Source organism: Rugosimonospora africana (assembly GCF_016862975.1).
Classification (GTDB): Bacteria; Actinomycetota; Actinomycetes; order Mycobacteriales; family Micromonosporaceae; genus Rugosimonospora; species Rugosimonospora africana.
The window spans coordinates 1-44,567 of record NZ_BONZ01000018.1 but is presented as its reverse complement, the minus strand read 5'-3'; the positions used below and the strand labels follow the sequence as shown (position 1 = coordinate 44,567).

Sequence of the window (44,567 nt, the reverse complement as noted above, 5' to 3'; positions counted from 1 at the left end):
GAGGGCGCGTTCGGAAAATGTGGCGCGGTCGGGCTCGGTCGCTCAGAGCCTGATCCGATCTGTGCATCAATTCTGTTAACGCTCGTGGTGTTTTGTTCTCTTCTATTCCGCTGTGCGGCCGGATGTCCGATCAAAGCGGACTCGGAAACGTCCTCGACACTCATGATCCGAGCGGCGTCCGGGGCGGAGGATAGGGCACAGTAGACGGGTGGTGAACGCATGACGGCGGTCGACGCGGTCGGAGAATCCTCGGCAGCCGGGCAGGCGCAAAGCGAGCCGGTGACCGAGCAGCCGACGACGGGCCAGCCCACGACGGAGCAGCCGACGACGGGCCAGCTCGCGACGGAGCAGCCGTCCGGCGAGCGGCAGCCGGGGGCCGAGCGCAAGGGCCGAGCGGTGCACCCGTCCCCTCTGCCGCTGTGGGCCGGCGTAATCCTCGCGCTGGCGAGCGGTGCGGCCCAGTTGCTGGCCTTCCCGCCGTACGGGCTGTGGTGGCTGGCGCCGGTGGGCACCGCGCTGCTCGCGATCGCGGCGCACCGCCGCCGGCTGCGGGCCGGTGCGGGCCTGGGCGCGCTGGCCGGTCTGACGTTCTTCGTGCCGCTGCTGAGCTGGACCGAAATCGTGGGCGGGGTCGCGCCGTGGCTGATCCTGGCGGTGTCGCAGTCGGCGTTCCTGGCCCTGTTGGGCGCGGGTACGGCCTGGCTGAGCCCGCTCGCCGACCGGTACCGCTGGGTGTGGCCGCTGGCCACCGGCGTGTTCTGGGTCGGGCAGGAGGCTCTGCGTGACCGGATCCCGTTCGGCGGGTTCCCGTGGGGCCGGTTGGCGTTCAGCCAGGGCGACTCCCCGCTGCTGCGGTTCGCCTCAGTCGGCGGTGCCCCGCTGGTCACGTTCGCGGTGGCGCTGGCCGGCGGCCTGCTCGTCGTCGCCGTGTGGCGGCCGTGGCGGTCCGGCACGCCGCGGGTACGGCTCATGGGTGCGGCGGCCGGGCTCGGTGCCGTCCTGGTCGTCGTGGTGGGCCTGGCGGTACCGCTGGCGCACCCGTCCGGCCGTGCGGTGAACGTCGCGGTGATCCAGGGCAACGTGCCCCGGCTCGGTCTGGAGTTCAACGCCCAGCGACGGGCGGTGCTCGACAACCACGTCGCCGCGACCCGTCAGCTGGCGCAGCAGGTGGCGGCGGGCAAGGCGCCGCAGCCGGACCTGGTGGTCTGGCCGGAGAACTCCAGCGACATCGACCCGCTGATCCCGCAGGACGCGGACGCCCGGTCGCTGATCGACGGGGCGGCCGCGGAGATCAAGGCGCCGATCCTGGTCGGTACGTTGCTGGAGGGGCCGGGCGAGAACCTGCGCAACGTCGGCATCGTGTGGCAGCCGGGTACCGGCCCGACCACTCCGTACTACGTCAAGCAGCACCCGGTGCCGTTCGCCGAGTACATGCCGCTGCGCGGCCTGGCGCAACTGGTCAGCAGCAGGGCCGCCCTGGTCGGCAACTTCGTGCCGGGCGACCACTCGGGTGTCCTGGACACCGGCAAGCTCACGGTCGGGGACGTCATCTGTTTCGAGATCGGGTACGACGACCTGGTCCGGTCCGCGGTGCAGGGCGGCGGCCAATTGGTCACGGTCCAGACGAACAACGCCGACTTCAGTACCGCCGAGGCGCGCCAGCAGCTGGCGATGGTGCAGTTGCGCGCGGTGGAGCACGGCCGGGATGCGCTGATGGCCTCGACGGTCGGTGTGTCGGCGTTCGTGACCTCGGACGGCACGGTGCTCGACGCGACCCGGTTCAACACGCAGGCGGAGCTGGACCGGGCGCTGCGCCTGGGCGACGAGCAGACGCTCGCCACCCGACTCGGGCCGCTGCCCGAGTTCGTCCTGGGCGGTATCGCCGTACTGGTGCTGGTCGGTGCGGGCGCGGTGCGCGTGCGGGATCGGCGGATCGCGTCCGCATGACTGCGGGCATGGTCGTGGTCGCTGCCGGGGAACGCCGGCCGGCGTGCCATTGTTGAACGGGGGGTGGGCGGCCGGCTCGGGGAGAAGACACCTGGAGCGGCCGGACCCATCGGTCCAGGGAGGGCCATCATGCAGCGTCTGATCGGTCTGGCCGGTATCGGCCTGCTTGCGGTGATCGCTGCCGAGATCGTCGTTTTCGTCGTCGTGGCGCACTGGCTCGGTGTGGGCTTGACGCTCATCCTGCTGCTGGCCATCTCGCTGCTCGGCGGCTGGCTGCTGCGGCGGGAGGGCAGCCGGGCGTGGCGGAAGCTGCGCGAGGCCGGCACGACCGGGCGACCGGTCGGTACGGACGTGAGCCAGGGACTGCCCGGCCTGCTCAGCGGCCTGCTGCTGGCGGTACCGGGGTTCATCACCGGTGTCGTGGGGCTGGCCCTGCTGGTGCCTCCGGTACGCCGGCTGGCCGGGTCGGGGGTGCAGCGGCTGGCCGAGCGCCAGCTGTCCTCGGCGGCGGCGGGCGACCTGTTCGGCCCGAGGCGGGTACGGGTCCGGCCCGGCCGCCCGTATCAGGCCAGCCCGCAGCCGGGCGGTTCGCCCATCGAGGGCGAGATCATCGATCCGAGGTAGTTATATCCGAGGTTGCGGTTCCGACCGGTCTGGGTCGGCGCGTCTGTCGCCGCGCCCCCGGTCAGTCGCAGCCCATGCCGGGACATGTCGCCCATACGGGCCTAGTTCCGCGCAAAGCGCGCCGCAGACGGACCTATTTCGCGCAGACGTCAAGCCGCCCGGAGCCATCGGATCCGGGCGGCTTGCACGCATTGAGTTCCGGTCAGGCCCGTCCGCGTCGCGCCCGTACCTCTTCGAGCCGCTCGGCCAGAATGTCTTCCAGCTCGGCGATGGAACGCCGCTCCAGCAGCATGTCCCAGTGGGTGCGCGGCGGCTTGGCCTTCTTCTGCTCGGGTTCGCTGCCGTCGACCAGACGGGCGACGGTGCCGTCGAACTTGCATTCCCAGGTCGTCGGAACCTCAGCGTCCACGGCGAACGGCACCTCGAATTGGTGCCCGCGGGCGCAGAGGTATTCGCGGGTCTGTCGCGGAGCCAGCTCGGTGTTGCGGTCGGACTCGTAGCTGACTGCTCCGAGACGGCTTCCGCGCAGCATGCGCTCGCCCATGATCGGCTTTCCCCTTCGGGTGTGTTTAGTCGGTACAGGGTGTAACGATGCGGTCAGTCTGACGATTCCCTCGAGAATCGTCAGACCTGCCCAGCCTAGCCCGCGCCGGCCGGCGCGTCCCACTCAGAGGATCTCTACGTACCGGTGGGCGTCCTCCGCGATGTCCTGTCCGGCGAGCTGCTGGCGGGCCCACAGGTCCGCGGCGATGCCCGGGCCTTCGTCGCCACGTTCGGCGCTCCACTGACCGTGTTCGGCCAGTAACGCGGCGCTCAGCATGGTTCCCAGCCGCAGCGCGAGGCCGCGGGCGCCGGCGAGTACCGCCGGGGACGTCGGGTCCTTCGTCGCGGACGCGATCTGGTCGCGCAGGTCGGACAGGCTCGTGGCGAGGATCCCGGCGACCCGCGGCAGTCGGATTCCCGTCAGTTCCGCGGCGGCCTGTACCCGGGCCGCGAGCTGCGCCACGCCCTCGTTCCGGGTCAGGGCTCGCAGCACATCCATGGACAGCACGTTGGTCGTACCCTCCCAGATCGGCAGCACCTGGGCGTCGCGCAGCAACCGGGGAATGCCGGTGTCCTCGACGAACCCGGCGCCGCCGAAGCACTCCAGGTACTCGCTGGCGGAGGCGACCGCGAGTTTGCCGGTCAGCAGCTTGGCCAGCGGCGCGACGAGCCGTAACTCCGCCTCCGCGGCCGGGTCCTGGTCAACCTCGACGCGGCCGAGCAGGGCGAAGGCGTGCGCCGCCAGCGCGTACGCCGCCTGGGCGTGCACCGCCAGGGTGCCGAGCGTGGCGCGGTGCAGCGGATTGCCGGCCAGCTCACCGCCGGCCACCCGGCGGACGCGGGCGTAGGCGTGGGCATAGTCCAGGCCGCGGCGCATCCCGGCCGCCGCGGCGGCGGCATTGTGCACCCGGGTCACCACGACCAGGGTCATCATCCGGTGCAGGCCGGGCTCGGCCGGGTCGCCGACGGGCAGCGCGTACGCGTCGGCAAGGCCGATCTCGGCGGTGGGGACGGCGCGGGTGCCCAGCTTGTCTTTGAGCCGGTGCAGGGTGATCCCGGGGGCGGGACCGCCGTCCTCCCCGTAGCGCGGGATGAGGAACGGCGCGAGCGCACGGCTGCCCGGTCCGGAGCCCTCCGGCCTGGCCAGCGCGACGGCCATCGCGGCGTCGGCGGCGGAGCAGAACCACTTCTCCCCGGTGACCCGCCAGGTGCTGTCGGCGGCCGGTCGGGCGGAGGTGCCGGAGCGGGCGATGTCCGAACCGCCCTGCGACTCGGTCATCCACTGGCCGCTGGTGATCGCGGTATCCGGATCCGTGGAGATCAGCCGGGGCAGCCAGGCGTCGCGGACCGACGGGTCGACGTCCGGGCGGGCGAGCAGCGCGGCGGCCCCGTCGCTCATCGCCACCGGACAGGTGAACGTCGCCGACTCCGGGCCGTACAGGTGCAGCAGCGCGTGCTGGACGACCCGTGCACCAGCGCCGAAGGACTGTCTTGCTTCGGGCAAGTAAGGCGTCGCGACCAGGGCGTGAACGGCGGCGGCGCGGCGCTGGGCCTGCCATCCGGCGGACGTGTCGATGGCGTCGATCCGCGTGCCCCAGGCATCGTAATGGCGAAGCGTCGGCGGGTGTGCCTCCGCGTCCGCGTGCGCGGCACGCAGCGGCCCGGCGACCTCGGCGCCGAGCGCGGCGAGGCGACCGGCGACCGCGCCGTGGCCATCGGGCCCGAGGATGCGGTCGAGGTGGGAGCGCAGGATCTGGTCGGAGGCGTACGGGTCGCCGAGGGCCGGTACTGGCTGCACGAAACGGGACATGCCGCCAGTCTTGGTTACCGGCCGGTACGCCGCAAGGTGCGCGCTTGACCTCAACCTCGGTTGAGGTCGGAAGATCGTCGCATGATGCGTGCGATCGAGGTGACCCGGTTCGGCCCACCGGAGGTGCTGCGGCCGGTGGAGGTACCCGACCCCGTACCCGGACCGGGGCAGGTGCTCGTCGAGGTCCAGGCGGCGGCCGTGGTGTTCGCCGACACCCTGGTCCGCTCCGGCACGATGCCGGGTGCCGGGCCGACCCCGTTCGTGCTGGGCAACGGAGTCGGGGGCGCGGTCACCGCGCTCGGCGACGGCGTGGACCCGGGGCTGCTCGGACGGCCGGTCATCGGCTCCACCGGCGGGCGCGGCGGCTACGCCCAGCGGGCTCTGGTCGGCACCGACGCGCTGATCGAGGTACCGGACGGCGTATCCGTACCGGATGCGACCGCGCTGCTGGCCGACGGCCGTACCGCGACGACCCTGGTCCGGCAGGCCCCACCGAGGCCCGGCGGGTACGCGCTGGTCGAGGCCGCCGGGGGCGGAGTCGGCACCTTGCTCGTCCAGCTGGCGGCCGCGGCCGGCGCGATGGTGATCGCCGCCGCCAGCGGCGTGGCGAAGCTGGAGCTGGCCGGCACGCTCGGCGCTCACGCCGGCGTCGACTACTCCCGGCCGGACTGGCCCGAGCGGGTCCGGGAGGTGACCGGCGGCCACGGCGTCGAGCTGGTCTTCGAGTCGGTCGGCGGCGCGGTCGGCCGAGCCGCGCTGGACCTGCTGGCGCCCGGCGGCCGGATGGTCGTCTTCGGCCGGGCCAGCGGCACGCCCCTGCGCCTGGAGCCGGGTGAGGCGGAGCGCCGGGGCATCACCGTGATCGACTTCTTCGCTCAGCCGCATCCGCCGGAGGCGCTGCGCCGGGCCAGTGTCGCGGCACTGGACGAGGCGCTCGCCGGCAGGCTGCGGCCGGTGATCGGCCAGACGTACCCGCTGGAACGGGCCGCCGAGGCGCACGAGGCGATCGAAGCGCGAACCACGACGGGCAAGACCCTGCTGCTGCCCTGACCGCCGCGGGCAGTCCGGCCGGCGCCGGCGGCGACCGCGCGCCGGCCGGCCCGGCGGTACCCGGCGGGCTCAGACCAGCCGGGGCTCAGACCAGCCGCGGTTCCGGGTTGCCGGCGGCGACGATGGCCCGGCGCATCGGTACGGCGAGCAGCCCCACGAACCCGAGGGCGAAGAACACCAGCAGCGACACGATCGCCACCCGGTAGGTGTGCGTCAGCTGGTACGCCAGGCCGAACAGCAGCGGCCCGAGCCAGCTCGTACCGTCCGAGGAGATCTCGTACAGGCTGAAGTACTCCGCCTCCTGCCCGGGCGGGATCAGCTGGCTGAACAGCGAGCGGCTCAGCGCCTGGCTGCCGCCCAGCACGACGCCGATCAGGCAGCCGAGCAGCACGAACGGCACCGCCCGGCCGGCCGGCAGCAGGTACGCGAAGCCGAGAGCGATCACCCACACGACCAGGCTGCCCAGGACCGTCCTCTTGCCGCCGACGCGCAGCGCGAGCCGCCCGGTCGCCCAGGCCCCGGCGAACGCCAGGAACTGCACCAGCAGGATGGTCTCCACCCGCACCGACTGGGACAGGCCCAGCTCCTTGTCGGCGTACACGCCGGCCAGGGTGATCACGGTCTGGATACCGTCGTTGTAGACCAGGTACGCGACCAGGAACAGCAGCGTCAGCCGGTACCCGGTCAGGTGCCGCAGCGTACGCCCGAGCTGGCGGAACCCGTCGAGCAGCGCCGAGCCGCGCGCCTCGCCGGCCACCGGCGGCCGGTTGCGCAGCCGGACCAGCGGGATCGTGGTGAACGCCGCCCACCACACCCCGGCCGACACCAGGCACCACCGGGCGACCGCGGACTCGTGCGCGTCGCCGCCCAGCTGCACGGCGACCACGTTGCAGGCCAGCAGCGCGCCGCCGCCGATGTAGCCGATCGCCCAGCCCACGCTGGAGACGCGGTCCCGGTCGTCGGGGCCGGCGATCTGCGGCAGGAACGAGTTGTAGACCACGTTGGTGGTGCCGTAACAGATGTTGGCGAACAGGAACAGCAGGGCGCCGAGAAGATACCGGGTGCCGGTCAGGAACACCATCGCGACGGTCGCGCCGGCGCCCAGGTAGGTGAACAGCGCCAGGAGCTGCTTCTTGCGGTGCGACCGGTCGGCGACCGCGCCCACGACCGGCAGGATGAACACCGTCAGCAGGACCGACACCGACACCGTGTAGGCGAACAGGGAGCCGGAGGCGACCGGGATGCCCAGCGGGTGCACCCGCCCGTGCGCGTCGGCGGCGCGGTCGGCGACCGAGCCGAGGTACGGCCCGAGGAACACGGTCACCACGGTGGTCGGGAACACCGAGTTGGCCCAGTCGTAGAAGTACCAGCCGACGCGCTCGCGGCGGTCGGCGAGGGCGGGGCCGGCCGGCGGGACGGTCAGGTCGCCGGCGGGGGCGGTGGACTCGGCCGTCATGCCGTCGCCAGGGGTGGCGCGGTCGGGCGGTCCGGGTCGGGTGGCGCGGTGACGAAGTCGAGCGACCGCTGTCGGAAGGTCATGAGGCGTCCCGGGGTTCAGGCGGGCCAGTGGCCGCGTTGCGTGTAAACGTCGCGCAGCACGTCGATGTGATCGGTCATGATGCCATCAACCCCGAGATCGAGTAACTCGTGCATCTCGGCAGGATCGTCGATCGTCCACACGTGCACCTGCAGGCCCAGCCGGTGGGCGTGGCGCACGAACCGCCGGTCGACCACCCGCAGCCGCCCGCTCGTCGGCGGTACCTGCGCCGCGGCCACGCGCCGGCCGGTACGGGCGGCACCCCAGCCGACCCGCGACGCCGCGTACAGCAGGCCGGCCCCGCGGTGCCCGAGCGAGGTGGCCAGTTCCGGGCCCAGCTCGGCGCGCAGCCGCGCGGTACGGGCATCGGAGAACGCGGCCAGCAGTACCCGGTCCAGGGCGCCGGCCCGGCGTACCACGTCGACGACCGGCGCGACGGCGGCGTCGCACTTCACGTCGATGTTGAACCGGACCTCCGGCCACGCGGCCAGTACCGCGTCCAGCCGGGGCACCACCGGGTCCCCGTCCACCCGGATGCTGGCCAGGTCGGCGTAGCGCAGCTCGTCGACCCGGGCGTCGCGGCCGAAGATCCGGTGCAGGGTGTCGTCGTGGAACACCACCGCCACCCCGTCCGAGGTGGCCTGCACGTCGGTCTCCACGTACCGGTAGCCCAGGTCGATCGCGCGGCCGAACGCTTCCACTGTGTTCTCGTCCCCCTCGGCGGCCCCGCCGCGATGGGCGAAGGCCAGCGGGGTGGGCGCGTCGAGGAAGGGGTAGCGAGCGTTCACGTGCCGCACCCTACCGGCAGTTCGCGCCGCCCGGGTGTCGCGAACGCGTGCGGCCGGCGTCGACTTGGGCACCGTCGAGGCACCGCGCCCCGGCGGCACGCACAGTTCCGGCCCGCCGGCGCCGGCCGGCCGCGCGGCTCACCGCTACCGATCGTTACCCTGCTCGGCCGCCTCCGCCGCCTCCGACCGGCGTAGCCGGACGACGAGCCGTTCGAGCGCGGCCAACTCGGCGCGTAGTGCCTTGTGTCCCTGGCGGGTCAGCCCCAGCCAGGTGCACGGCCGCCGCCCCTCGTACCCCTTGCGGATCTGCACGAGGCCGGCCTCCTCAAGCACGCGCAGGTGGCGGCTGAGGTTGCCGTCGGTCAGCTCCAGTTCCTCGCGTACCGCGGTGAACGTGCACTCGGCCACCTCGCCGAGCACCGCGAGGATGCCCAGGCGCACGCGTTGGTGCACGGTCTCGTCGAGCGCCAGTGACGGGTGGGAAGCGTCGTCGCTCACTGCGCGCGGCTCCGCCGCCACCGGGAGGCCCGCGCCGCCGCGACGACCGCGCAGGCGAGCAGCGGCAGGGTCATCAGCAGGAGCATACCGGCGGGTTGCAGCGCGACCGTGCCGCCCAGCGACGGCCCCTGCCCGCCGTCCAGTAGCCAAAAGAGCCAGCCGGGAATGCGCCCGTACCCGGCGGCACACTGCCACCAGGCGAGTACGCCGATCCACGCGCCGGCCACCGCGAGGGCGGGGCTGCGCTCGACCCAGCCGAGCGCGACGAGGCTGGCGGTGATCGCCAGCAGCGGGGTGGCCAGCCCGCGCGCCCAGTCCGGGCCCGGGTTGGCGGTGAGGAGGAAGGGATCGGTGGGTGGCTGGCGGGGTACGGCCAGGAGCACCACGATCAGCAGCAGCGCCGCCAGGCCGACACCGGCGAACACCGGCCAGGGCACGCGCATGCCCACCCGCCGGGAGCGTCCGCGGTACCACCAGGCGATCGCGGCGAACGCCACGGGCAGCCCGACCAGCCAGTACGCGTAAGAGGCCGGAGCGCTGCGCTGGTCGCTGGGCAACCCGGCCCAGTACGGGTACGACACGACACCCGAGGTGAGCTCGTGCCATGGCGAGCGGTAGAGAACGGCGCTCACCATGACCAGGGCGGCGAGCACGCCAGCGGGCAGCCAGGCGCCGCCGTGGGCCCGGCGGCGGCTGCGGATCCGCACGCGTCGCAGCTCCTCCAGTGTCCGGTCGGGGCCGTCGGTTCCGGGTGCGTCCATGAATGTCCTCCTCGATCGCCGCCAAGTACTTTGTACCGCAAAGTCAATGGCGATGTAAAGGTCCGGGATGCCGGCGGCGGAGGGGTCGGGGCCGCCGTGGGCCGGAGACCGACGGTTCGGGGCGACGCGGGCCGGAGGCGGTCGGCTCACCGTGACGCGGCCCGAGGCGGACGGTTCCAGGCGACGCGGGCCAGAGGCGGTCTCACGGTGACGCGGCCGAAGGCGGACGGTTCGCGGTGACGCGGACCGGACGGCCCGTCTGGCGCGGCGGGATCAGAAGCCGGTGACGGTCCCTCCACCGGTCGGCGAGTAGTCGGCGTTGAGCTGCCGGATGCGTACCCGGCCCTGCGTGAACGCCAGCCGGATCGCCGCCTCCAGCGCCGGATCGTTGAGGTTGAGCCGGCCCACCGCGATCGCCGCCTGCAACTCGGCCATCCAGGTCGGCGGCACCGAAGTCGCCGGTGTGGGGAAGGTGCCCACCGTGGAGGTCTTCACGTCCGTGACGATCAGCCAGACCACGCCGTTGCTGTCGATGACGGCGGTCAGGAAGTCGGGTCCCCGCACATTGGCGCCGGCGGGTGCCTGCAGGCCGATCTCGCCGCGCGCCAGCGCGAGCCGCCACGCGGCGACCTCGCCCTCGTCGGCACGGATGCCGGTGATCAGGGAGCGAGCCGTCCGCGCCGAGGCGGACTGCGTGCCCAGCGCCTGCCCGGAGAACGGGTCGACCACGGTCTGGCCGCCGGGCACCAGGGCGCCGGCCGACACCCGGACCGCGACGGCCGGTGCCGGGGCGGGTGCCGGCGCGGTCGCGGTCGGCGGCGCGGGGGCGGCCGTGGTCGCCGGCGTGGTGGTGGGTGCGGTCGTCGGCGCCGTGGTCGTCGTCGGCGCCGTGGTCGTCGGCGTCGTGGTGGTCGTGGTCGCTGGGGTGGTCGTGGTGGGCGTGGCGGCGGTGGCGGCGGTCGTCGTGGTCGTGGGTGTGGGCGTGGCGGCGGTGGCGGCGGTCGTCGTGGTCGTGGGTGTGGGCGTGGCCAGGGTGCCGGCCGGTGGCGGCGACGTCGATGCGGTCGCGCTGATCGGTGCCGTGGCGACCGGGGCAGAGCCGACCGGCATGCGGGTCGCCGGTAGCCCCTCGTTCAGGCCGATCATCGACGCGGCCAGCCACGGCGCGACCGTCCGCCCCACCCCGGTGCCGAAGCTGCCGACCGACTCGCGCGCGGACACGCCGAGCTGGAACGCCCGATCCTGCGCCGCTGTCGGTTCGGTTTGCGGCGCCCGGAGCCCGATGACGCCCACGGTCAGCGCGGTGCCGCCGGCGACCAGCGACTGCCGCCAGTCGCCGGTCTGCCAGTACGTCGCGCCGCCGGTCGCGAGGCTGGGCAGCCCGGCGCCGATCACCAGCCGGGCGGTCGGAGAGGTGAGTCCGGTGGCGTACGCGCCGGCCCCGCCGCCCAACGCGCCCAGCCCGAAGCCGAGTAGGCCGGCCCGCAACGCGGCCTCGCCCCTGCCCGGGCCGCCGGGTTGCGGTTCGGTCAGCAGCGCGCCGGTCGCCGAACCGAGCGCGTTTCCGCCGCCCTGCGCCAGAGCGCTGCGTACCAGGGTTCCGGTCCGGCTCAGGCCGGCGGTACCGACGCCGAGGTTGCCAGCCAGGCCGAGGCTCGCCCCGCCGCCGAGGCCGATCGCGAAGCCCTGCTCGCCGACCCGTACGCCCTCGCCGACTCCGGTCCGCAGGGCGTGCCGGACGCTCCCGCCGGCGGCCAGTTCCCCGGCACCGCCGCTGAGGAAGCCGAGCCCGAAGCCCTCGGCGCCGACGACGGTGCCGGTGCCCAGTGCGGTCAGCCCGGTGGCGGTCAGCCCGGTCGCGCCGAACCCGGCGACGCCGGCCGCGACGACCGGTGCCGCGAGGATCGCGCCGATCGACAGCGCGACGGTGAACGCGAGGTTGCGGGTGATCTCCAGGCCGCGCACGATCTGCCCGGCCGCCGCGATGCTGCGGTCGATGCCCTCCAAGACCAGCTGCTGTGCGCGGTCGGCCTGCTCGACGGCGGCGAACACGGCCTCGGCCGCCTCGGACAGGGAGCCGCGGCGCTGCGCGTTCCGGTACCGGCTGAGCGCCACCGACGAGTCGCCGAGCGGGGGCAGGACCCGTCGCTGGACGTCGACCGGCTCTTCGCCGCTGACCAGGCTGACCGCGAAGCCGACGACGGGATGCTCCTCGTAGTTGAGCCGCAGGTGCTCCTGGAGCCGGAACTCGGTGCCGGTGTTCATGTCGCCGGCCCGGCGTGCCGCCTCGTTCAGCGCGGCCACGACCTCACCGCGTACCCGGTCGGCCAGATCCTGCGGGAAGACGAGCATCTCGCCGCGGTGGACGACGTACGCCGTGCCGGGCTGCGCCGAGTACGGCCGGATCGACTCGATCAGCCGGATCGCGTCGAGTACCTGCGTGCGGTCGCCCGCGTCGGTCGGCTGGAACGCCGCCGTGAGCCGGGCCGACTGGCGGGCCGCGCTCGACCGGGCCAGGTCCTCGCCGAGCTGCGGAGCGAGCGCGACCAGTTCGGCGCGCAGCGCCGCGCGGTCGGCGCGGCTGACATCCGGGCGTTGCAACCACGCGGTGATCCGGTCGACCTCGGCCCGGACCTCGGCCGGATCGGTCAGCTGGGTGCTGGCCCGGTCGCGCAGCACCCGGGGCACCTCGCTCTCCGACGGCGTCTCCGTCGTCGGGGTCGGCGCGGCGGGTGCGCCCCGCGTGCCGCCCCGGGTGCCGCTCCGTGTCCCACCCCGCTGCCGCGGTGGCGGCCGGTCGGCCTGGCGGATCGCCCGCTGCCGGCGCGCCACTTCGGCCTCCAGCGCGGCCTTCGCCTCCTGCATCCGGTCGACATCCTGGCTGGAGGAGATCTGCCGGGCGAGCCACTCGTTGACCCCGCGCAGCTCGTCGACGAGTTCGGAGTACCCGTAGGCGCGCACGTCCGGGGTCGTCTGCAGCCAGTCCTCGGGCGCGCAGGCGACGTACGGCGCCCCGGGCGCGGCGAGCGGACCGGGCGCCCCGCCGCGGCCGGCGGCCTGGGTCTCGGCCTGGTGCGCGGTGGCGCCGTTGGGCTCGGCACCCTGCTGGGCGGCGTGGATGAGCTCGTGGGTCAGCAGCGCCCGCGGGATCTCCTGGCCCGGCCCGGTGGCCACGCCCACGTCGCGGCCGACCGTGAACGCCGCGGCGCCCAGTGCCCGGGCCGCGACCCGTACCTGCGGCCCGGTGTGCAGCCGGACGTCGCTCAGGTCCTGACCGGTCCACCGCTCGGCGTCGGCCCGGTGGCCGGGTGCGATCGGTCGGCTGGCGCTCGCGATCGCCCGGGCGACGGCTGTGCGCGTGGGTTCGCCGCCGCGCCCGGTGGCGGGTACGGCGGGCGCCGGGCGCCGGGCCTCGGACGCGTGGCGGGGCCGGGACTCACCCCTGCCACGCGTTCCCGGGTCGCGGCTCGTGGTGGCGTACGCGTGGGTCACCGGACTCCTCGGGGTGCGGGCGGTCCTGCCGACACCCCCGATGCTGCCGGCACGTCCGGTAGCCGGACAATCCCGCGACCGCACGGGGCGACTGTCGGATAGCGGTCGGTCCACCGGCCCGCGGACCCGTCGGCGACGATGCGACGCCCGACCGGTCGCGTGGATGCGGGTACGGTCGCCTGACCCGTCCATCTCCCCGCCGGCCCAGCTCGGCCGGCAGTCGAGGAAGCCGAATGATCATCGAGAACGTGGAATTCCCTGGCGGTCGGCACTGCGAGACCACCGCGCTCGGCGTCCTGGTACGCCACCAGGGCCTTGAGCTGTCCGAGCCCATGCTGTTCGGCCTCGGCGAGGGCCTGGGCTTCGTCTACTGGGACGCCAAGAGCATGGACTTCCCGTTCCTCGGCGGTCGCACCAAGCCGTTCACGATCAGCCGCAATCTGGCGGACCGGCTGGGCCTCACGCTGCACGCCGAGCAGACCGCCTCACCTCGCCGGGCGTGGCGCAACATCACCGCCGCCCTCGACGCCGGCCGCCCGGTCGGCCTTCAGCTGGACTCCTACCACCTGGACTACTTCGCCACCAAGGTCCACTTCGGGGGCCACTTCGTCGCCGCGTACGGGTACGACGACACACACGCTTACCTGATCGACACCGCCGACCAGGGCGGTGCCGTGACGACCACCCTGGCAAGCCTGGAGCAGGCCCGCAACGCGCGCGGGCCGATGACCGCCCGCAACCTCTCGTACACCATCGCCGGCCCCGCCGCCCGGCCCGACCTGGGCGAGGCCATCCGGGCAGCCGTCCTGCGCAACGCGCACGACTTCCTCAACCCACCCATCGCCAACCTCGGCCACCGCGGCATCGGCAAGGCGGCCCGGCAGGTCACCCGGTGGCTCGACCGTTCCGCCGACCCGTCCCGCGACCTGTGCCAGGCCGCGATGCTGATGGAACGGGGCGGGACCGGTGGCGGCCTGTTCCGCGCCATGTACCGCGACTTCCTCGCCGAGTGCGCGTCGATCGTCGACGACGACAGCCTGCACCGGGGCCACCAGGCGTACGCCCAGATCGCTCCGCTCTGGACCGAGGTGTCCGCCCAGATCGGGGCGGCCGGCGAGACCGGCGACCCGGATCACCTGACCCGCGCCTCGGAAATCCTCGCCGAGCTCGCCGACCTGGAACGCCACGCGATGGAGACCCTGGCGACCTGCCGGTCCCGGTGAACCCCGTTGACTAGTGGCCGATCGAGGCCATCCGTACCCCGGAGATCATGCTGGACTCCAGCAGCCACTCGCGCTGCCGCTCGGGACTCTCCGCGATCGCCCGCATCTCGCGGCGGTTCTTCTCCCGCGCCTCGGCCTGCTGCTCGATCATCATCGTGGTGTTGCGGTGGGTCACCCGGCGGACGAATTCCAGCGCGATCTCCCTGCGCCGGCTGGCGTACTCGTCCAGGATCTCCGGGGCGGCCCCGTCGCGCAGGTGCCGGGCCAGCCGGATGGCCAGGTCGAACGCGTCATGCACCCCGCTGTTGAGCCCCAGCCCGCCGACCGGGCTGTTCACGTGCGCCGCGTCGCCGATGAGCAGGACCCGCCCGGACCGGAACGTGTCCGCGACCCGCTGGTGCACGCTGTAGTACTGGGCGGACAGCACGTCGAAGCCGCGCTCCGGGGTCACCTGGGCGACCCGCCGCCGCAGCGACTCCGGCTCCAGCAGGTCGCCCTCCTGCTCGTCGGGGCCGATGGAGAACAGCACCCGCCACACGTCCGGGATACGCAGGAGCATCATCGGCTCCACCGGGTCCCAGATGTAGTTCACGTAGCAGATGTCCGGCATCACCTTGGCGAAGTCCGACGTGGTGCTCAGGATGAGGAACCGCACCGGGTACGTGTGGCCGGAGAACGGGATGCGCAGCGACTTGCGTACCGCGCTGCGGGCGCCGTCCGCGCCGATGACGTACCGGGCACGACGGGTCACCGGGGTACCGTCGGCGAGCCGCGCGGTGACGGTCACCACGTCCCCGTCGTCCTCGACCGACTCCACCGAGTGTCCATAGTGGATGGTGCAGAGCGGGTGGCGCTCCATCCGTTCGGCGAGCATCTCGGCGAACTTGTACTGCTCGAGCTGGAGCCGGAACGGGAACTCGGTGTCCTCGGCGAGCACCGACAGGTCGAACTCGGCGATCAGCCCGTCCACCCGGTCACGGATCTGGTACTTGTCGGCGACCAGGCCCCGGGACACCATCTCGTCGACGACGTCCAGCTCCTTGAGAAGCTCCAGCGTCGGCGGGTGGAAGGTCGACGCCCGCCACTCGGTGCTCAGCGCGGGTGCCGCCTCCAGGACGGTGACCGGTACGCCCCGGTGGGCCAGGGCGGCGGCCACCGTCAGGCCGGTGGGCCCGCCACCGGCAACGATGACCTCATCGACGTCGGTGTTGCGCTCGCTCATCCCGCGCTCGCTCATCCCGCGCTCGCTCATCCCGCGCTCGCTCATCTCGCGCTCACCGGCCGCCGAATTCGGGGCGCCGCTTGTCGAGGAACGCGCGGATGCCCTCGGTCGAGTCGGCGGTGCCCACGAGCGAGGACTGGGCGAGCCGTTCCAGCATGCGGCCGGTGTCGGTGTCCACGTTCTGGCACATGTTGATGACGTGCTTGGCCATGCCCACCGCCTGCGGCGCACCCCGCATCAGCTGCCCCGCCAGGGACAGTGCGGCGTCATCGAGCTCGTCCGGGGCCACGACCCGGCCGACCAGGCGCATGCCGCGCGCTTCCTCGGCGTCGATCGTGCGCCCGGTCATCACCAGGTCCTTGACGTTCTCGATGCCGATCAGCTGGATCAGCCGGGAACACGCGCCCGAGGCGGGCATCACGCCGATGAAGATCTCCGGGAGCAGGAACGTCGCCCCGCTCGACGCGATCCGGAAGTCGCAGGACGTGGCGAGTTCGACGCCGCCGCCGGCGCACACGCCGTTGATGGCGGCGATGACCGGCTTCTCGATCGCCTCGATGTCGTCGAAGGTCTCCTGGTTGGCCCGCATCCACGCCCGGTACTGCGGCAGCGGCATCCCGCGCTCGGCACGCAGCTCCGGGATGTCCCGGCCCGAGCTGAACCCGCGACCGGCACCGGTCAGGACGATGACCCGCACGGCCGGGTCGAAGTTCATCAGCCACAGCACCGAGCGGAGGTCCTTGAGCATCGCCCCGTTGAAGGCGTTGAGCTTGTCCGGCCGGTTCAGCACGATCCGCGCGACACCCTCGACGGGCATCGACACGGTCAGTGTCGTCAGTTCTTCCGGCTGTATGACGAAGCCCTCCGGAATCGAGGCCCGGTCGGGTTTCCAGTCCATTGTCGTTCCTCCGGTCGTTCTCGGTACTGGTGCCGTGCTGTGCCGTGCTATGCCGTCTCGGCGGGTGAGGCGAACCGCTCCCGCAAGGCGCGCTTGAGGACCTTCCCGGCGCTGTTGAGCGGCAGGGCGTCGACGAACTTCACCGACTTCGGCGTCTTGTACCCGGCCAGGTGCGCGCGGGCGTGACGCAGGATCTCCTCCTGCCCGGGGCTCGCCCCGGTGCGGGCGACGACGACGGCGGTCACCGCCTCGCCCCACTCCTCGTCGGGCAGGCCGATCACCGATGCGGCGGCGATGTCCGGATGCTCCATGAGCACCGCCTCGACCTCGGCCGGGGAGACGTTGTTGCCGCCGGTGATCACCATGTCCTTCGCCCGGTCGACGGCGTACAGGTAGCCGGCCTCGTCGAAGTAGCCCATGTCGCCGGTGTAGACCCAGTCACCGCGTACCGTGTGGGCGGTCTCCTCGGGACGGTTCCAGTACCCGGAGAAGTTGCTGGGCGACCGGACGGTGATCTCGCCGACCTCGGTGCGCCCGAGTACCGTGCCGTCGATGGCGCGGATGCGGACCTCCGCGTACCGGGCGGGCCGGCCCGCCGAACGCAACCGCTCGGCCATCCGCTCGTCGGCCAGCGCGGCGGCGTGGTCCTCCGGCAGCAGGAACGAGACGAGGCCGCCGATCTCGCCGCCGCCGAAGCCCTGGTAGAACTCGCACGGCAGGATCTCCATCGCTCGCCGGATCACCTTGGGCGGCATCGGCGCGCCGGTGTACCCGAGCAGTTTGAACGAGTCGATCCGGTACCCGCCGCCGGCGAACTCCTCGGTCAGCCGGCTGACCATCGTCGGCACCGCGAGCGTGTGAGCCGCACCGGTCGCCTCGATCGAACGCAGCGCCTCGGCCGCGTCGAAGGACGGCTGGATGACGGTGGCGACGCCCTGGTACGCGGCCGCGAACGACATCCAGATGCCGGCACCGGAAAACAGCGGCAGCAGTTGCAGGAACGGACCCGAGTCCGGCGCCGGTACCTGCAGGAAGTAGTTCGCGATGCTCGCCAGGATCTGCCGGTGCGTACCCATGCAGCCCTTCGGCACCGCCGTCGTCCCGCTGGTGTACCGGATGGTGCGGATGTCGTCCGCGCTCACCCCGGCACTGTCGAAGTCGTCGCGGCCGCGCAGCCTCACGTCGTCGTAGTCGAGCCAGCCGTCCGGTACGACCTCGCCGTTGCGCAGCACCATGGTCGGCGGCTTCGCCGGAAGGGCGGCGGCGACCGTGTCGACGAACTCGCCGGTGGCGTACTCGGCGTCCACCACGACGCACCGCGGATCCGAGTCGGCCAGCAGCTGCCGGACCTCGGACAGAGTCAGCCCGTAGTTGATCGGTACCCCGATCAGGCCGGCCTTGGCGAGAGCGAACAGCATCTCGACGGCGGCGGCGGAGTTGTGGATGACGGTCGCGACCCGGTCACCCCGGGACAGCCCGGCCGCCAGCAGGCCGGAGGCCAGCCGGTTGGCGCCCCGGTCCAGCTGCCGCCAACTGAGGGTGCCGCCCGGGTCGATGACCGCCACCGCGTCCGGCATGCGTGCCGCGTTGCGGACGACGAGGTCACCCACTCGCAGGTTCGAGGTCACGTGGGTCTCCTTCCACTGTGGACGTTCGTGGCGCGGGTGAGTCGGGCTCAGTGTTGTCGGGGGACTGTGCTCGCCTCCGCCACAGATCGGCTCCGGCTGCGCTCAGTCAATTGAATCGGGGACTGTGCTCGCCTCCGCCACGGATCGGCTCCGGCTGCGCTCAGTCAATTGAAGCCGTGCTCGCGCGCCCACCGGACCATCTCCGACACGCACGCGGTGACCTGGTCGGGTTGCCCGATGAAGTAGTGGTTCGCGCCGCGCAGCGTGACGAGTTCCCTGTCGTCGTGGGCGACCGCGTCGTACAGTGCGCGGGCGTGGCCGGGAAACGCCGCGTTGTCGGCCGTGCCGTATACCACCAGGACAGGTACCGACACGTGCGGCAGGTGGGACGGGCCGTGGCCCTGGCTGTCCCGGATGCTCCACTGGCTCAGCCACGCCCGGGCGCTGGTATACCGGCCGAGGGTGGCCGGCGCCACGTTGACGGTGCGCGCGTCGCCCCACAGCGTGCCGACGCGGCGGTCGGACGGGTCGATCGACAGGTCCAGGAACCGCGGGTCGGCGCACGTGCCGTGCACGACGAACGGGAAGTCCTGCGGCCCCTCCTCGTCGGCCGCGAGGCGGGCGAGGCGCTCCAGTACCCACGCCCGGATCCGCTCGCTGCGCTCCAGCTGGGCCTGCCGGTACCGGGCGAGGAACGCGGCACTGTACGGGGGACCGTTGCGCTCGTCGAACATGTCGAGCGCGGCGTCGCGGGTGAACGGGTCGTGCTCGTCGACGATCGCGGGGTCGAGCCATTCGGTGTAGACCTGGGCCCGCCCCGGGTGCGCCATCAGCATGATGAGCCCGTCGACCGGAGGCAGTTCGGCGGCCGTGAGGTCGGGCGGGTCGCCGGCCGGCGTCGCGGTGATGGTGGGGTGCTCGGCCTGGCTCTGGTACAGCGCCGCGAGCCCGCCGCCGCCCGAGTTGCCGACCAGGACGATCCGCTCGTACCCTCGCTCGCGCAGCGACCGGACCGCGGACGCGATGTCCAGCACGCAGTTCTCGAACAGCAGCGAGGTGTCGTTGCCGATGTACCGGGTGGTCATCCCGACGGCCGCGACCCCGTGCCCGGCCAACGGTTCCAGCGCGTAGTGCCCGAGGAAGTTCGACGTCGGGTGCACGATGAGGAACGCGGTGCCGGGCCGGTCGCCGTCCGGCCGCACCAGCCGGGCCCAGATCTTGCCGCTCAGCCGGGCGACCCCGGAGTAGATCTCGATGCGCTCGCCGTAGTTCACCGGAAAGTGCAGCAGTTCGTCCCTCATCGGCCCCAGTTTTCGCGTGCGGTTGACGGGTGTGCCAGGTGTGCCGTGCCGGCGGCTCAGTCGCCCAGCGACTGGCCCCGTTCGGCCACCCACTGCCCGACCAGAGCGCGACCCTCGGCGGCGTCCTGCTCGCCCAGCGGGCGCGACTGGTAGGTCAGCTCGATGCGGATGCCGTTGGGGTCGAAGAAGTAGATGGACGACCAGATTCCCTCGTGGTCGACGGTGCCGAGCACGTCGATGCCGTGCGATTCGACGTGCTGCTTCAGCTGCGCCAGCGCCTCCGGCGACTCCACGGACAGCGCGATGTGCCGGATCCACGACGGGATGCCGTCGCCGCGCTCCGGGCGCTCCAGCCCGTCGACTTCGAAGAACGCCAGGCATTCGCCCGAGGCCAGCGCGAAGAACGTGTGCAGGAACGGGGAGTGCGCGCCGGTCGACGGGACGGTGTCCTTGCGGATCGCGCCGACCAGCTGGCACCCGAGTACCTGCGTGTAGAAGCGGTACGTCGCGCCGGTGTCGAAGGTCGGGTAGGCGGCGTGGTTCAACGAATGGGGGGCACAAGACAGCGTCATTGCTCGTCCCTTTGTCGTCGGGCGACCGGTCCGGGTCGTCGTGCGGCGTCAGACACGCCGAGCCAGACTGGTCGGGCGACCGGTCTGGGTCGTCGCGCGGCTTCAGACGCACCGAGCCGGACTGGTCGGAACGGTTGATCGGAGCAGGCACGATATTCGCACCACCTGAAGCCGTTTCGCAGTATCCGCCGGTTGCATCGATCATGTCAAGAACGTCAACGGCTAAGTGATGGCCGCTCACGACGCCTCTTCGGTCGACAAGGTTCACGACCGAATATCGCACGTCACTTCGCTGCCGCGGCCTTCTCCGTGGGGGCGGCGGCGAGTGGGTTCGCTACCCTGCAGGTGTCACCGAGACGGTCCCAGCGAGACGGTCCCGGCGAGACAGCGCCACCGACAGGGAAGAGGCGAGGCCGACGTGAGTGTCGACAGTGGAGCACCGGTCAGGCGCGGCGGCGAGCTGTGGCGGGAAGCCGGCGGCAGCGGGGATCCGACGCTGCTGTTGCTACACGGCCTCGGCGGCACCGGCGGCGTGTGGTCGCCGGTGCTCGACCGGGTCCGCGCGGACTGGCCCGGCAGCTGGGTCGTCTGCGACCTGCCCGGCCACGGCCACTCCGGCTGGCCCGCGGTCGCGTCGTTCGGCCGGTACGCCGCCGAGGTCGCCGATTTGGTGGGCGACTCGCGGGACGTGGTGGCGGTCGGGCACTCGCTGGGCGGCGTCGTGGCGTTGCTGCTGGGTACCGGGTGGTTCGGCGTACCGGTGTCCCGGGTGGTGGCGATCGGGGTGAAGGTGCACTGGACCGACGAGGAGCTGGAGGTGTCCCGGCGCCGGGCGACCAAGCCGGTCGCGTACTTCCCCGACGAGGACTCCGCGCTCGACCGGCTGGTGAAGGTGGCCGGGCTGCCGAACGGTACGCCGGCCGGCAGCGACCTGGTGCGGCGCGGCCTGGTGTCCGACCCCGAGGGCTTCCGGCTGAGCATGGACCCGGCGGCGAGCCCCACCGCGCGCGCCACCGAGTCGCCGGCCCGCATGGTGTCCGCGGCGATCGGCGCGAGCCGGGCCGAGGTCCGGATGGTGTGCGGCAGCGAGGATCCGGGCGTCACGATCGAGCAGCTGCGCGCCCTGGACCCGGACGCGATCGAGCTTCCCGGTGCCGGGCACAGCCCGCACGTGGAGCGCCCCGACGAGGTCTACCGCATCATCCGTGGGTTGTAGGCCGGGTAGTCCGCTGGTTTGACGAGACCCACCGGGCACGCCAGCTCCTGTTAACCTCCCGGCACCCCTTGTGATCGGGAGGTTTCCATGCGTCGAAGGACTGTGCTGAAGACCGGTGCCGCGGCGGCGCTCGGCGTACCCGCGGCGGCGCTGCTCGGGCAGGCGGCCGGCCACGCCGCGGCGAGCTACGACGTCGCGGTGTGCGAGCAGTACAAGAACCAGATCCAGGTGTACCCGTCGGATTCGGACTGGAGCCCGAGCACCCTGAAGTGGAGCTTCTCGCCGGGCGCCGGAGCCTGGTCGAACCTGTCCGACGTGAAGTTCCGCAACACGTCGGCGTTCGGCGAGGTGGCGCTGGTGACCGCGTCCGGCGGCAAGGCCGGCATCGTCAACGTGACCGACGAGGTCGAGCAGGAGCTGAACGACGTGCTGTGGTCGGCGACGCCGGGTGGCAACCCGCACGCCATCGAGCGCATCCCGAACATCGGCGCCATCGTGGTCGCGACGACCGGCGGGCACCTCTACCTGTACGGGCCGACCGCGATCAGTGACCCGAGCACGCTGGCGCTGGTACAGACCATCGCGTTCCCGGCCGTGCACGGAGTCTGGTACGACGACGTCACCGGCATGGTGTGGGCGATCGGCGACGGGTACGTCAAGGCGTTCACGGTCAGCGGGACCTACCGCGCCACCCGGCTCGCGGTGAACACCACCATCTCCATCGGCTCGACCAGCCACGGGCACAGCCTGGACGCCTGCTACACGGATCCCGACCTGTTGCTGGCCAGCGACGGAACACGGGTACTCACGATCAGCAAGAGCACCCACGCGGTGACCCAGCTGTCCGCCACCGTCGGTGTGAAGTCGTACTCGCGGGACGTCTCGGGTGAGGCGTTCTGGGTACAGGCGACCGGCTCGACATACCACGGCGACACCCGGAACTGGGTCAACCCGAACGTCCAGTTCTTCGACGCCACCGGCGCGGCCTCGTTCACCCGGGGCCTGTCCTACGGCGCCGAGTTCTACAAGGCGCGGCTGCGCAACGTGAACTTCCACTGACGGCCTGGTGGCCTGGTGGCCTGGTGGCCTGGTGGCCCGGTGGCCCGGTGAGAGAATCGGCCGTGCGCGCGTTCCTGATTCGTGGCCCCCGCGATGGGGCAGTGGTGGATGTCGACCCCCCGGTGGTCGGTCCCGGACAGGTCGTCGTCGAGGTGGCGCGGGTGGGCCTGTGCGGCACCGACGTCGAGCTGTTCGCCGGGACCATGCCGTACCTGCGCAGCGGCGCCCAGACGGCACCGATGATCCCGGGGCACGAATGGGTCGGGACCGTCTGTTCGGTCGGTGCCGGGGTCGACCCGGCCTGGCGGGGGCAGCGGGTCACCGGGGACACCATGCTCGGGTGCGGCCGGTGTGACCGCTGCCGTACCGGCCGCCACCACGTGTGCGACGACCGGCACGAGATCGGGATCAGGGGCAACTGGCCCGGCGCGCTGGCCGAGCGGCTGCTGGTACCCGCGACCGCGCTGCGCGCCCTTCCGGACAGCGTCGACGACACGGCCGGCGCACTGGTCGAGCCGGGCGGCTGCGCGCTGCGCGCGGTCGAGGCCGCGCACCTCGGCGCGGGCGCGACGGCGTGCGTGTTCGGCCCCGGCACGCTGGGCATGCTGGCGGCGCAGTTTCTGGTCGCCCGGGGCGTGACCGTCGACGTCGTGGGCGTCGAGCCGGTGGGGCTGGAACTGGCCGGAAAGCTGGGCGCGGCGCGCGTCTGGCTGGTGGACGAACTGCCCGACCACAGGTACGACGCAGTCATCGACACCTCCAACGCCTCGACGGTCCCGCAGCTGGCCCTGCGTCACGTCGAGCCGACCGGCCGGTTGGTGCTGGTCGGGGTCGCCGAGTCGCCGAGCCTGGCGGACCTGCGCGACGCGGTACTCGCCGACGTGACGGTGGTCGGCATCCTCGCGGCGTCGGCCGGGTTGGACGCGACGATCGCCGAGTATGCCGGCGGTACGGTGCGGACCCGGCCGCTGGTCGGCGCGACCGTCGGGCTGCGCCAGGTGGCCGAGGTGCTGGACGGGCGCCGGCCGGCCGGGGCCGGGCCGGGACCGAAGATCCTCGTCGACCCGCGCGAGGACTACCTCGGCTGACGTGCCGCCGGCCGCTCCCGGTGAGCCTCGCGGTTCACTCGGTGCTGGCGCCGATGGTCGCGGCCAGCCGCGGCGGCAGCGGATAGGGCCGCTCGGTGGGCAGCAGGCTCCTGGCCACTTCCTCGTCACCCACGCGGAGGTGTTGGTAGATGGCCCGTGCCGTGGAGGTCACGTCGGTCACGGCGACCGTCCACTCGCCGACGTACCGGTCGACGGCCTCGCCGGACAGCCCGACCTGCAGGGACCGGTACGGCAGCGCGGCGAGGTGGAGCGACCGCTCGGGGTCCCACTGGATCCGTACCGGACTGTCCTTCACCCGCTGCGACCAGTCCTGGTGGTCGCGGTGCTGCGCCGGGTCGTAGTGGCTCAGCGCCGCCCGGGCCAGTGCCCACTCGAACCCGCCGCGCGTGATCTCGATCGCGAGTACCCGCTCCTGTCCCGGCTTGGACGCCCAGCCGCAGCGGTACATCATCCAGAGGAACGACGGCTTGACCCACGTCATCCGGTCCCGCTTGAACGGCGGCACGAACCGGCCGGCGGCCAGCGCCGGCTCCGCGATCTCCGGTGAGTACGCCTGGTACACGGTGATCGACTCGGCGGAGTAGGTGGCGCGGATCTCTCGCGCGGGAACGTTCATGCCGTACATCATTCGTTCCACCGCATTCCGTGCCGTGGCGCCGTCCTCGACTGCGGCGGGGATTGTCGAATGCGTACAAGTGAAATTGTCAAAAGCCTCCAAGGTTCCCCGCCTCGTGTTGGAGGCTCGACCCGTCGTGCGCGACCTTCCGGCTGCGGAAGCATGGCCGGCATGGATCTCCTTGACGGGCTGGTCGAACGCGCCCGCAGCGGTGGACGGGCGACTCCGGACGAGGCGCGGGCGGTGCTGGCCACCGGCGACGGCGACCTCCTCGACGTGGTGGCCGCGGCCGGCCGGGTGCGGCGGCGCTACTTCGGCGACCGGGTGAAGCTCAACTACCTGGTCAACCTGAAGAGCGGGCGATGCCCGGAAGACTGCGGGTACTGCTCGCAGCGGCTCGGCGCGGGCTCCGGGGTGCTGTCCTACACCTGGCTTCAGCCGGAGCGTGCGGCCGAGGCCGCCAGTGCGGGCGTGGCAGCCGGCGCGAAGCGAGTGTGCCTGGTGGCCAGCGGCCGCGGACCCACCGACGGTGACATCGACCGGGTGGCGCGCACCATCGCCGCGATTCGGGATCGGCACCCGGGAGTGGAGGTGTGCGCCTGCCTGGGCCTGCTCGGCGACGGTCAGGCCGGACGGCTGCGGGAGGCCGGCGTCGACGCGTACAACCACAACCTGAACACGGCCGGCGAGCGGTACGCGGACATCTGCACCACCCACACGTACGCCGACCGGGTGTCCACAGTAGACAAGGCGCGGGCCGGCGGGCTGTCCGCGTGCTCCGGGCTGATCGCCGGCATGGGGGAGACCGACGACGACCTGGTCGACGTGGCCTTCGGGCTGGCCGCGCTGGAGCCCGACTCGGTACCAGTGAACTTCCTCATTCCTTTCGACGGCACCCCGATGGCCGGCCGCTGGGAGCTGACCCCGCAGCGTTGCCTGCGGATCCTGGCCATGGTGCGGTTCGTCTTCCCGGACGTCGAGGTGCGCATCGCCGGTGGCCGGGAACTGCACCTGCGCACGCTCCAGCCGCTGGGGCTGCACATCGCGAACGCCATCTTCCTCGGCGACTACCTGACCAGTGAGGGCCAGGCCGGCCGGGCCGACCTCGACATGATCGCCGACGCCGGGTTTGTAGTGGAAAGTGCCGAGGAGTCGACGCTGCCGGCCGCGCGCCGGGCCGCGGGCGTCCCGGTCGGGGTCGGGCCGTCGGCGGCGCCGGTTCGCGCCGATCTGGTGCGGGTACGCCGCCGGGGCGCCGGTACGGATCTGCCGCCGAACGCGTGAACGCCGATACAGCCGGCCCGTGGAGTGTGCGCTGATGCTGTTGCGGCGCGGGCGACGGCGGACGCCATTCCGGGCGCCCGCCACCACAGCCTGGAGGGGCAGACGTACGAGATCGTCGCTGAGGTGACCGCGCCCGTGCTCGCCGAGTTCTTCTCGCGAGCCGGGTAGGGGCTCGACTCAGGGTGTGCCGGCCGCCACGGGGGTACGCCGGCCGCGGGCGGTCGCCGCCCGGTGCGGGCGGGCCTTCGCCGCGCTCCTCACCGGGCGGAACGCCTCCCGGGCGTGGCGGACGAACGCCTTCAGCGCCGGCCCCGCGTTGGCCCGCCACATCAGGGTCAGTGCCGCGTTCGAGTCCACGCCGTCGATGCCGACCGAGGCCAGCCGGCCGTGGTGCGCCGCGGCCATGGACTCGCTGAGGACGGCGACACCGAGTCCGCGCGTGGCGAGGTCCGCGATCGCGGGGGGCGCGCTGGCCTCCAACGCGATGTCCGGCTTGACGCCTCCGGCAACGCATGCCTGATCGAAGACGGCCCGGATCCCGGTGCCCCGGGGCAGGCACACCAGGGGGTGCTCGCAGATCTCGGCCAGCGACGCCCGCTCGCGCCCGGCCAGCGGATGATCGAGAGGTACGGCGGCGGCCAGCCCCTCGCTGATGATCGGCAACTCGTCCACCCCCTCGGGCGGCTGCTCGGCGGATCCGACCAGGGCTAGGTCGGTCGCGCCGATCCGGACGCTCTCTATCAGCCGGTCCGAATTGTCCTCGAACAGCGTGATCTCGACGCCGGGATGGTCGCGATGGAACGCGGCCAGCGCGTCGAACAGCGCCGTGATGGTGCAGCCGGTGACCATGCCGACCACCAGCCGGCCCCGGACCAGGCCGTTCACCTCGTCGACCGCCTCGCGCACCGCGGCCGCCGACGCGAGTGCGGCGCGTGCGTGGTCCAGCGCGGCGACCCCGGCCGGAGTCAGCGTGGCGGCCCGGCCCGAGCGGTCGATCAGGTCGGCGCCGAGTTCGCGTTCGAGCTGCCGGATCTGTGCGCTGACACCGGACTGGCTGATGTGCACGCGTTCAGCCGCCCGGGTGAAGTTGGCCTCCTCGGCGACCGCGACGAAGTACTCCAGCTGTCTCAGCTCCATAACCCCAGATTCTAGCTCTGAGTAGAACCATTTGTTGGACTTCTAGGCCCGGCTGAACCAGGGTTGATGGTGTCAAGCCGAAACGCAGGGAAGGACGCGAGATGTCGGAGTACGAGAAGGCGCACCGGCCGGAAGACCTCACCCGCCTGTTCGTGGAGCGGGCCAACGACCGCGACGCGGCCGGGATCGCGGCGCTGTACGAGGAGGACGCCGTGATGGCATACCCGCCGGGCAGCCAGACGGTCGGGCGCGAGGCGATCCGGGCGCTGGTGGAGAAGATGCTGGCGAACGCGCCCCGATTCGAGCCGGAGACGCCGCTGCCGACGCTGGTCAGCGGCGACATCGCGTTGACCTCGACCGCACCGAAGGACGGCGTGGGAGCCCGCGCGCAGGTGGTCCGGCGGCAACCGGACGGCACCTGGCTGCGGCTGCTCGACCAGCCGGAGTTCGCACCGCCAGCGGCCTGACCGGCCTGAGGCGTTACCGCGTCGACAATCTAGTTCGGGGGAATCACCCAATGCGTAGATGGCTTCCGCTCCTCGCGGTCTGCCTCGGAACCTTCATGCTGTTGATCGACGTCACGATCGTGAACGTCGCGCTGCCGGACATGGTCGGTGACCTGCACGCGTCGTTCGGGTCGCTGCAGTGGGTCGTCGACGCGTACGCGCTGGCACTGGCCGCGCTGGTGCTCGGTACCGGGTCGGTGGCCGACCTCGTCGGGCACCGCCGCGCGTACGTCGCCGGTCTCGTGGTGTTCGCGGCGTCCTCGCTCGCGTGCGGAGTGGCACCCGGTCCGACGGCGCTCATCGCCGCCCGTACCGTCCAGGGAATCGGGGCGGCGGCGATGTTCGCGACCACGTTCGCCCTGCTCAACCGCTCGTACTCCGGGCGGGACCGGGGCACCGCCTACGGCCTGTGGGGCGCCGTGTCGGGCGCCTCGGCGGCGGTCGGCCCGATCATCGGCGGACTGCTGACCCAGGGCGCGTCGTGGCGCTGGATCTTCTTCGTCAACCTGCCGGTGAGCGTTGTCGCGATCGTCCTGTCTGTGGTCGTGTTCGGCGACGCGGGCGAGCCGGCGACGGGCGGCCCGGCTGTGGGCGGTCCCGCGACGGGCGGTCCCGCGACGGGCGGGCCGGCTGTGGGCGGGCCCGCCGGCTCTCGACCCGCGATGGGCCGGCGCGGCGTCGACGTTCCCGGCATCCTGACGTTCACGGCCGCGGCCGGGTGCGCCACGTACGCGCTGATCCGGGCGAACGAGAACGGCTGGTCCAGCGCGGCGACCTGGTGGACGCTCGGCCTGGCGGCGGTGCTGCTGGTCGCGTTCGTCGCGGTCGAGTCGCGGTCCCGCGGCGCCATGCTGGACCTCGCGTTGCTGCGCAACCGGTCATTCGTCGGCGTGCTGATCGCCGGACTGCTCATGACGTTCGCCGCGTTCGCGGCGTTCACGTACACCTCCATCTGGCTCCAGTCGGTACTCGGCCTCAGCCCGATCGAGGCCGGATTGACCGGGCTGCCGATGTCGGTGATGTCGTTCGTGGTCTCCGCGACCGCCGGTCGCCGCCTGCACGGCACGCCGCCGCACCGGGTCATCGGCGGCGGACTGTTGTGCGTCGGCCTCGGCGACGCGCTCGTGGCGCTGCTCGTCCACGGCTCGGCGGGCTGGCCGGCGCTGATGCCCGGGTTCGCGGTCATCGGCGTCGGGGTCGGGCTGGTCACGCCGATCCTCGGCTCGGTGTCGATGTCGCTGGTACCCGCGAACCGGGGCGGCATGGCGGCCGGCGCGGTCAACACCACCCGGCAGCTCGGCTTCGCGTTCGGTATCGCGGCGCTGGGCAGCGCGTTCACGGTCGGTGCCCGCGGATCGCTGTCCGGTCGCGGCGTCGCCGGTGCGGCCCGGGTGGCCCGTGCCGTGGCCGGTGGTCAGGCGCCGTCGCTGCGCGGTACCGTCCCGGCCGCCGCCCGGCACGCCCTTGACGAGGCCGTGCGCGCCGCGGCGGTCGCCGGTGTCCGGGGTACCTTCGCGCTGGCCGCCGCGGTGGGCGTGGTGGCCGCGTTCCTCGTGCTGTACCTGATGCGCCCCGATCGGAGTTCGAGCCGGACCTCGGGCCGGGCGGGAGAGCCGGCCGGTGCGCCCGAGGCGGTCACCGCCGAACCGGCCGGGGAGAGGCCGGCCGGGAAGCGGCAGGCAGCCACAGTGCGATGATGTGCCGCGAAGGAGGCACGGTGAACGACACGCGGAGCGGGTACGACCTGGTGGCCGACCGGTACGCCGCCGAGATCGGCGACGAACTGGACGGCAAGCCGCTGGACCGGGCGCTGCTCGACGCCGTGGCCGAACTGGCCGCCACGCTGCCGGGCGACGCGCCCGTGCTGGATGTGGGCTGCGGTCCCGGACACGTGACGGCGCACCTGGCCGGGCGGGAGCACCTGGCCGGGCGGAAGGCCGCGGCGTTCGGGCTCGACCTGTCGCCGGCGATGTGCGCCGTCGCCCACCGGCGCACCGCGCTGCCGTTCGGCGCGGCGGACATGACGGCGCTGCCGCTGCGGTCCGGCTCCGTGGCCGGCATCGTCTGCCTGTACGCGGTCATCCACTGCGACGAACGGCAGCGGACCGCCGCGTACCGGGAGTTCGCCCGGGTGCTGCGCCCCGGCGGGTACGCCCTGGTGGCGTTTCACACCAGCGACGCCGACATCCCGCCCGGCGGCACGAGGACGCTCACCGACTGGTGGGGGCACGCCGTGCGGCTGGACTTCCGGTTCCTCGACCCGGCGGCGGAGTCGGACGCCCTGGTACGGGCCGGCTTCGAGCTGACCGCGCGCCTGGATCGCGAGCCGTACGCCGGTGTTGAGCACCCGAGCCAACGCGCGTACCTGCTGGCCCGCCGGCGCTGAATCCCGGTGCTCCGGGCGCTCCCGCCGTGACATCATCGCGGCCGTGGATGCGGATGAGGTCGCCGCGCTGTTCGCCCGGGCGGTCGACGTGTCCCGCGCGGTCGCCGGGCCCGACGACTACGACGCCGTGTGGGAGGTGCTGGACCGCGCGGCCGAGGCCGGCGGGGATGCCGCGGCGGTGGCCCTGGCGCACCTCGCGTCCCCCGATGCGACCGCCGACGCGACCATCCGGGCGACCGCCTGCGATCTGCTCGGGGTCACCAGCGAGCGGCACGAGGAGGTGCGCGGACCGGCGGCGACAGCGCTGATCTCGCTGGCCTCCACCGAGGTCGACGGCGACGTCCAGTGGTCCATCGCGCGGGCGCTCGGCGGTACCGCCGACGCGCGCGGCGTGCCCGTGCTGGTGGCGCTCGCCGGGCACGCCGACCCCGACGTCCGGCACCGGGTCGCGGTGTCCCTGCCGCTGGTCATGGGCGAGGTGGCCGACGACGCCGGGGTGGCGGCGCTCATCGCGCTGTCCCGAGATCCCGACCGCGAGGTGCGCAACTGGGCCACGTTCGGGTTGGGGTGGCAGAGCACGGCCGACGGGGACGCGGTGCGCCGGGCGCTGTGGGAGCGCACCACCGACGAGTACGGCGAGGCCCGCGAGGAGGGCATCCGGGGGCTGGCCCGGCGCCGGGACCGGCGGGTGGTCCCGCTGCTGGCCGGCCTGCTCGCCGAGGAGTCGGCGCACGTGTTCTGCTTCGACGCGGCCGCGTTCCTGGCCGATCCGGCGCTGTTGCCGCTGTTGCGGGCGTTCGACCCGGCGGACCGGGGCGTGCCCGAGGCGCTGCGGGAGTGCGATCCGGTGCTGCGCGCCCGCAGAGACCGCCTGGCCGAGGAGCTGTCCGACGCCCTGCGCGCACGCCTGCCGGACGCGGACGTGGCGCTGTACGGCGAGCGGTTCGAGACCGGCCTGTGCCTGGAGGTCACCGGCGGCGGGTCAGGGTACGACGGGCACTGTTCGGTCGAGGGGTTGCTGGAGCGCGCCGGCGGTGACCCGGAACTGGCCGCGCGGCTGGCGGCGGCCGACGTGACGCGCTGACGGCCCGCGCTGTTCGGGCCGGCCCGGTCAGCTCTCGCCGGCCATCGCCAGCAACTCGGCGATGTGCAGCACGCGCACCCGGGAGCGGCGCCGGCGCAGGCCGCCGATCAGCTGCCGCTGGCAGCCGGGGTTCACCACCACCAGGTAGTCGATGCCGGCGGCCTCGATCTCGTCCAGCTTGGGATCGAGTACCCGGCGGGAGTCCTTCGGCCGCAGCAGCGCGTACGTGCCGGCCGCACCGCAGCACGCCGCCGCGCTCGGCAACTCGACGTAGTCGGCGACCTGGCGCAGCAGCTTCCGCGGCTCCCGCCACACGTCCATCCCGTTGCGCAGGTGGCAGGAGTCCTGCAGGGCCACCCGGGCCCGGCGGCCGTCGACCCGTACCTCACCGAAGGAGCCCCCGGCCAGGTACTCCGACAGCTCGACCACCCGGTCCCGGCCGAGCACCCCGGACAGGTGTGCGGCACAGCCGCCGGAGGTGGTGACGATGCGACCGGGCAGCGCGTCACCCAGCTCACGGGCGAGCCGCTCGGCGCCGGCGAGGTCGCCGTTGTGCGCGTGCAGCGCGCCGCAGCAGCCCTGGTCGGTGGGTACGCAGGCGTCCGGTACCAGGCCGGCCGCGGCCCGGCTGACACCGGGGAACAGGCCGCGCTCGAAGCAGCCGAGCATGAGCTGCGGCCCGGCCGGCGCGCCGGCGCTGGCGGGCGGTGACCCGGCAGCCGGTGATGCGGGAGGTTGCGACGCGGTGCCGGTCCGGTCCGGGCGCCAGTGCGCGGCCCCGCGGACCCGGCCCAGTACCCGCAGCGCCCACCGCCGGCCGGCGGCCAGCGTCAGCAACCGGGCGAGTACCGGGCGGCGCCGCCCGCGCCACTGGTGCACCCGCCACTGCTCCAGCAGCTGCCCGTACTGCACGCCGGCCGGGCAGACCGGCTCGCAGGCCCGGCAGCCCAGGCAGAATGACGACTGCTCGCGCAGCGTGGCGTCGTCGGCGTCGAGGCTGCCGGTGGCCAGCGCGCGCATCAGGGTGATGCGCCCGCGCGGTGAGGACGCCTCGTCGCCGGTGAGCTTGTAGGTCGGGCAGGCGGGCAGGCAGAAGCCGCAGGAGATGCATCGGTCCAGCAGGTCCTGGTCGAAGATGCCGGTGGCACCTCCGGCGGCGGCCGCCAGCGGTCGCTCGCTCATGAGCCCAGCTTCCCGGGATTGAGGATGCCCGCCGGGTCGAATGCCGCCTTGATCCGGCGCAGCAGGGCGAGCTGGTCGCCGCCGAGCCGGGCGGCCAGGTGCGGCAGCTTGGCCGACCCGACGCCGTGCTCGCCGGTGATGGTGCCGCCGAGTTCGATCGCGGCGGCGAAGATGTCGGCGAACGCGGCCTCGGCGCGGGCGATGGCGTCGGTGTCCCGTGCGTCCGGCAGCACGCAGGTGGGGTGCAGGTTGCCGTCCCCGGCGTGGCCGAACGTCGCGACGGTCACCCGGTGCTTCTCCGCGATCGCGTCGATCCGCTCGACCATCTCGGCGAGTCTCGGGCGGGGCACGCTGGCGTCCTCCAAGATGGTCAACGCGCCCAGCCGGGACAGCGCCGGCAGCGAACAGCGCCGCGCGGTCAGCAGCGCCTCGGCCTGGGCGGCGTCGCTCGCGGTGGTCACCTCGACCGCGCCCTCGGCCGTGCACGCCTCGGCGATGTGCCGGAGGTGAGCGTCCACTGTGGACTCGTCGCCATCGTCGCCGAACAGCAGCAGGGCGCCCGCGTCGGTCCGCAGGCCCAGGTGGGCGTAGCGCTCCACCGCGTCGATGCAGCGCCGGTCCAGGAACTCCAGGGTCGCCGGTACCACGCCACCGTGCAGGACCCGGGACACCGCCCGGCCGGCGGCGGCGAGATCGGGGAAGTACGCCAACCCGGTACGCGTGGTGGCCGGCTTCGGCAGCAGCGCCACGGTCACCTCGGTGATCACCGCGAGGGTGCCTTCCGAACCGGTGAGGAGGCGGGTCAGGTCGTACCCGGCGACGTCCTTCCAGAGCCGGCCGCCGGTCCGGATCACCTCGCCGGTCGGCAGGACCGCGGTCAGCCCGAGCACGTAGTTGCGGGTCACGCCGTACTTGAGGCCACGCAGCCCGCCCGCGCTCGTGGCGACGTTGCCGCCGATGGTGGCCACCGTGCGGCTGCCCGGATCCGGCGGGTACAGCAGTCCGACGGCGTCGACCGCGTCGGCCAGCGCGGCGGTGCTGACCCCCGGCTCGACCCGGGCCAGCAGTTCGTCGGCGCTGACTTCCAGGATCCGGTTGAGCCGGGTCAGCACGAGCACGATGCCGCCACGCAGGGCCACCGCCCCGGCGCACAGGTTGGAGCCGGCACCGCGCGGTACCACCGGGATCTTCTCCGCGGTGGCCAGCGCGAGGATCCGGGACACCTGGGCGGTGTCGGCGGGGTGCACGACCGCGTCGGGTACCGCGTGGAACAGGGGAGTGGCGTCCCGGGCGAACGCGGCCAGCTCACCGGGAGCGACGCGGACGTGCTCGGAGCCGACGATCTCGCGCAGCCGGTCCAGGATCGCGGTGTCCAGTGCCATGCTCACACCTCCGGCTCGCCGGCCGGCGTCGCGCCGGCCGCGTCGCCGGAGCCGGCGGCGTTGCTAGAAGCCGCCGCGTTGCTGGAACCGGCCGCGTCGTCGACGCCGACGAGACCGGTCACCCCGAGTCCCGGCGCGTCCGGCAACACCACGACCGGACCGTCGTAGTGGATGCCGCCGAACACCGGCGAGCGGGCGAGCCACCACGCCGCGTCCAGGTCGGCGGTCAGCGTGGTGCCGCACGCCGCGGCGAGACTGGCCGCCGCGCCCACCCCGATCGGGCCCTCCATCATGCAGCCGATCATCGTGCCGACGCCGTGGTCCTCGGCGATCTGCAGCAGGGTACGGCCGGGGGCCAGGCCGCCGCACTTGGCCAGCTTCACGTTGACCAGGTCGGCGGCACCCCGGCGGATCACCTCGATCAGGTCGCGTACCCCGAACACCGACTCGTCCGCCAGGATCGGCAGGTCGACCCGGTCGCGTATCCACGCCATCCCGTCCAGGTCCCAGGCCGGTACCGGCTGCTCGACCAGTTCCACGTCCAGCGCCTCGGCGTGCAGCGCCCGGATGACGTCGACCGCCTGCCGGGGTGTCCAGCCCTGGTTGGCGTCCACCCGAATGGTCACGTCCGGCCCGGCCACCTCCCGCACCGCGCGTACCCGGGCGACGTCCGTGGCCGGGTCGGCGCCGACCTTCACCTTGAGCACGGTGAACCCGTCCGCCACCCGGTCCGCCGTGGTGCCCCGGTCCGCGTTCGCGGACAGCGTCACATCGGTGGGTACCCGCGAGGTCGTGCCGCCCAGCAGGCGCACCAGCGGTACGCCCAGGCGCCGCGCGACCAGGTCGTGCAGCGCGACGTCCAGCGCGGCCTTCGCCGCCTCGTTGCCGGCGACCGCCTTGCGCACCGCGCGGCAGTTGGCCAGCAGGTCGTCCGGGTCGCGGCCGATCAGAAGCGGGCCCAGCAGCTGCTCGACGCATGCCTCGGTGCCCTCGACCGACGCCCCGGTCACCTGAAGTACCTGCGGGCCCTCGCCGAAGCCGCGGTTGCCGTCCCCGTCGCGCACCTCGACGACCAGCGTGCGTACCGTGTCGGCCCGGCGCAGTGCGGTGACGAACGGGGTGTGTAACGGCACCTCGACCCGGTGGGTCAGTACGTGAGTGATCATCGTGCAGGATACCGGCGATCCTGCACCGCCGCATAGGTCAGTTCCAGTGCCTGCATCGCGCTGTCGTAGGTGCGCTGCGCGACGGCGACGAACAGGCAGTCCACCACGGCGAGCTGGGCGATGCGGCTGGCGGTCGCGCCGGAGCGGAAGGTGGTCTCCCGTGCGGCCGTGGTCAGCACCAGGTCGGCGTGCTCGGTGACCGGCGAGGAGACGAAGTTGGTGATGGCGATGGTGGTGGCACCCCGGGAACTGGCCAGCCGCAACGACTCGACGGTGTCGATGGTCGTGCCGGTGTGCGAGATGGCCACCGCGACGTCCGCCTCGGTCAGCAGCGCCGCGGAGGTCAGCGCGGCGTTTGGATCCGGCCAGGCGAACGCCAGCAGCCCGATGCGGTGCAGCTTCTGGTGCAGGTCCTGGCAGACGAAGCCGCTGGCGCCCACGCCGTACAGGTCGATGCGCCGGGCCTGGTTCACCGCCTCGGCGGACCGGCCCAGCGCCTCGATGTCCAATGTGGACGTCGTGTCCTCGATGGCCCGGGCATCGCTGAACCCGATCTTGCGCACCACGTCGGCGAGGCTGTCGGTCGCGCTGATGTCGCCGTCGATCTGGACCTCGGCGCCGAAGCGGGCCTCCTGGATGCTGGCCGCGCGGGCCAGCGCCAGGCGCAGCTCGGGGAAGCGTTCCATGCCGAGGGACCGGCACAGCCGCATCACGGTGGTCTCGGACGTGGCGCACTGCCGGGCCAGGGCGCTGATCGACAGCTCCGCGGCGGCGGCCGGGTCGGCCAGGATCGCCTCGGCGACGCGCCGCTCGGCCGGCCGCAGCGAGGGCAGCGCGCCCCGGATGCGAACCAAAATGTTCGCGTCGCTCACCGGGATCTCCCATTCATGAACCGGCTCCCGCCCCGGTCGTGGTCTCGGCCCCGACCGCCGCCACGTCGCGGCGCAGCGGCCCGATGTCGGCCTGCTCGCGGCTCGGGTGCACGCGGTTGGTGAGCAGCACGACCACCAGTTCGCGGTCGCGGTCCACCACCAGCGAGGTGCCGGTGAACCCGGTGTGGCCGAACGCGCCGCCGCCGGCCAGCGGCCCCATGAACGAGGGGTCGTCGATGCGCAGGCCGAGGCCGTGGCGGAAGCCCGGGTCGACCCCCGCGGGCAGTTGGTCACGCGTCATCTGGTCGACCGTCTCCTCACGCAGCACCCGCACCCCGTCGAGGGCACCGTAGCAGCGCAACATCTCGGCGAGGCGGACCAGTTCTCCGGCGGTGCCGAAGATGCCGGCGTGGCCGACCGCGCCGCCCAGCGACCACGAGTTCTCGTCGTGTACCTCGCCGCGCACCATGCCCCGGTGCTCGTCCGGCTCGTACTCGGTGGCCGCGATCCGGTCCAGCTTCGCGGCCGGCGGAAGGTACCCGGTGTCGACCATCCCCAGCGGTCCGGTGACCCGGTCCCGTACCAGCTCCGGCAGGGTCCGGCCGGTGACCCGCTCGGCGAGCAGGCCGACCGTCAGGTACCCGATGTCGGAGTACTCGAAGCCGGTGCCCGGCGTGCGTACCAGCGGGGCGTTCAGGATGGCGTCGAACCTGGACTGCCGGTCGGGCCAGTCTTTCCACAGCGACAGCAGCGCGGGCAGCCCCGAGGTGTGGGTGACCAGCCGGCGCAGGGTGACCTGGGTGCGCTCGCCGGTGCCGAAGCTGGGCAGCCAGGTGGCCACCGGCTCGTCGAGGCTCAGGACGCCCTCTTCGACGAGGGTCAGCACGGTGGTGGTGACGAACAGCTTGGTGATCGACGCGAGGTCGAAGATGGTCTCTTCGGTGACCGGGCGGGAGAATTCCGGAGAAATAGGCGTTCCGCTCGTATCGGCGTAGGCAGCCGTATGTCCGACTGTGGCGAATTGCTCAACTTGGCCGCGGACCTGGATGATTCCGACGGCGCCGCTGTACAACGGTCTCGGAGTCGCCGTAAGGCCCCTGACCAGCAGTTCCTCCAACTTGGCCATGGCACCGACGGTAGCACCGTGGCAAGATCTAACACAAGGAAGCAATTTCGCGTTAACTATTGACCTAACTGGCGCGAGTTCCGATACTCGTCGCCTAGGGCGCTCGAGCCGGCCGGCACCGACCGGTCGCCCCGGGCGCCGGGTAGTGGTCGCGGCCCACGGGTCGCGAGAGTCCGGAGGTAAGGATCGTGAAGCTCCGCACCGCGTTGAGCTCACCGGTGAGCAGGTGCCTGGCGGTCGTCGCGGCCGCCGGACTGCTCGCTTCGGCGTGTTCGAGCGGCTCCAATAGCAATTCCTCGTCCGGCGCGGGCGGCGGCACCCTGGTCGTCGGCTACACCGCCGACCCCAACACGCTCGACCCCTGGAGGGCCACGCAGTTCCAGGCCGCGCACATGTTGGAGCAGGTCTACGGCACGCTGACCCAGCTCGACACAAACATGAACGTGCAGCCCGGGCTGGCGGCCAGCTGGCAGTACTCCGACGACAACAAGACCCTGACGCTGCACCTGCGGCAGGGCGTCAAGTTCCAGGACGGGCAGGCGTTCAGCTCGGCCGACGTGAAGTCCTCGCTGGACCGGTTGCGCGACCCGGCGACCGCGGCGGTCGCCGCCTCGTACATCGCCTCGGTGCAGTCGGTCGACGCGCCGGACGCGAACACCGCTGTACTGCATCTGTCCACTCCGGACGCCGGCCTGCTGGCCGGGCTGGCCACCGTGAACCTGGCCATGCTGTCGAAGGACAACACCGAGCAGCAGGTCTCGCAGAAGCCCAACGGCACCGGCCCGTTCTCGTACACCACGCGTGCCCCGAACCAGTCCGTGTCGCTCAAGGCGAACCCGGACTACTGGGGCGGCAAGCCGAAGGTCGCGGCGCTTCAGTTCCGCATCATCCCCGACGAGAGCTCGGTGGTCTCCGCCATGCAGTCGGGCAACGTGAACTTCGCCGTGCTGAACGACCCGACGGTCGCGAAGACCGCCCAGGGCAGCGGCCTGACCCTGAACAAGACGCCCGACCTGGCGTACCACGCGCTGCAGCTCAACTCGCGCAAGGCGCCGCTGAACAACCTGAACGTGCGGCTGGCCATGCAGTGCGCGATCAGCCGGCAGCAGGTCATCGACACCGCCGCGCTGGGCGAGGGTACGCCGATCGGCCCGATCACCTCGCCGGCCTTCAAGTCCGACCCGAACTCGCAGCCGTGCGCGACCCAGGACGTGGCCAAGGCCAAGACGCTGCTGAGCCAGGCCGGCTTCCCGAATGGCCTGACGATCAACACGATCGTCTCCACCGGCCTGTACGCGACCTCGGTCAACGAGGCGCAGAACCTGCAGTCCCAGCTGAAGGCAGTCGGCATCACGCTGAAGCTGCAGACGCTGGACTCGGCCGCGTACGTGGACGCCTGGAAGGCGGGCAACTTCACCGCCGCGCTGGCGCTCAACGGCGGCTCGCCGGACCCGGACGGCATGTACGGCCGGTACTTCACCAGCACCGGCAACCTCAACAAGGTGGCGGGGTACTCCTCGCCGCAGCTGGACCAGCTGTTCGCGCAGGGCAAGTCGACGACCGACCCGGCGCAGCGCAAGCAGATCTACACCCAGATCTCCAACAACCTGGTGGACAACGCGGCGTGGATCTGGCTGTTCTCCAGCTACGACTACACGGCGATGACCAAGTCGGTCTCCGGGTTCACCCCGATGCCGAACGGGTCGCTGATCAACCTGTGGAAGACCTCGCTCGGCTGACGCCGGGTTCCCGGCCGGGCGGCGCTCGCCGCCCGGCCGGCTTCCACCGCAAGCGACCACGAGACCCGTAACAGCAGGACTCGTGGCAGCAGGAACCGTGACAGCAGGACTCGTGACAGCAGGACTCGTGACAGCCAAAGGAGGAGCGCGGTGCGAAGGTTCGCACGCCACTCGCTGACGCGCCGGCTGGTGGAGGCGGTGCTCACCCTCTTCGGGGTGGCCGTACTCGTCTTCGCCATGCTGCGGGCCATCCCCGGTGACCAGATCACCGCCACACTGGGTACCGAGTCGGCCGCGCTGAGCCCGGACCAGCTGGCCTCGCTGCGCGACTACTACGGGCTGGACAAGCCCCTGCCGGTGCAGTTCTTCTCCTGGCTGGGCGACATCTTCACCGGCAACCTCGGCTACTCGCAGCGGGCCGGCGAGTCCGTCCTGGCGATGACCGAGTCGGCGCTGCCGATCACCATCGAACTGGCCATCCTGGCCACCATCGTCGGGCTGGTGATCGGGGTGCCGCTGGCGATGCTGTCCGCATCCCGGCCCAACGGGGCGCGGGACGGCGTCAGCCAGGTGATTGGGCTGCTCGCCCTGTCGATACCCAACTTCCTCATCGCGGCGACGCTGCTCACGCTCATCTCCAAGTACGCCCACTACAACCCGAACGCCGGGGAGTTCCAGCACCTGTTCGCCAACCCGGGCGTGAACCTCCAGCAGATGATGTTCCCCGCGCTGGTGCTCGGCTTCGGGCTCGCCGCGCCCATCATGCGCACCGCCCGCACCTCGCTGCTGGAGGTGTCCACCGCCGACTTCATGCGCACCGCGCGGGGCAAGGGCGTCGCGCCGATGCGGCTGCGGGTACGGCACCTGCTGCACAACGCGCTGAACCCGATCATCACGATGACCGGCATCCAGTTCGGGTACCTGCTGGGTGGCGCGATCGTGGTGGAGCAGATCTTCTCGGTACCCGGCATCGGCCAGCAGGTACTGGTCGGCATGCAGCAGAAGGACTACGCCGTGGTACAGAGCACCGTTCTGGTCATCGCCACGCTGTTCGTGCTGGTGAACCTGCTGACCGACTTCCTGTACCGGGTCGTCGACCCGAGGGTGCGTGCGTCATGACCACTGCTGTCACCCCCGCCGAGACCACGGTCGCGGTCGGTGCCCCACCGGCCACCACCGCCGCCTGGCGCAGGCTGCTGCGCAGCCCGGCCGGGCTGATCGGAACCGTGCTCGTGGCGCTGATCCTGATCGGCGCGATCTGCGCCATCGCCGGCCTGACCCCGTACGACCCGGTGGCTCAGCACCCGCGCGACGCCCTGCAGGGCCCGTCCGGCAGGTACTGGCTGGGCACCGACCAGTTCGGCCGGGACATCTTCTCCCGTACGCTGGCCGGCATCGGCAACTCGCTGCGCGTCTCGGTGGTCGCGGTGGCGCTGTCCGGGGTGGTCGGAACGCTGGCCGGCGTCTGCGCCGGGTACTTCGGCAACAAGGTACGGGGTCCGGTGCTCGCCGTGACGAACGTGCTGTTCGCCTTCCCGCCCCTGCTGCTCGCGCTGACCCTGGCCACCACGCTGACCCGCAACTGGGCCACCATCGCGCTGGCCATCGGGATCGTGTACGTGCCCATCTTCGTCCGGGTCACCCGGGGGCCGGTGCTCTCGCTGCGGGAGACCGACTTCATCCGGGCCGCCCGGGTGGTCGGACTGCCGACGCGGCGGATCCTGGCCCGGCACATCCTGCCGAACATCTCGGCCATCGTCACCGTCCAGGTCACCCTGTCGCTGTCCTGGGCCGTACTCACCGAGGCGTCGCTGAGCTTCCTCGGCCTGGGCAGCCCACCGCCGGCACCGTCGCTGGGCTCCATGGTCTTCGACGCGAAGGTCTTCGCGTCCACCGCGTGGTGGACGCTCGCCGCACCGGGTGTCGCGATCGTCATCTTCGTCGTCGGGCTCAACCTGCTCGGCGACGGGCTACGCGACGCCCTCGATCCGAGAAACGGACGCAACTCATGAGCGAGGCACTGGAACGGTTGCTCACCGAGCGGGTCGACGACCGGTACGCGGCGATCGACAGCGCCTCGGTCGCTGAACTCGCCCGGCTGATGAACGAGGCCGACCACGAGGTACCCGCCGCCGTGCGGCAGGCCCTGCCGCAGATCGTGCCGGCCATCCAGGCGGTCACCCAACGCCTCGCGGCCGGCGGCCGGCTGCTGTACGTGGGCGCTGGCAGCGCCGGGCGGATGGGCGTGTTGGACGCCGCCGAGTGGACGCCGACCTTCAACACACCGGCGGGGATGGTTCAGTCGATCATGGCCGGAGGCGGGGACGCCTTCGGCGTCGCGGTCGAGGGCGCGGAGGACGACGAGGTGGCCGGCGCCGCCGTCGTACCGGACCACGCGGTCACCGCGGCCGACGCGGTGGTCGGCATCGCGGCCAGCGGGCGTACCCCGTTCGTACTCGCCGCGGTACGGGCCGCCCGCGAACGCGGCGCGCTGACCGTCGGGCTGTCCTGCAACCGGGACACGGCGCTGTCGGCCGAGGCGGAGTACCCGATCGAGGTACTGGTCGGCCCCGAAGTGCTGGCCGGATCCACCCGGCTCAAGGCCGGCACCGCGCAGAAGCTCGTCCTCAACATGGTGAGCACCGTCGCGATGGTGCGGCTCGGCAAGACCTACGGCAACCTCATGGTCGACCTGCGGGTGACCAACGCGAAGCTGCGGGACCGCGCGCTGCGCATCATCGAGCGGGTGACCGGGGCGCAGCGCCCGGCCGCCGAGGCGGCCCTGGACTCCGCCGGTCTGGACGTCAAGGTAGCCATCATGATGCTCGGCGGATCGTCCACTGTGGATGATGCTGCGCGCCGGCTGGCCGAAAGCGACGGGCGGCTGCGCCAGGCACTGGAGGAGTTGTCATGAGGGTTCTCGGCATGATCTCGGGTACCTCGCACGACGGCGTCGACGTCGCCGTGGTCGACTTCGAGGTACGCGACGGGGTGCTGCACGGCACCGTCGGGTACACCGGCACCGTCGGGTACCCGCCGGAACTGCGGCAGCGGCTGGTGCGCGCGCTGCCCCCGGCGCCGCTGACCTTCGCCGAGGCGTGCGCCCTCGACACCCTGATCGGGCAGGCGTTCGCCGGTGTCGCCGCGGACGCCATCGAGCGGGGTGGACCGGTGGATCTGATCTGCTCGCACGGGCAGACGGTCTACCACTGGACGGAGGGCCAGCGCGTCCTGGGTACCCTGCAGATCGGCCAGCCGGCCTGGATCGCCGAGCGGACCGGCGTACCGGTCGTCGCCGACGTGCGCATCCGCGACATCGTGGCCGGCGGGCAGGGTGCCCCGATCGTCGCGCTGATGGACAGCATGCTCCTGGCAGGGCTGCCCGGCCACCCGGCCGCGCTCAACCTGGGCGGCATCGCGAACATGACCGTGGTGCGCGCGGCCGGGGTGCGCGCCGCCGGAGTGCCCGCCGCCGGGGACGGCCCGATCGCCTACGACACCGGACCGGCCAACGCGCTCATCGACGCGGCCGTCGTCCGGTTCAGCGGCGGCCGGCGCAGCTACGACGTCGACGGCGAGCTGGCCGCTGCCGGTACCGTCCACAGTGGACTTCTGGAGCAGCTACTCGCCGAGCCGTACTATGCGTTGCCCGCCCCGAAGACCACCGGCAAGGAGCTGTTCAACGCCGACTACGTGGACAAGGCGCTGGCTCTGTTCCCGGGCATCGGCGACGCCGACGCGGTGGCCACGTTCACCGCGCTGACCGCGCAGACGGTCGCCGACGAGGTACGCCGGTACGGCGTGGACACCCTGGCCGTCTCCGGCGGCGGCAGCGACAACCCGACTCTGATGGCGATGCTCGCGTCCCGGCTGTCCGGTGTCCGGCTGACCACCACCGCGGAGTTCGGCGCGCCGACCGCGACCAAGGAGGCGATCGCCTTCGCGCTGGTGGGCTGGCAGACCGCGCACGGGCTGGCCGGCAACGCGCCGAGCGCGACCGGCGCCGCGGGCGGGCGGATCCTCGGCTCGATCGTGCCCGGTACGGGACCGCTGCGGCTGCCCGAACCGGTGGCCGTCGCGCCGACCGCGCTGCGCCTGATCGGAGAGCGACATGAGTGACCTGCTCGAACTGGAGGACCTGAGAGTCTCCGCCGGACCGCACGAGATCGTGCGCGGCGTGGACCTCGCGGTACCGGCTGGGCAGACCGTGGCCGTGGTGGGGGAGAGCGGGTCGGGCAAGTCGCTGACCATGCTCTCGGTCATGGGTCTGCTCAGCCCGCCGCTGCGGGTCTCCGGCGGCCACGTCCGGCTCGCCGGCTGGGAGCTGACCGGACTGCACGAGCGGCAGCTGCGCGAGATCCGCGGCAACGAGGTCGCGATGATCTACCAGGACCCGATGACCTCACTGAACCCGCTGATGCGCGTCGGCGAGCAGGTCATGGAGGCGATGACCGCGCACGGGGTGGCCAAGGCGCAGGCCCGGGAACGGATGCTGGACCTGCTGGCCCGGGTCGGCATCCCCGACCCGCGGCGCACCGCCCGGGCGTACCCGCACGAGTTCTCCGGCGGCATGCGCCAGCGGGTGATGATCGCCTCCGCGCTCGCCATGCGCCCCAAGCTGCTGATCGCCGACGAGCCGACCACCGCGCTGGACGTGACGATCCAGCAGCAGATCCTGGCGCTCGTCGACGAACTGCGCCAGGAACTCGGGATGACCACCATCTGGGTCACCCACGACCTCGGCGTGGTGGCCAGGCTGGTCGACCGGGTCGTGGTGATGTACGCCGGCCACGTGGTCGAGGACGCGCCGGTCCGGCAGGTGTTCGCCGCGCCGCAGCACCCGTACACGGCCAGCCTGCTCGCCTCGCTGCCCGATCCGAACAGCGACGGGCGCGGCCGGCTGGCCACCATCCCGGGCCGGCCGCCGACGTCGACCCAGACCATCACGGGCTGCCCGTTCCGGCCCCGCTGCGCCCAGGCGCGCGACATCTGCGCCGTACGCCCGGAGCTGCTGCCGCGGACGCTGCCGGTGTCCCCCACTGCGGCGCCCGCAGCGGCCGGTGGCGCGGTCGCGGAGCCTGCGGCCGGCGGTGGCGCGGCTGTTGCGGTTGAGGCGGCGACCACCCGGGTCGCCTGCCACGTACCGCCGGCGGAGTGGAGGTAGCGATGCTGCGGGCGACGAATCTGACGAAGCAGTACCCGGTGCGCGGCGGGGACGGCGTGGTGCAGGCGCTGGCCGGCGTCTCGCTGGAGCTGGCCGAGGGGGAGACCCTGGGCATCGTCGGCGAGTCGGGTTCCGGCAAGTCGACCCTGGCCAAGCTGCTGGTGCGGCTGGAGGATCCGACGTCGGGCACCGTGGAACTGGACGGCGTCGACCTCACCACGCTGCGTGGCGGTGCGCTGCGCGAGCAGCGCCGGCGGATCCAGATGCTGTTCCAGGACCCGTACTCGTCGCTCAACCCGCGCCAGCGCATCGGCGCGATCCTCGGCGAGGTACTCGCGGTGCACCGGCTGGCCGGTGACGCCCGGGGCCGGCAGCGCCGAGTCGGCGAGCTGCTCGACCTGGTCGGCCTCGACCCCCGGCTGACCCAGCGATACCCGCACGAGCTGTCCGGCGGGCAGCGGCAGCGGGTCGGCATCGCCCGGGCGCTGGCGGTCGAGCCGAAGGTACTGCTGCTGGACGAGCCGGTCTCCGCGCTGGACGTGTCGGTACGGGCGGAAATCATGAACCTGCTCGACGACCTGCGCCGGGACCTGCGCCTGGCATACGTGTTCATCAGCCACGACGTGTCCATGGTGCGGCACATCAGCGACCGGGTCGCGGTGATGTACCTGGGCCGGATCGTGGAGCAGGGCGACTGGAAGTCCGTACTCGACGACTCGGCGCACCCGTACACGGTGGCGCTGGGCGCCGCGGTGCCGGTACCGGACCCGAGCCTCGCGGAGCCGATCCAGGCAACGGTCGTCGGCGAGGTACCGGACCCGGCCAACCCGCCGTCCGGCTGCCCGTTCCACCCGCGCTGCCCGCTCGCCGAGGATGTGTGCCTGAGCACGGATCCGAAGCTGCTGCCGCTGCGCCCGAACCACAACGTGGCGTGCCACGTCGCGATCCGTGCCGCGGTGCCGGCCGCCTGACCGGACGGGGCGACGGCGCGCCGGATGATGCCCGGCTCGCCACGTGCCTTGCGCATCGCGCGGCTTTGCCCGGGCAGGGGCGCCCCTGAAATCGTCTCGCCTGCGCTCACCTCCTCCGGTGCCGTCGCGGCGACGCGGCCTGCGGCGGTCATACCGTGGCTGTCTCTATGTGGTCCGGTGTTCGCAGATCAATAGACTGTGCGAATTGCCGGTCCCGACCGGTGTCGGACGGTCGACCTCGGGGGAGTGGGCGCAGTCGGCAACCGGTGGATGAGGAAGAAGCCGAAGCATGAGACCGCTTGCGGACGACCGTGACATCGCCACCGCCCTGACGTGGGTCGTCTCGGCCCTGCGCCGCCAGCACGTGCCGTTCCAGGTTGTCGGTGGTCTTGCAGCACACGCCTATGGGGACCGCCGTCCCATCGTGGACCTGGACTTCTACGCACCACTGGTCGCCGCTGACGGCTTCCTCACCGAGATAGCCGAGCACATCGTCCCCCTGAAGGACCTGCCGAGCTACAAGGCCGCACTCAACCGGCCCGTCGATCTCCTCGATATCGCAGAACTCACCGCTGCCAACCCAGCTTGACCACCTCGCCCGAAGGCGCTCCGGATCCGGCTTGCCGAGTTATCCACAGGTCCGCTCGTGCGGGTCGAAAGCGTCGTAGCCCGTC

Annotated in this window: 39 protein-coding genes; 20 read left to right on the top strand and 19 right to left on the bottom strand. The window is 72.5% G+C overall.

Going from position 1 to position 44,567, the window contains the following annotated elements:
* Window positions 1-219 precede the first annotated feature (219 nt).
* Together lnt and Raf01_RS10510 are read left to right on the top strand one after the other, a co-directional pair.
* Window positions 220-1,947 carry an apolipoprotein N-acyltransferase gene (gene lnt / locus Raf01_RS10515; protein ID WP_203917594.1) on the top strand — a complete coding sequence of 576 codons (1,728 nt, stop codon included), beginning with the start codon at window positions 220-222 and terminating at the stop codon, window positions 1,945-1,947.
* Between the two features lie 129 nt (window positions 1,948-2,076).
* A complete protein-coding gene (locus Raf01_RS10510; protein WP_203917593.1) occupies window positions 2,077-2,571 on the top strand; it encodes an FxsA family protein in 495 nt (164 codons plus the stop codon).
* A 202-nt stretch (window positions 2,572-2,773) separates the two neighbouring features.
* Here the strand turns inward: Raf01_RS10510 and Raf01_RS10505 are convergent, their stop codons facing one another.
* Window positions 2,774-3,115: an RNA polymerase-binding protein RbpA gene (locus Raf01_RS10505; protein ID WP_203917592.1), complete on the bottom strand. Its 342-nt coding sequence runs from the start codon at window positions 3,113-3,115 to the stop codon at window positions 2,774-2,776.
* Window positions 3,116-3,238: 123 nt separating this feature from the next.
* A complete protein-coding gene (locus Raf01_RS10500) occupies window positions 3,239-4,924 on the bottom strand; it encodes an acyl-CoA dehydrogenase family protein (RefSeq protein ID WP_203917591.1) in 1,686 nt (561 codons plus the stop codon).
* An 84-nt stretch (window positions 4,925-5,008) separates the two neighbouring features.
* Between Raf01_RS10500 and Raf01_RS10495 the strand changes: the two genes are divergently transcribed.
* Window positions 5,009-5,974 carry a zinc-binding dehydrogenase gene (locus tag Raf01_RS10495; RefSeq protein WP_203917598.1) on the top strand — a complete coding sequence of 322 codons (966 nt, stop codon included), beginning with the start codon at window positions 5,009-5,011 and terminating at the stop codon, window positions 5,972-5,974.
* A gap of 85 nt (window positions 5,975-6,059) precedes the next feature.
* Here Raf01_RS10495 and Raf01_RS10490 read toward each other — a convergent pair whose 3' ends face one another.
* The 5 genes from Raf01_RS10490 to Raf01_RS10475 all read right to left on the bottom strand — a co-directional run bounded on the left by Raf01_RS10490 (window position 6,060) and on the right by Raf01_RS10475 (window position 13,050).
* Window positions 6,060-7,430, bottom strand: a complete 1,371-nt coding sequence (locus Raf01_RS10490) for an MFS transporter (RefSeq protein ID WP_203917590.1) — start codon at window positions 7,428-7,430, stop codon at window positions 6,060-6,062.
* A 98-nt stretch (window positions 7,431-7,528) separates the two neighbouring features.
* Window positions 7,529-8,299: a glycerophosphodiester phosphodiesterase family protein gene (locus Raf01_RS10485; protein ID WP_203917589.1), complete on the bottom strand. Its 771-nt coding sequence runs from the start codon at window positions 8,297-8,299 to the stop codon at window positions 7,529-7,531.
* Between the two features lie 144 nt (window positions 8,300-8,443).
* The gene (locus Raf01_RS49455) at window positions 8,444-8,797 is read right to left on the bottom strand and encodes a winged helix-turn-helix domain-containing protein (RefSeq protein ID WP_239133510.1); all 354 of its coding nucleotides are present in this window, start codon (window positions 8,795-8,797) and stop codon (window positions 8,444-8,446) included.
* A complete protein-coding gene (locus tag Raf01_RS49450; protein WP_239133509.1) occupies window positions 8,794-9,558 on the bottom strand; it encodes a hypothetical protein in 765 nt (254 codons plus the stop codon). The genes Raf01_RS49455 and Raf01_RS49450 overlap by 4 nt, the downstream gene beginning before the upstream one ends.
* A 273-nt stretch (window positions 9,559-9,831) precedes the next feature.
* Complete coding sequence (locus Raf01_RS10475; protein WP_203917588.1) at window positions 9,832-13,050, bottom strand: eCIS core domain-containing protein; 3,219 nt, start codon at window positions 13,048-13,050, stop codon at window positions 9,832-9,834.
* A gap of 233 nt (window positions 13,051-13,283) precedes the next feature.
* On the opposite strand from Raf01_RS10475, the gene Raf01_RS10470 reads away from it, so the two are divergent.
* Window positions 13,284-14,273 (top strand): BtrH N-terminal domain-containing protein, encoded by a 990-nt coding sequence (locus tag Raf01_RS10470; RefSeq protein WP_203917587.1) that lies wholly within the window; start codon window positions 13,284-13,286, stop codon window positions 14,271-14,273.
* A gap of 10 nt (window positions 14,274-14,283) precedes the next feature.
* Here the strand turns inward: Raf01_RS10470 and Raf01_RS10465 are convergent, their stop codons facing one another.
* The 5 genes from Raf01_RS10465 to Raf01_RS10445 form a co-directional block, all read right to left on the bottom strand.
* On the bottom strand, window positions 14,284-15,540 hold the full coding sequence (locus Raf01_RS10465) for an FAD-dependent oxidoreductase (RefSeq protein ID WP_203917586.1): 1,257 nt from the start codon (window positions 15,538-15,540) through the stop codon (window positions 14,284-14,286).
* A gap of 7 nt (window positions 15,541-15,547) precedes the next feature.
* A complete protein-coding gene (locus tag Raf01_RS10460; protein WP_203917585.1) occupies window positions 15,548-16,393 on the bottom strand; it encodes an enoyl-CoA hydratase/isomerase family protein in 846 nt (281 codons plus the stop codon).
* Window positions 16,394-16,440: 47 nt separating this feature from the next.
* A complete protein-coding gene (locus Raf01_RS10455; protein WP_203917584.1) occupies window positions 16,441-18,021 on the bottom strand; it encodes a class I adenylate-forming enzyme family protein in 1,581 nt (526 codons plus the stop codon).
* Between the two features lie 164 nt (window positions 18,022-18,185).
* Entirely contained in the window at window positions 18,186-19,322 is a 1,137-nt protein-coding gene (locus Raf01_RS10450; protein ID WP_203917583.1) for an alpha/beta hydrolase family protein, read from the bottom strand.
* A 56-nt stretch (window positions 19,323-19,378) separates the two neighbouring features.
* Window positions 19,379-19,894 (bottom strand): VOC family protein, encoded by a 516-nt coding sequence (locus Raf01_RS10445; protein ID WP_203917582.1) that lies wholly within the window; start codon window positions 19,892-19,894, stop codon window positions 19,379-19,381.
* A 418-nt stretch (window positions 19,895-20,312) separates the two neighbouring features.
* On the opposite strand from Raf01_RS10445, the gene Raf01_RS10440 reads away from it, so the two are divergent.
* The 3 genes from Raf01_RS10440 to Raf01_RS10430 all read left to right on the top strand — a co-directional run bounded on the left by Raf01_RS10440 (window position 20,313) and on the right by Raf01_RS10430 (window position 23,257).
* Window positions 20,313-21,110: an alpha/beta fold hydrolase gene (locus Raf01_RS10440; protein WP_203917581.1), complete on the top strand. Its 798-nt coding sequence runs from the start codon at window positions 20,313-20,315 to the stop codon at window positions 21,108-21,110.
* An 87-nt stretch (window positions 21,111-21,197) separates the two neighbouring features.
* Entirely contained in the window at window positions 21,198-22,169 is a 972-nt protein-coding gene (locus Raf01_RS10435; protein ID WP_203917580.1) for a hypothetical protein, read from the top strand.
* A gap of 104 nt (window positions 22,170-22,273) precedes the next feature.
* Window positions 22,274-23,257 carry a zinc-dependent alcohol dehydrogenase gene (locus Raf01_RS10430; RefSeq protein WP_239133508.1) on the top strand — a complete coding sequence of 328 codons (984 nt, stop codon included), beginning with the start codon at window positions 22,274-22,276 and terminating at the stop codon, window positions 23,255-23,257.
* Between the two features lie 34 nt (window positions 23,258-23,291).
* On the opposite strand, the gene Raf01_RS10425 is transcribed toward Raf01_RS10430, so the two are convergent.
* Window positions 23,292-23,894, bottom strand: a complete 603-nt coding sequence (locus Raf01_RS10425; RefSeq protein ID WP_203917579.1) for a DUF4291 domain-containing protein — start codon at window positions 23,892-23,894, stop codon at window positions 23,292-23,294.
* Between the two features lie 171 nt (window positions 23,895-24,065).
* Here Raf01_RS10425 and bioB point away from each other — a divergent pair, with 171 nt between their 5' ends.
* Window positions 24,066-25,178: a biotin synthase BioB gene (gene bioB / locus Raf01_RS10420; RefSeq protein ID WP_203917578.1), complete on the top strand. Its 1,113-nt coding sequence runs from the start codon at window positions 24,066-24,068 to the stop codon at window positions 25,176-25,178.
* A gap of 177 nt (window positions 25,179-25,355) precedes the next feature.
* Here the strand turns inward: bioB and Raf01_RS10415 are convergent, their stop codons facing one another.
* Entirely contained in the window at window positions 25,356-26,315 is a 960-nt protein-coding gene (locus tag Raf01_RS10415; protein WP_203917577.1) for a LysR family transcriptional regulator, read from the bottom strand.
* Between the two features lie 101 nt (window positions 26,316-26,416).
* Between Raf01_RS10415 and Raf01_RS10410 the strand changes: the two genes are divergently transcribed.
* The 4 genes from Raf01_RS10410 to Raf01_RS10395 are packed head-to-tail and all read left to right on the top strand — an operon-like array spanning window position 26,417 to window position 30,291.
* Complete coding sequence (locus tag Raf01_RS10410; protein WP_203917576.1) at window positions 26,417-26,782, top strand: YybH family protein; 366 nt, start codon at window positions 26,417-26,419, stop codon at window positions 26,780-26,782.
* A 50-nt stretch (window positions 26,783-26,832) separates the two neighbouring features.
* Window positions 26,833-28,518 (top strand): MFS transporter, encoded by a 1,686-nt coding sequence (locus Raf01_RS10405; protein ID WP_203917575.1) that lies wholly within the window; start codon window positions 26,833-26,835, stop codon window positions 28,516-28,518.
* A gap of 20 nt (window positions 28,519-28,538) precedes the next feature.
* Window positions 28,539-29,207, top strand: coding sequence for a class I SAM-dependent methyltransferase (locus Raf01_RS10400; RefSeq protein WP_203917574.1), 669 nt, complete (start codon window positions 28,539-28,541; stop codon window positions 29,205-29,207).
* A 43-nt stretch (window positions 29,208-29,250) separates the two neighbouring features.
* Window positions 29,251-30,291: a HEAT repeat domain-containing protein gene (locus tag Raf01_RS10395; RefSeq protein ID WP_203917573.1), complete on the top strand. Its 1,041-nt coding sequence runs from the start codon at window positions 29,251-29,253 to the stop codon at window positions 30,289-30,291.
* Window positions 30,292-30,318: 27 nt separating this feature from the next.
* On the opposite strand, the gene Raf01_RS10390 is transcribed toward Raf01_RS10395, so the two are convergent.
* Genes Raf01_RS10390 through Raf01_RS10370 form a run of 5 tightly spaced genes read right to left on the bottom strand, consistent with a single transcriptional unit; the run spans window position 30,319 to window position 36,019 of the window.
* Entirely contained in the window at window positions 30,319-31,473 is a 1,155-nt protein-coding gene (locus Raf01_RS10390; RefSeq protein ID WP_203917572.1) for a (Fe-S)-binding protein, read from the bottom strand.
* Window positions 31,470-32,855, bottom strand: coding sequence for an FAD-binding oxidoreductase (locus Raf01_RS10385; protein WP_203917571.1), 1,386 nt, complete (start codon window positions 32,853-32,855; stop codon window positions 31,470-31,472). Before Raf01_RS10385 ends, Raf01_RS10390 begins: the two co-directional genes overlap by 4 nt.
* Window positions 32,856-32,857: 2 nt before the next feature.
* Entirely contained in the window at window positions 32,858-34,021 is a 1,164-nt protein-coding gene (locus tag Raf01_RS10380) for a mandelate racemase/muconate lactonizing enzyme family protein (RefSeq protein WP_203917570.1), read from the bottom strand.
* Window positions 34,018-34,893, bottom strand: coding sequence for a MurR/RpiR family transcriptional regulator (locus Raf01_RS10375; RefSeq protein WP_239133507.1), 876 nt, complete (start codon window positions 34,891-34,893; stop codon window positions 34,018-34,020). Before Raf01_RS10375 ends, Raf01_RS10380 begins: the two co-directional genes overlap by 4 nt.
* A gap of 13 nt (window positions 34,894-34,906) precedes the next feature.
* Entirely contained in the window at window positions 34,907-36,019 is a 1,113-nt protein-coding gene (locus tag Raf01_RS10370) for a serine hydrolase domain-containing protein (RefSeq protein ID WP_203917569.1), read from the bottom strand.
* A gap of 188 nt (window positions 36,020-36,207) precedes the next feature.
* Here Raf01_RS10370 and Raf01_RS10365 point away from each other — a divergent pair, with 188 nt between their 5' ends.
* From Raf01_RS10365 to Raf01_RS10330, 8 genes are all read left to right on the top strand, one after another.
* Complete coding sequence (locus Raf01_RS10365) at window positions 36,208-37,758, top strand: ABC transporter substrate-binding protein (RefSeq protein WP_203917568.1); 1,551 nt, start codon at window positions 36,208-36,210, stop codon at window positions 37,756-37,758.
* Between the two features lie 150 nt (window positions 37,759-37,908).
* Window positions 37,909-38,877 carry an ABC transporter permease gene (locus Raf01_RS10355; protein WP_203917566.1) on the top strand — a complete coding sequence of 323 codons (969 nt, stop codon included), beginning with the start codon at window positions 37,909-37,911 and terminating at the stop codon, window positions 38,875-38,877.
* Window positions 38,874-39,770 (top strand): ABC transporter permease, encoded by an 897-nt coding sequence (locus Raf01_RS10350; RefSeq protein WP_203917565.1) that lies wholly within the window; start codon window positions 38,874-38,876, stop codon window positions 39,768-39,770. Before Raf01_RS10355 ends, Raf01_RS10350 begins: the two co-directional genes overlap by 4 nt.
* Window positions 39,767-40,672, top strand: coding sequence for an N-acetylmuramic acid 6-phosphate etherase (gene murQ, locus Raf01_RS10345; RefSeq protein WP_203917564.1), 906 nt, complete (start codon window positions 39,767-39,769; stop codon window positions 40,670-40,672). Before Raf01_RS10350 ends, murQ begins: the two co-directional genes overlap by 4 nt.
* Entirely contained in the window at window positions 40,669-41,877 is a 1,209-nt protein-coding gene (locus Raf01_RS10340) for an anhydro-N-acetylmuramic acid kinase (protein ID WP_203917563.1), read from the top strand. Before murQ ends, Raf01_RS10340 begins: the two co-directional genes overlap by 4 nt.
* A complete protein-coding gene (locus Raf01_RS49445; RefSeq protein WP_239133506.1) occupies window positions 41,870-42,922 on the top strand; it encodes an ABC transporter ATP-binding protein in 1,053 nt (350 codons plus the stop codon). Before Raf01_RS10340 ends, Raf01_RS49445 begins: the two co-directional genes overlap by 8 nt.
* Window positions 42,923-42,924: 2 nt before the next feature.
* Window positions 42,925-43,893, top strand: a complete 969-nt coding sequence (locus Raf01_RS49440) for an ABC transporter ATP-binding protein (RefSeq protein ID WP_239133505.1) — start codon at window positions 42,925-42,927, stop codon at window positions 43,891-43,893.
* 289 nt (window positions 43,894-44,182) lie between these two features.
* Entirely contained in the window at window positions 44,183-44,482 is a 300-nt protein-coding gene (locus Raf01_RS10330) for a hypothetical protein (RefSeq protein ID WP_203917562.1), read from the top strand.
* The last annotated feature ends 85 nt before the right edge of the window (window positions 44,483-44,567 follow it).

Excerpts from the sequence above, each read along its gene's own strand:
- lnt (WP_203917594.1), top strand. The coding sequence starts at position 220 with ATGACGGCGGTCGACGCGGTCGGAGAATCCTCGGCAGCCGGGCAGGCG.
- Raf01_RS10510 (WP_203917593.1), top strand. The coding sequence starts at position 2,077 with ATGCAGCGTCTGATCGGTCTGGCCGGTATCGGCCTGCTTGCGGTGATC.
- Raf01_RS10505 (WP_203917592.1), bottom strand. The coding sequence starts at position 3,115 with ATGGGCGAGCGCATGCTGCGCGGAAGCCGTCTCGGAGCAGTCAGCTAC.
- Raf01_RS10500 (WP_203917591.1), bottom strand. The coding sequence starts at position 4,924 with ATGTCCCGTTTCGTGCAGCCAGTACCGGCCCTCGGCGACCCGTACGCC.
- Raf01_RS10495 (WP_203917598.1), top strand. The coding sequence starts at position 5,009 with ATGCGTGCGATCGAGGTGACCCGGTTCGGCCCACCGGAGGTGCTGCGG.
- Raf01_RS10490 (WP_203917590.1), bottom strand. The coding sequence starts at position 7,430 with ATGACGGCCGAGTCCACCGCCCCCGCCGGCGACCTGACCGTCCCGCCG.
- Raf01_RS49450 (WP_239133509.1), bottom strand. The coding sequence starts at position 9,558 with ATGGACGCACCCGGAACCGACGGCCCCGACCGGACACTGGAGGAGCTG.
- Raf01_RS10470 (WP_203917587.1), top strand. The coding sequence starts at position 13,284 with ATGATCATCGAGAACGTGGAATTCCCTGGCGGTCGGCACTGCGAGACC.
- Raf01_RS10465 (WP_203917586.1), bottom strand. The coding sequence starts at position 15,540 with ATGAGCGAGCGCGGGATGAGCGAGCGCGGGATGAGCGAGCGCGGGATG.
- Raf01_RS10460 (WP_203917585.1), bottom strand. The coding sequence starts at position 16,393 with ATGGACTGGAAACCCGACCGGGCCTCGATTCCGGAGGGCTTCGTCATA.
- Raf01_RS10450 (WP_203917583.1), bottom strand. The coding sequence starts at position 19,322 with ATGAGGGACGAACTGCTGCACTTTCCGGTGAACTACGGCGAGCGCATC.
- Raf01_RS10445 (WP_203917582.1), bottom strand. The coding sequence starts at position 19,894 with ATGACGCTGTCTTGTGCCCCCCATTCGTTGAACCACGCCGCCTACCCG.
- Raf01_RS10435 (WP_203917580.1), top strand. The coding sequence starts at position 21,198 with ATGCGTCGAAGGACTGTGCTGAAGACCGGTGCCGCGGCGGCGCTCGGC.
- Raf01_RS10425 (WP_203917579.1), bottom strand. The coding sequence starts at position 23,894 with ATGAACGTTCCCGCGCGAGAGATCCGCGCCACCTACTCCGCCGAGTCG.
- bioB (WP_203917578.1), top strand. The coding sequence starts at position 24,066 with ATGGATCTCCTTGACGGGCTGGTCGAACGCGCCCGCAGCGGTGGACGG.
- Raf01_RS10415 (WP_203917577.1), bottom strand. The coding sequence starts at position 26,315 with ATGGAGCTGAGACAGCTGGAGTACTTCGTCGCGGTCGCCGAGGAGGCC.
- Raf01_RS10410 (WP_203917576.1), top strand. The coding sequence starts at position 26,417 with ATGTCGGAGTACGAGAAGGCGCACCGGCCGGAAGACCTCACCCGCCTG.
- Raf01_RS10405 (WP_203917575.1), top strand. The coding sequence starts at position 26,833 with ATGCGTAGATGGCTTCCGCTCCTCGCGGTCTGCCTCGGAACCTTCATG.
- Raf01_RS10390 (WP_203917572.1), bottom strand. The coding sequence starts at position 31,473 with ATGAGCGAGCGACCGCTGGCGGCCGCCGCCGGAGGTGCCACCGGCATC.
- Raf01_RS10385 (WP_203917571.1), bottom strand. The coding sequence starts at position 32,855 with ATGGCACTGGACACCGCGATCCTGGACCGGCTGCGCGAGATCGTCGGC.
- Raf01_RS10380 (WP_203917570.1), bottom strand. The coding sequence starts at position 34,021 with ATGATCACTCACGTACTGACCCACCGGGTCGAGGTGCCGTTACACACC.
- Raf01_RS10370 (WP_203917569.1), bottom strand. The coding sequence starts at position 36,019 with ATGGCCAAGTTGGAGGAACTGCTGGTCAGGGGCCTTACGGCGACTCCG.
- Raf01_RS10350 (WP_203917565.1), top strand. The coding sequence starts at position 38,874 with ATGACCACTGCTGTCACCCCCGCCGAGACCACGGTCGCGGTCGGTGCC.
- murQ (WP_203917564.1), top strand. The coding sequence starts at position 39,767 with ATGAGCGAGGCACTGGAACGGTTGCTCACCGAGCGGGTCGACGACCGG.
- Raf01_RS10340 (WP_203917563.1), top strand. The coding sequence starts at position 40,669 with ATGAGGGTTCTCGGCATGATCTCGGGTACCTCGCACGACGGCGTCGAC.
- Raf01_RS49445 (WP_239133506.1), top strand. The coding sequence starts at position 41,870 with ATGAGTGACCTGCTCGAACTGGAGGACCTGAGAGTCTCCGCCGGACCG.
- Raf01_RS49440 (WP_239133505.1), top strand. The coding sequence starts at position 42,925 with ATGCTGCGGGCGACGAATCTGACGAAGCAGTACCCGGTGCGCGGCGGG.
- Raf01_RS10330 (WP_203917562.1), top strand. The coding sequence starts at position 44,183 with ATGAGACCGCTTGCGGACGACCGTGACATCGCCACCGCCCTGACGTGG.